Annotated in this window: 47 protein-coding genes and 2 tRNA genes; 26 read left to right on the plus strand and 23 right to left on the minus strand. The window is 59.2% G+C overall.

Going from position 1 to position 44,522, the window contains the following annotated elements; all coding sequences use genetic code 11:
- Together OK438_06820 and OK438_06825 are read right to left on the minus strand one after the other, a co-directional pair.
- On the minus strand, positions 1–292 hold a 292-nt coding region (locus OK438_06820; protein MDA4125140.1), incomplete at its 3' end, for a hypothetical protein.
- Entirely contained in the window at positions 289–573 is a 285-nt protein-coding gene (locus OK438_06825; GenBank protein ID MDA4125141.1) for a hypothetical protein, read from the minus strand. The genes OK438_06820 and OK438_06825, both read right to left, overlap by 4 nt.
- Before the next feature lie 130 nt (positions 574–703).
- Here OK438_06825 and OK438_06830 point away from each other — a divergent pair, with 130 nt between their 5' ends.
- The gene (locus OK438_06830) at positions 704–1,330 is read left to right on the plus strand and encodes a hypothetical protein (protein MDA4125142.1); all 627 of its coding nucleotides are present in this window, start codon (positions 704–706) and stop codon (positions 1,328–1,330) included.
- Positions 1,331–1,394: 64 nt separating this feature from the next.
- On the opposite strand, the gene OK438_06835 is transcribed toward OK438_06830, so the two are convergent.
- From OK438_06835 to argS, 5 genes are all read right to left on the minus strand, one after another.
- Positions 1,395–2,639 (minus strand): hypothetical protein, encoded by a 1,245-nt coding sequence (locus OK438_06835; GenBank protein MDA4125143.1) that lies wholly within the window; start codon positions 2,637–2,639, stop codon positions 1,395–1,397.
- Between the two features lie 82 nt (positions 2,640–2,721).
- Positions 2,722–2,794, minus strand: a tRNA-Gln gene (locus tag OK438_06840).
- Between the two features lie 46 nt (positions 2,795–2,840).
- Positions 2,841–3,968, minus strand: a complete 1,128-nt coding sequence (locus OK438_06845) for an alanine--glyoxylate aminotransferase family protein (protein MDA4125144.1) — start codon at positions 3,966–3,968, stop codon at positions 2,841–2,843.
- 44 nt (positions 3,969–4,012) lie between these two features.
- Entirely contained in the window at positions 4,013–4,645 is a 633-nt protein-coding gene (locus OK438_06850) for an HAD-IB family phosphatase (protein MDA4125145.1), read from the minus strand.
- Entirely contained in the window at positions 4,642–6,543 is a 1,902-nt protein-coding gene (gene argS, locus OK438_06855; protein MDA4125146.1) for an arginine--tRNA ligase, read from the minus strand. The genes OK438_06850 and argS overlap by 4 nt, the downstream gene beginning before the upstream one ends.
- Positions 6,544–6,623: 80 nt before the next feature.
- Here argS and OK438_06860 point away from each other — a divergent pair.
- A tRNA-Arg gene (locus OK438_06860) sits at positions 6,624–6,699 on the plus strand.
- An 81-nt stretch (positions 6,700–6,780) separates the two neighbouring features.
- Here OK438_06860 and OK438_06865 read toward each other — a convergent pair.
- The 3 genes from OK438_06865 to OK438_06875 form a co-directional block, all read right to left on the minus strand.
- Positions 6,781–8,652, minus strand: a complete 1,872-nt coding sequence (locus OK438_06865; protein MDA4125147.1) for a heavy metal translocating P-type ATPase — start codon at positions 8,650–8,652, stop codon at positions 6,781–6,783.
- 133 nt (positions 8,653–8,785) lie between these two features.
- Positions 8,786–9,568 carry an ABC transporter permease gene (locus tag OK438_06870; GenBank protein ID MDA4125148.1) on the minus strand — a complete coding sequence of 261 codons (783 nt, stop codon included), beginning with the start codon at positions 9,566–9,568 and terminating at the stop codon, positions 8,786–8,788.
- Between the two features lie 7 nt (positions 9,569–9,575).
- Positions 9,576–10,481, minus strand: coding sequence for an ABC transporter ATP-binding protein (locus OK438_06875; protein MDA4125149.1), 906 nt, complete (start codon positions 10,479–10,481; stop codon positions 9,576–9,578).
- A gap of 648 nt (positions 10,482–11,129) precedes the next feature.
- Here OK438_06875 and OK438_06880 point away from each other — a divergent pair.
- From OK438_06880 to OK438_06900, 5 genes are all read left to right on the plus strand, one after another.
- Positions 11,130–11,519 carry a hypothetical protein gene (locus OK438_06880; protein MDA4125150.1) on the plus strand — a complete coding sequence of 130 codons (390 nt, stop codon included), beginning with the start codon at positions 11,130–11,132 and terminating at the stop codon, positions 11,517–11,519.
- Positions 11,520–11,730: 211 nt separating this feature from the next.
- Positions 11,731–12,420 (plus strand): hypothetical protein, encoded by a 690-nt coding sequence (locus OK438_06885; GenBank protein MDA4125151.1) that lies wholly within the window; start codon positions 11,731–11,733, stop codon positions 12,418–12,420.
- 111 nt (positions 12,421–12,531) lie between these two features.
- Complete coding sequence (locus OK438_06890) at positions 12,532–13,239, plus strand: RraA family protein (protein ID MDA4125152.1); 708 nt, start codon at positions 12,532–12,534, stop codon at positions 13,237–13,239.
- 71 nt (positions 13,240–13,310) lie between these two features.
- Positions 13,311–13,967: a hypothetical protein gene (locus tag OK438_06895; protein MDA4125153.1), complete on the plus strand. Its 657-nt coding sequence runs from the start codon at positions 13,311–13,313 to the stop codon at positions 13,965–13,967.
- Positions 13,968–14,029: 62 nt separating this feature from the next.
- Positions 14,030–15,301: a phosphoribosylamine--glycine ligase gene (locus OK438_06900; GenBank protein MDA4125154.1), complete on the plus strand. Its 1,272-nt coding sequence runs from the start codon at positions 14,030–14,032 to the stop codon at positions 15,299–15,301.
- Here OK438_06900 and OK438_06905 read toward each other — a convergent pair.
- Positions 15,298–15,522, minus strand: coding sequence for a hypothetical protein (locus OK438_06905; GenBank protein MDA4125155.1), 225 nt, complete (start codon positions 15,520–15,522; stop codon positions 15,298–15,300). The genes OK438_06900 and OK438_06905 overlap by 4 nt on opposite strands.
- The gene (locus OK438_06910) at positions 15,495–15,887 is read right to left on the minus strand and encodes a hypothetical protein (GenBank protein ID MDA4125156.1); all 393 of its coding nucleotides are present in this window, start codon (positions 15,885–15,887) and stop codon (positions 15,495–15,497) included. Before OK438_06910 ends, OK438_06905 begins: the two co-directional genes overlap by 28 nt.
- A gap of 84 nt (positions 15,888–15,971) precedes the next feature.
- Between OK438_06910 and OK438_06915 the strand changes: the two genes are divergently transcribed.
- Positions 15,972–18,482, plus strand: a complete 2,511-nt coding sequence (locus OK438_06915) for a M1 family aminopeptidase (protein MDA4125157.1) — start codon at positions 15,972–15,974, stop codon at positions 18,480–18,482.
- A 4-nt stretch (positions 18,483–18,486) separates the two neighbouring features.
- Here the strand turns inward: OK438_06915 and OK438_06920 are convergent, their stop codons facing one another.
- Genes OK438_06920 through OK438_06935 form a run of 4 tightly spaced genes read right to left on the minus strand, consistent with a single transcriptional unit; the run spans position 18,487 to position 21,695 of the window.
- A complete protein-coding gene (locus tag OK438_06920) occupies positions 18,487–18,846 on the minus strand; it encodes a hypothetical protein (GenBank protein MDA4125158.1) in 360 nt (119 codons plus the stop codon).
- A 5-nt stretch (positions 18,847–18,851) separates the two neighbouring features.
- On the minus strand, positions 18,852–20,867 hold the full coding sequence (locus tag OK438_06925) for an FAD-dependent oxidoreductase (protein ID MDA4125159.1): 2,016 nt from the start codon (positions 20,865–20,867) through the stop codon (positions 18,852–18,854).
- A 33-nt stretch (positions 20,868–20,900) separates the two neighbouring features.
- Positions 20,901–21,566 (minus strand): HAD family hydrolase, encoded by a 666-nt coding sequence (locus OK438_06930; protein MDA4125160.1) that lies wholly within the window; start codon positions 21,564–21,566, stop codon positions 20,901–20,903.
- A 3-nt stretch (positions 21,567–21,569) separates the two neighbouring features.
- Positions 21,570–21,695, minus strand: a complete 126-nt coding sequence (locus tag OK438_06935; protein MDA4125161.1) for a hypothetical protein — start codon at positions 21,693–21,695, stop codon at positions 21,570–21,572.
- A 110-nt stretch (positions 21,696–21,805) separates the two neighbouring features.
- On the opposite strand from OK438_06935, the gene OK438_06940 reads away from it, so the two are divergent.
- The 6 genes from OK438_06940 (at position 21,806) to OK438_06965 (ending at position 29,349) form a co-directional block, all read left to right on the plus strand.
- Positions 21,806–23,176, plus strand: coding sequence for an MBL fold metallo-hydrolase (locus OK438_06940; protein ID MDA4125162.1), 1,371 nt, complete (start codon positions 21,806–21,808; stop codon positions 23,174–23,176).
- A 33-nt stretch (positions 23,177–23,209) separates the two neighbouring features.
- Complete coding sequence (locus OK438_06945) at positions 23,210–24,997, plus strand: M3 family oligoendopeptidase (protein ID MDA4125163.1); 1,788 nt, start codon at positions 23,210–23,212, stop codon at positions 24,995–24,997.
- Between the two features lie 39 nt (positions 24,998–25,036).
- A complete protein-coding gene (locus tag OK438_06950; protein ID MDA4125164.1) occupies positions 25,037–26,476 on the plus strand; it encodes a TldD/PmbA family protein in 1,440 nt (479 codons plus the stop codon).
- Positions 26,477–26,483: 7 nt separating this feature from the next.
- Positions 26,484–27,815 (plus strand): TldD/PmbA family protein, encoded by a 1,332-nt coding sequence (locus OK438_06955; GenBank protein ID MDA4125165.1) that lies wholly within the window; start codon positions 26,484–26,486, stop codon positions 27,813–27,815.
- A gap of 63 nt (positions 27,816–27,878) precedes the next feature.
- Positions 27,879–28,385, plus strand: coding sequence for an amino acid-binding protein (locus tag OK438_06960; GenBank protein MDA4125166.1), 507 nt, complete (start codon positions 27,879–27,881; stop codon positions 28,383–28,385).
- Between the two features lies 1 nt (position 28,386).
- On the plus strand, positions 28,387–29,349 hold the full coding sequence (locus OK438_06965) for a carbohydrate kinase family protein (protein MDA4125167.1): 963 nt from the start codon (positions 28,387–28,389) through the stop codon (positions 29,347–29,349).
- Here the strand turns inward: OK438_06965 and OK438_06970 are convergent, their stop codons facing one another.
- Positions 29,350–29,880 carry a hypothetical protein gene (locus OK438_06970; GenBank protein MDA4125168.1) on the minus strand — a complete coding sequence of 177 codons (531 nt, stop codon included), beginning with the start codon at positions 29,878–29,880 and terminating at the stop codon, positions 29,350–29,352.
- A gap of 104 nt (positions 29,881–29,984) precedes the next feature.
- Here OK438_06970 and OK438_06975 point away from each other — a divergent pair, with 104 nt between their 5' ends.
- Complete coding sequence (locus tag OK438_06975; protein MDA4125169.1) at positions 29,985–30,722, plus strand: hypothetical protein; 738 nt, start codon at positions 29,985–29,987, stop codon at positions 30,720–30,722.
- On the opposite strand, the gene OK438_06980 is transcribed toward OK438_06975, so the two are convergent.
- Together OK438_06980 and OK438_06985 are read right to left on the minus strand one after the other, a co-directional pair.
- Positions 30,706–31,716 (minus strand): isocitrate/isopropylmalate dehydrogenase family protein, encoded by a 1,011-nt coding sequence (locus OK438_06980; protein MDA4125170.1) that lies wholly within the window; start codon positions 31,714–31,716, stop codon positions 30,706–30,708. The genes OK438_06975 and OK438_06980 overlap by 17 nt on opposite strands.
- 51 nt (positions 31,717–31,767) lie before the next feature.
- Positions 31,768–32,043 (minus strand): acylphosphatase, encoded by a 276-nt coding sequence (locus OK438_06985; GenBank protein ID MDA4125171.1) that lies wholly within the window; start codon positions 32,041–32,043, stop codon positions 31,768–31,770.
- A gap of 60 nt (positions 32,044–32,103) precedes the next feature.
- Between OK438_06985 and OK438_06990 the strand changes: the two genes are divergently transcribed.
- The 8 genes from OK438_06990 to OK438_07025 all read left to right on the plus strand — a co-directional run bounded on the left by OK438_06990 (position 32,104) and on the right by OK438_07025 (position 38,704).
- Positions 32,104–32,418 carry an iron-sulfur cluster assembly protein gene (locus OK438_06990; protein MDA4125172.1) on the plus strand — a complete coding sequence of 105 codons (315 nt, stop codon included), beginning with the start codon at positions 32,104–32,106 and terminating at the stop codon, positions 32,416–32,418.
- An 11-nt stretch (positions 32,419–32,429) separates the two neighbouring features.
- Positions 32,430–32,903: a YbaK/EbsC family protein gene (locus OK438_06995; GenBank protein MDA4125173.1), complete on the plus strand. Its 474-nt coding sequence runs from the start codon at positions 32,430–32,432 to the stop codon at positions 32,901–32,903.
- 24 nt (positions 32,904–32,927) lie between these two features.
- Positions 32,928–33,917 (plus strand): phosphate uptake regulator PhoU, encoded by a 990-nt coding sequence (locus tag OK438_07000; GenBank protein MDA4125174.1) that lies wholly within the window; start codon positions 32,928–32,930, stop codon positions 33,915–33,917.
- Positions 33,918–33,998: 81 nt separating this feature from the next.
- Complete coding sequence (locus OK438_07005; protein ID MDA4125175.1) at positions 33,999–34,190, plus strand: hypothetical protein; 192 nt, start codon at positions 33,999–34,001, stop codon at positions 34,188–34,190.
- A 73-nt stretch (positions 34,191–34,263) separates the two neighbouring features.
- Positions 34,264–35,907 carry a CTP synthase gene (locus OK438_07010; GenBank protein MDA4125176.1) on the plus strand — a complete coding sequence of 548 codons (1,644 nt, stop codon included), beginning with the start codon at positions 34,264–34,266 and terminating at the stop codon, positions 35,905–35,907.
- Between the two features lie 120 nt (positions 35,908–36,027).
- Complete coding sequence (locus OK438_07015) at positions 36,028–36,609, plus strand: ECF transporter S component (GenBank protein MDA4125177.1); 582 nt, start codon at positions 36,028–36,030, stop codon at positions 36,607–36,609.
- Between the two features lie 12 nt (positions 36,610–36,621).
- Entirely contained in the window at positions 36,622–37,671 is a 1,050-nt protein-coding gene (locus OK438_07020; protein ID MDA4125178.1) for an AIR synthase-related protein, read from the plus strand.
- Between the two features lie 145 nt (positions 37,672–37,816).
- Complete coding sequence (locus OK438_07025) at positions 37,817–38,704, plus strand: hypothetical protein (protein ID MDA4125179.1); 888 nt, start codon at positions 37,817–37,819, stop codon at positions 38,702–38,704.
- On the opposite strand, the gene OK438_07030 is transcribed toward OK438_07025, so the two are convergent.
- The gene (locus OK438_07030) at positions 38,696–39,907 is read right to left on the minus strand and encodes a methionine adenosyltransferase (GenBank protein ID MDA4125180.1); all 1,212 of its coding nucleotides are present in this window, start codon (positions 39,905–39,907) and stop codon (positions 38,696–38,698) included. The genes OK438_07025 and OK438_07030 overlap by 9 nt on opposite strands.
- Positions 39,908–39,922: 15 nt before the next feature.
- Positions 39,923–40,174: a U6 snRNA-associated Sm-like protein LSm6 gene (locus OK438_07035; protein MDA4125181.1), complete on the minus strand. Its 252-nt coding sequence runs from the start codon at positions 40,172–40,174 to the stop codon at positions 39,923–39,925.
- A gap of 76 nt (positions 40,175–40,250) precedes the next feature.
- Between OK438_07035 and OK438_07040 the strand changes: the two genes are divergently transcribed.
- Entirely contained in the window at positions 40,251–40,967 is a 717-nt protein-coding gene (locus tag OK438_07040; protein ID MDA4125182.1) for an AAA family ATPase, read from the plus strand.
- A 70-nt stretch (positions 40,968–41,037) separates the two neighbouring features.
- Positions 41,038–41,361, plus strand: a complete 324-nt coding sequence (locus OK438_07045) for a hypothetical protein (protein MDA4125183.1) — start codon at positions 41,038–41,040, stop codon at positions 41,359–41,361.
- Here OK438_07045 and OK438_07050 read toward each other — a convergent pair.
- The gene (locus OK438_07050) at positions 41,342–41,665 is read right to left on the minus strand and encodes a hypothetical protein (GenBank protein MDA4125184.1); all 324 of its coding nucleotides are present in this window, start codon (positions 41,663–41,665) and stop codon (positions 41,342–41,344) included. The two genes, OK438_07045 and OK438_07050, sit on opposite strands and share 20 nt — an antisense overlap.
- On the opposite strand from OK438_07050, the gene OK438_07055 reads away from it, so the two are divergent.
- Positions 41,652–43,457 carry an NFACT family protein gene (locus OK438_07055; GenBank protein MDA4125185.1) on the plus strand — a complete coding sequence of 602 codons (1,806 nt, stop codon included), beginning with the start codon at positions 41,652–41,654 and terminating at the stop codon, positions 43,455–43,457. The two genes, OK438_07050 and OK438_07055, sit on opposite strands and share 14 nt — an antisense overlap.
- Positions 43,458–43,505: 48 nt before the next feature.
- Here OK438_07055 and OK438_07060 read toward each other — a convergent pair.
- A partial coding sequence (locus OK438_07060; GenBank protein ID MDA4125186.1) for a (Fe-S)-binding protein occupies positions 43,506–44,522 on the minus strand: 1,017 nt, incomplete at its 5' end.

Genomic DNA, 44,522 nt, shown 5'->3' on the forward strand with positions numbered 1-44,522 from the left:
CATCGGCCTTCCTTGTTGTGACGAACCAGATTGTCCTTTCAATCCCTTCCTCCTTCGCCTTCCTCACCTGCTCGTCAGTCACCATTTCGAGCGCATAACCAATCATCCTGAGCCACCAGGGCCCAGGATAGGAATTCGCTAGCTCCGTCTTTACTTCCTCGTCCGAGTGGCCGGCCGCTTTGAATTCGGCAACAGCTGGGATGAGCTCGTCGACGGCTCCCTTCTGTGTCTCGTTGAGTTCCTTCTTTACGGCCCCGTCCTTATCCTGCGGGGGAGGTGCTTCAGCAGTCATTCCCGATCATTCTCCTCATGCATGTCGGGGAGCCTCAGCCACACTCCCACCTTCGAGATGAAATCCTCCTTGTCTATCCAGTCCTTCTCGGTCAGTATCAAGCTCCTCAGCGGGCCATCTGGAAGCTCTCTCGCCGCGAAATCCTTCAGCGCGCTGACCCTGACGAGCCCCTCGGAGGCCGCCTGATTCACCGTCCTCATCAACATCATCTTGCATGTCTGCAGCGACGAGTGCCCTGACCACTCGCCTGTGATACCCCTCGAACTCCCTCCTGAATTCATTCAGCTCGGCGCCGAGCGATTCCAGCTTCCTCTTGATCTGCCCGTCCGATACTTTCAGTCTGCCTGCCCTGTGTTTGTCCAATTTCTTCGCAAGTCTAATAATTCGGTGTCCTCCATTACGTTTGGGAGAGTGAGCGAGCGGTTGGAGGAGTGGTTTCAGGCCGAACCCGAGTGGAGGAAGGAGGAACTGGGAGCCATACGGGACCTGCTCCTGGCCAACCCTACAGGACTGAGATACAACGAGCTTCTCCGTCAGACGAACGCGAAACTGAAGACCCTGTCAAAGGAGGGGCTTCCCCCCTCCGTCTTCGACAACAGGGTGAAGAAGCTCCTGCAGCTAGGGCTAGTCGAGACTGAGAGAGTTGGCAGGCAGGGAACTAAGGTCAGAATGGTCGCTGCAACTCGTAACCTCGATGAGGACTGGCAGAAAATCGAAGGTATGAAGAGAAACCTCCTCGAACTGGTGGACCAGCTTCCGAGCGTCCCAGATGCTGGGGTAAACTCCCTGGTCCTGAAGAGTGTCCTCGCGTCCGCCCAGCTCCTGGGCGAGGCGTTCAGGACAGGGATCGAGAGGGGTTACTCGGAGAGGGTCAGGAACGACCTTCTGCAATCGGCCGCTGCTGGACTCAACGAAGCTCTCATCAAGTACCAAGGATGGACGGTGAAGATGGTCAAGAAAAGGAAATTGCTGCTAAGCACGATGGACGCAATGCTCGGAATAAAGATGGAGGACGCCGCGCGGATGTTTATCAGATAAGGAACGTCATCTCTTCTGACTCCAAGAAGGAATGGGGTGTCAATCAATCGCAGGCATCAATCAATCAGCCGCGTTCAAGCTTCTTCGGCTTCTCCCTTCTCTTCGCAGGTTGCCCTCGATCAATTATCATCTTCCTCAGTTCCTCGTAGTTCTTCTCTATCTTGCCAAGGCGATCCTGTAGGGCGACGTTATCTCTCTCCAGCTCCGCTACCGTTCTGTCGCTCACCGCGATGTTCTTCTCGAGCTCGTTCCTCAGTTCTCCCTCCTGCGAAATTGTCAGCTCGGGGACGGCCTTAAGGTAGTCGTTCAGCAAGTCGTCCTCTGTCGGTCGGTTGTAGGATTCTTTCAGGCCAGTGTCGTGGTCCAGTAGTTGTTCGACGTGGAGCGTCTTCATGTGACGCTCTGCCGCGGTGTCGAAGTACTTCCTGAACCCGTGGGTCGCCTTGAACTCATGACGCCGCTGCCCCGCGGGCAGCTTGCCCCTGAGCCCAGCGCTGCTGATCGCGCGTTCAACGATTCGCTTGACGATCCGTGCTGACAGGGGGACGGGCTTCAACGCTTTACCTGACCCTCCTCTATCCGTGTCCAGTAGGTCCCTGACCACTGGCGAGTCCTTCGTCATTGGCTCACCCATGCCCTGCCTGTACTCGATGTACTCTTCGACGCTTCGGAAAGCTTCCGGCGTAATGAAGGTCTTGTACCACCTCCCGGCCTTGGTGTTGTATGCCTTGACTCTAGCGGCGAGGAGCTCTCCACCCCTCTCAATCTTCTCGATATGCCCCCACCTGATGTGGTCCCACGAGCCTATCCGGATTCCGGATGAAAGCATGGTCAGAACGATGGGCTTGATCCGCCTGTCAGGATATTGCAGAATCTTCCTTACCTCATCCAGGGTCGGCGGTCTGTCATCAGCTGCGTGCAGCCCCTTGGGCATCTTCCTTGACAGCTTGGCCCAATTCACTGGGATGTCGTTCATTACACAGAACAACTTGAGCGGCTTGGTGTAGATGCTGACGGTGCTGGCAGAGATCTCGCCGGCCTCGACGCGGGCCTTGACTTCACGCAGGAAATCGTTGATCGCGCCCGTCGCCCAATCTGGCTCCCTCTTTGCTCTCAGTACGAAGTCACTCGCAAGCTTCCTTGTCGTGGCTTTGCTGGCGTTCTCTGTTCTTGGGTCAAGCTTCACACCCTTGCGAGCGGGAGCCGTTGGTGCCTTGTCCCCATAAACCCAGCCGAGGAATTGCCTAATTCGAAGCTCGTATTTCCTCTTAGTCACTGGACTCTTTACCGCGTCAAAGAACTCGGTCATTGGGTCATCTTCTCTATTCTCTACCAGCAACGCTATCAAGACGCTGCTAGCAAATTAGGTCATATAAGCCCCTAAATAAGGGTAGCCCGGCTAGGATTCGAACCTAGGTCGAAGGCTCCAGAGGCCCCCATCCTTGACCACTAGACGACCGGGCTAATTCGGCTTGGCGCGACCGCGGAGCAGATAAAAAGATTCTAGGTCTCAGTGCTGGGCGGCGAGGGGCGCGTGCTCCCCGACCGCGTGCAGCTTAGCGAGCACCTGGTCCATTGACTTGAGGGCGGACTCAAGGGTCTGGGGTGAGAGAATCCCGAAGTGCCCGATCCTGATCATCTTGTCCCTGGCTTCGTAGATTCCTCGGGCGACGACGATCCCATATTCCTTCTCCAGTCTCTTCTGAATGTCCCCCGCAGTCCCGTCCTTTACCCAGAAGGCTGTCACAGTGTCCGACCTGTAACCCTGGTCCGCTACGAATTTGAAGTTCCACCCCTCGACCCGGTTGCGGGTCAACTCGCCCAGCCTCCTGTGGCGCGCCCACCGTTTCTCAAGGCCCTCGGCTTTGACTTCGAGCAGGGCCTCCTTGAGAGCAAGCAGGACCTGCGTCGCAGGTGTCGCGAGGTACATTCTGGGATCCTCCATGATCGGCCTCCAGCGCAGGAGGTTCATGTAGTACGACTCAATCTGCTTCTTCCGTTTCTCCATGTAGGCGAGGACCCTCTCCGTGGCCGCGAGCAGAACGGCACCGGGGGCGCCTGCGAGTGCCTTTTGTGAAGCCGTGAAGACGATATCGGCACCCAATCGGTCGAAGTCCATGGGAATCCCACCTACGCTGCAAACCCCGTCCACGACAGCGAAGACGTCAGCCTTTGCGCACTCCTCGACCAGCTCTTTGATCGGGTTGGCGACCGACGTCGAAGTGTCTACGTGGGTCATGAATACGGCCTTGTATTTCGACTTCCGGAGCTTCTTTCTGAGGTCGTCAGGGTCGGCGTGAACACCGTCCTCGTACTCGAGGGCGTCGGCCATGGCCCCGTGCACCTGGTTTAGCATGAGCATCCTCTTCCCGAAGTACCCTGTGCTGATCGTCAGCGTCCTGTCCCCGTGGGATACGAGGCTCACCACCGAGGACTCCATTCCGATGGTCCCCGATCCTGTAAACACGAACTGGGGGGCCTTTTCATTTCTGAAAACGAAGCGTGCCAGACCGATGATGTCTTTGAACGTCCCGTAGAACTCCGAGCCGACGTGGGGAAGCTGGGGGCCCGCCATCGCATCCCTCACCCTCTTGGAAAGGTTGGTGGGTCCGGGGATCAGGAGCAGCTTGTCTTCCATCGCGCTCGAGAACCTCGCGCGAACAGGGTTGATAAAAGCCCTCCCTAAAGGTGGTCGAATATCTCAGAGAGCTTGTCGATGTGGATAATCTGAGGGTCGCTGACCCTGGTAGTGTGGGCCAGCATGAAACCAATGGCGGCGGACTTCAAGAACCTCAGGTCGTATATCGTGTCCCCAACTGCGATCGTCTTCTTGCTAGGCACTCCGATCCTCCCCAGGAGCCTCTTGTAGGCCAGGTCCTTCCTTGTCGGGTCTACCCTGCCCAGCCCTTCAGGCAGGACGACCCCGTCTCTGCCGAACCGCAGGCCGTTGGCAACCCAGTAGTCGATGCGGAGCTCCTCCGCCACCTTCTCTGCGAGAATGTCTATCCCTGAGGTGACTAGGGCCGTCTTAATGCCTCGCCTCCTCAGTTCCTCGAGAGTACGGGGGGCCTCTTTCCTGACCTTGTACCTTGAGAGGATATGGTCGATGGCCTGCCGTGTCACCCCCCTGGGCCAGGAAGAGATGTCCCTTCGCATGAACTCCCGGTAGTCTATCTTCCCCTCGCCGTAGAGCTTCAGGGACGCTTCTCCGCTCTCGGTGGTCCCGAAGTGTCTGTGGATGGCCACCCAGCTGCTGTCGTGCTCCAGCAAGGTGCCATCCATGTCAAACGAGGCGAGGACGATTTCCGGCTTCAAATCCGCTCTCTTGATGGGATGCCCATGAGCCCCATGGATTCTGCGAGCACCCTGCTGGTGGCGTCGACCAGGGCAAGTCGTGCGTCCCTCAGCGATTCGTCTGGCTCTCTGTTTACTTGGACGCTTTCGTAGAAGTCGTTGAAAGCGAGCGCGAGGTCGTGGGCGAAGCGCGCCACCTCTTTGGGAGAAAGGTACTCTCCCGCCTTCATCACCGCTTTATCAAGCATGGAGATCTTCTTGACCAGCGCCTTCTCGACGGGATGAGAAAGCTTGGCTGCGCTTTCCAGATTGACCCGAGGTTTGCCTGCCGTCTTTTCCAGGATTCTTCGAGCCCTCGCGTAGGTGTAGAGCAGGTACGGCCCAGTGTCACCCTCGAAGCGCAGGGACTCCTCCATGTCAAACACTATCATCTTGTCTGGATCCTGCTTGAGCAGTTCGTACCTCAGGGCCGAGACCGCTATCGCTTCGGCGACCCCGCCTACCCAATCCTCGCTTTCCGACGGGTTCCGTTTGCGGGTTTCCTCCTTGGCCTTCTTCTGGAGCACGTCCAACATCGAATCCACGTTGACGTAGAGGCCCTTCCGTCCCGACATTTGCACGAAAGCGCCTTCGACGGTGAACCCGAGCTGAGTAGCCGTCTTCTTGGAAAGAGCTACCACCTCGTATCCCCGGTGAAGGTACCTCCGCTGCGAGCCTTCCCCCAGGCGCTCCAGGACTTTCCCAACGATCTTCTGAAGGTAGCTTTGCCTGGTGTCTATGACGGAAATCGCCAGGTCAGCGCCCCCGAACCTGTGACCCCCAGTCTTCCCGCCCAGTGTGGTGGAGTAGAGTGCCCCGTATCCCGGCTGACTCTCGGCGTACACTTCGTACCCGAACGGGTCCGGGACAAGGCCAATCTTCCAGGCGGCATAGGGGATGTCCTTCGCGACGTAAACCACCGTTCCGTCTGACCGGACTACGACCTTCTCCTCCCCGGTGTCTGGGTCCGGTATCACCCAGCACCCCTTGTTCTCGCCCTCGGTCTGGTACTTCACGTCGCCGTTCTTCTTCATCAGCTCGAAGATGCGCTCCCACATCCCGGAGTGGACGAGCTGTGACTCCCAGTTTAGCAGGTCGTAGGCGGCACCCAGCCGCCAGCAGGTCGACAGCTGGTCCGCCAGGATCCTACTCACTATCGACCGAGTGTACTCGGCGAGCGGGCCTTCCCCCTTTTCGACCTCTCTCAGCACGAGAGACTGCTTCTCCTTGAGGGAGGGGTCCCTTTCGTATTCCTTGGTCACCTTCGTGTAGACGCTGTCGCCGCAGTAGACGTCGAACTTCATCCCTGCAGGGGGGAGTTCGCTGATGCCGAGGAACTTGAACCCTACGATGACGTCGGCGACCTGGGCGCCAGAGTCGTCGATGTAGTTCAGAGCGTGCACTTTGTACCCGAGATGGCGCATGACACGTACGAGCGAGTCACCCAGGACCAGGTTCCTGGCGTGTCCGACATGGAGGGCCTTGTTCGGGTTGACGTTGGTGTGCTCGATCACCACGGACTCTTTGCCGCTGTCGCTGGTCCCTATCAGCTTGTGCGAGGCAATCTCCGTAAGGGAATCGAGGGTGAATCTTGCGTGGTCCATCGTGAAGTTGAGGTAGCCACCCCGGTGCGCGGCTACGGACCCGACGTAGCGGTAGTGCCCCGACCGAGTCATGATCCGGTCGGCAAGCTTCACGGCGGTTGCGGCGGGGTCCTCCTTGCGCTCCTTTGCGATTCTGAGAGGGGTCGCGCTGGAGAGGTCGCCGTAGGAAGGATTCGGAGGGAGACCCACTTCCACCAGAGAAGCGTCGTAGCCTAGGGCCTCGCACGCCTCCACGATCAGATGACTTGCTTCCTCCTCGAATTCGAGGAACTTCAAACGAGGGCCTTCACACAGGGGATGACATAAACGCTCTCGGCGGACTAACCCTTCTTAACCAGCGTCAAATCGGCTTGGATGGGCCCGTAGCCTAGCACGGATCAGGGCGTCAGCCTCCGAAGCTGAAGACCGAGGGTTCGAATCCCTCCGGGCCCGTTATCGAATGGCACAGATTGCTGTTCTGTTCATCCAGAGAGGCTCAATTCAGCGTATTCTCGGCTGTACCTCGCCTTCGAGCTAACGAACCCTTAAGGCGTTCAGAATCACAACGACGTCGAGGACCTCCTGCATGATTGCTCCAGCTGCCGGCTGAATGTATCCAAAGCTGGCTATGCCCATAAGCACAAAGCTCCCCCCCATGCCGAAGAAGATGCTCTCTCGTGCGATGTGGAGCATTCTTTGCCCGATCATGATTCCGTCGCCGACTTTTGTCACGTCGTCGACCAGGAGGACTACGTCGGCTGCTTCTGCGGAAATGCCCGTCCCATGAGCGCCCATTGCCACCCCGACCGTTGCTGTGGCCAACGCAGGCGCATCGTTAATGCCATCCCCGACCATTATAGATGTGTGGAACTGCTCAGTCAACCTCCTTACTTCGTTCACTTTTTGCTCCGGGAGAAGGTTCGCCTCCACCTTCTCGATTCCCGCTTCCTTCGCGATGGTCAGTGCGTTCATGGCGCTGTCTCCGGTAAGCATGACTGTCTGTTCAACACCCAGCTCTCTGAGCTTCTGGATAAGAAAGGGCACGCCTGGCCTGAGCTGGTCGCTGAAAACGATAATCCCTGCGGGCTGGGCGTCTACGGCAATGAACGAGACAAGGCCCCCCTTGCGTTGCGCCTCCCGAAGTACCTCCTCCGATCGGCCTTCGAAGCTTCTCTCGATTGACTTCTCAACGAACTTCTGGGAGCCTACCACCACCAACCTTCCTAGCACCTTGGCATCGACGCCTTGCCCCGGGCTTTCATGGAAGTCCTCGACGGGAAGGAGCTCTCCGAACCTTCTTCTCCCTTCTCGCGCCATAGAGACCGCCACCGGGTGCGAAGAAAGCTGCTCGACGCTCGCTGCCAGCTTCAGTATTTTCCCCTGATCTCCACTGATGGAAAACACACGTTCGACAACGGGCGTCCCATAGGTCAAGGTGCCTGTCTTGTCGAAGATAACAACGCGCCCCTTGCCGATCTGTTCGATTGCTGCCCCGCTCTTGACAATGATGCTTTCCTTTGCTGCACGATTGACCCCGCTAATGACCGCCAGAGGAGTTGCTAGTATTAGGGGGCAGGGGGTAGCCACTACGAGGACAGCGAGGAAGGCATCCACACTGCGTGTCAGAAGAAGGCTGAAAACTGCTATCCCCGCGGTTATTGGTGTAAACCAGACTGCGTACCTGTCCGCCAGCCTCTGTATGGGTGGCCGCTCTGCCTGGGCTTGCTTCACAAGCTCCACAATCCGGGAGTATTGACTCTCCCCACTGATTCTGGTCGCACGCATTTCAAAGGCCGACCCAACGTTGACGCTTCCACTCAGAAGCTGATCCCCAGTGTTCTTGGTTCGAGGAAGAGGTTCACCGGTAAGTGCGGACTCGTCGATTGATGCCGTTCCTGACTTGACCATCCCGTCGACGGGAATCAGGTCGCCGGGACGGACTACGAGGATGTCGCCCACTCCCACTTCCTCTACCTTCACCTCGTCCAGGGTGTCGCTCCTCTTGCGCCTGGCAAGTCTTGGGGCCCGGGCGATCAGTTCTCCGAGCGAGGAGGAAGCCCTCTTGAACCCGTATTCGTCTATCGCCTCCCCCCCCGTTTGCATCAATACTATGATCACACCGGCGAACGACTCGTCTGTGAGAATGGCTGTAACGATCGCGAGCATTGCCACTATGTCCGCTGCGAACCTTCCCTTGAGTATTCCACTCAGGGTCTTCACGATGACCGGAGTCCCACCTACTATGAGAGTTCCATACCAGACCCATCTTGCGGTGTCGGATGCCCCAAAGGCAAGTATCTCGACCGCTCCTGAGATCAAACCGGCGAGAGCAAGGAAGGGGATAGGGTAGGACCTGGCTAAGCTGGCAAGCTCGGACAACTTCCCAGGGGCTTTATCAGCGGTCATTATCCTTCCCGCTTACCCCCGCAGAATTAAGGTCAGAGGACTATTCTCAATGATGGCAACGCTTGAGTTCTTGATTTGCCTGAGAGTGCCTGATTCGAACTACAAGTCCGCGGCCAGACCGACCTCCATCTGGCTAGGTGCCCTTGAACTCCTCTCTGTTGAATCTCAGAATTGCAAGAAAGACAAAGACAAGCGATGCCCCCACAGTTGTGGCTAAAGGAACCAAGGATGGCAGCTGTCCGCCATTCATGAGGATCGCGGAATACTCTGGCAGCGTATGTGGCAGAACCAATGAAACCCAGGAGTTCGAAGGACCAACTATGGTGGGAATTAGCGTCTGGAGGAACAGGAAGATTAGGGGAACCCCAATTACCGGGTTTCTGGTTTTGAAGAACGTCCCAAGCATGAGTACTAGGCTCAGCCAGAAGACGAGTTGCAAGCCCTGTAGGGCGAGGCCTTGAGCCAAGAGGGGCCATGGCACGCTTCCCGCCCCCAAGGCCCCAATGACCATGTTGAAGACAACTCCTTGGAGAAGGACGAGAATGGCCAGGAGCCAGGCAAGATTCACCAGCAGTTTCGAGAGTATGAAGCTCACCCTGGATAGGGGGGAGGAAAGGACCCATTCGGCCGTGCCTGACTCCTTTTCCTGAACGATGTCACTCTGAGTCAGGATGATAATGCCGAAGGCCACCATCCAGCCCATCAGACCTGCGAAGACAGTAACGAATCCGCCAAGTGTGAAGGTGGCCTCGGTGTGCATGAGTTGTACCAACGCGATCGAGGAAATGCCGTTAATTATGAGAAGCCAGACAACACTTTGAATGAGCCACTTCCTAGTGTTCCACCAACGACCGTTCTCCTCCCTTGCTTTGTTCTTGAAACCGGTGAGCGATCCGGAGCCCACAATCCTCTTCATTGACGATTCATTCTCCAACCTTCGATTCCCCCACTATCTCAAGGAATTTGTCCTCAAGTTCGAAACGCTTTTTGCCGAACTCGGTCAGTACCAAGCCCCTGTCCAGCTGCGCGAGTCTAGGCAATTCCTCTTCTGCCTTCCCTTCGTCGGTGACAGTGACCTCAAGCGTTGTCCGAGAATCAGTGTGTAGCACGTCCACTCTGGTGACCCAACGCGAAGCCCTGATCCTCTCGTATGCGGGCCGATAATCACCTTTCAATGTGATGTTGTATACTGTGGACCCGGACCCCTTTAGGAGCTCGGCGATCGGCGCCTGAGCGAGGAGCCTTCCTTTGTTGAGGATGGCGACAGTGTCGCTGATGTGTTGAACGTCGTTGAGGATGTGCGTGGAGTAGATGACAGTGGAATGTTCGCGGAGTTTCTCCATCAGATTGAGGACATCGTGGCGCCCCATGGGATCCAAATTGGCTGCCGGCTCGTCTAGGATGAGGAGTTCAGGCATGTGAACTTCTGCCTGGGCAATGCCGAGGCGCTGACGCTCTCCGCCAGAGAATCCCCTGATCGGTCGGTCCGCCTTATCTTCAAGCTCCACCATCACGAGCGTCTCCTGAACGCGTTCCTCCATCGCCCTCCTTTCACCACCAAAGTAGAAACGTAACTTGAACAGCAGAATTTCACGGGCAGTCATGTACGTGTAGTAGCTAGGGTTCTGGGCGAGGTATCCTATGCGCCTCCTTACTTCGACGCTGCTCTTCTGTATGTCTTGACCGAGAATGGTGCCCCGCCCAATCGTCGGTTTGATGAGACCCAGGAGAAGCTTGATCGTCGTGGTCTTTCCTGCACCATTCGGCCCAAGAAGGCCGAAGATTGACTTCTGGGGAACCCTAAGGTTGAGCCCTTCGAGGGCATTCACAGAGCCAAAGGACTTGCAAAGGCCATCGGTAAGTACCGCTGCTTGTTGGATCTCTGTGATGCCGCCGATTCCGCCTACTACTTGTTCCGCCTGCGTCTAGCCCACCCCTTGATTTGGCCTTCAATGTGACGGATTAGAAGGGCAAGGACGATTGCCAAAAGTAGGAATCAGAAAGAGTCTTCCCTAATCTGGCGCCGGTCGTTGGAAGGATCTTTACCAATGGGTGCCAAGCCACGCTCCAGGGTTTTCGTCGCGTTTGGCTTGCCAGTCCGAGCCCTGGATGGAATTTGTGGAACGGCCGCTCATTGAGATGTTGATTCACGGGTCAGGCGAAGGCCTAGGGAATGGCCCGCCGGCGGCAAATATTGCGAGGCTGATGAACCCTGTTTGGCTCGCCAAGGAAGGATAGAGCTCTATTCAAGCCACGTCACCAACGACGTTGCGCGTGGAGTCGCCGGTTCGCAGACCTAACGGGTTCGAATTCACGGTCAGTCACTCTTCCTTTCTCAGATTTGAGAATCGGTTTCTAGCTTTATTACCGAAACAGACGCCAAGGGATGAGAAGTAGGAACAGACCATGGCTACTGAGAGAATTTGTACGCTTTGCCCATTGAACGTCATGGGGCTGAATGTAGGTGATGGTTCGTAGTGGAAAACACGCTATTGAAGACCAGGATTGCGATGCTGTGGATCTTCACGGTCTTCGTTCTGTTCGCCTTCTCGACGCTCTCTGCCTACGAACAGTTGGGCGCGGGAGTGTCCCCGCCGCAACTGACGCCTGGATACTCACTTTTGTCCACCGCCGCCTCACTAGGCCTCTTCGCAATACCCTTCCTCTGCCTGACGCTGAAGGATTCTTGGAACCGCATGGCGAACATCTTCTTGGGCACTGCCTTTACAGTGTTCGGAATCGCAGGGACGGCGTCCGGCCTATCACAACTGACGGCTTCTAATGCGCACTTCACACTTATCTACGGTGCAGCGACAGTGGCTCCCGCCATTATTGTGTACTACTCGTACCGGTGGCCGAAGGGGTGAATGGTGACCCCTTGAATGAGTTCGTCACGCCGTGTGGAAAATGCTGATTCGAATGTCGGAATCACCATCGCATGATCTTCAGGTCATCGTGGCTGTGCAGGAAGCCAGGCGCATGACGCATCACGCTGGTCCGTGTGATTCTCATGCATGAGAATCGTGTCTTGGCTCTTATACCCGAACGGCGTTCCCATGACTTCAGGTAGACGCCCAGGTGAACACGAGCGTGTTGGTTGCAGGTTCCATGGTTGTGCTTCTTGCCCTTGGCATCGGAGTGGGGTGGGGCATAACCTCGACAGTCTCGACTAGGGCGGCCGTGACAGTCACGTCGGTGTCCACCACGACCCAGACGCAGACGAGCAGTACAAACGCGTCGTCTCCGTATGTAGTAACTCTCGTTGTAACAACCGGGAATCACTTCAATTCGACCGTTGGCGAACAACCCGCCTTCTTCATCCTCGGGCCGAACGGACTACAGTCATCTGCCCAGATAACGATCCCTGCTCACAGGCTGATCAAGCTTGTGATAGTCAACTACGACGGGGGTTCAGCCAACCTCACGGGAGCACAATACGCAGATGTTACGGGGACGGTGCACAACCAGATTACCTTCGTCAACAACACCCTCGTGAACGCGACTCAGCGCTCAGCGGGCATATCAATAGGAGGCGTTCAAACAGTATCCAATTTGGACCCGGGCGTGATTGCGCACACTTTCACTATTCCCGCGCTTGGACTCAACGTCCCCATCCCCACCGCCTCCACCGTGATCGTGTACTTCACAATCGACACGCCGGGGACCTACACATGGTACTGCATGACGATCTGCGGGAGCGGACCCGACGGACTAGGTGGCGCCATGGCGACGCCAGGTTGGATGGCGGGCTCCGTCGTCGCCCAATGATAGTTCAATCGATGCGGAGTGCAGAAGAAGGATAACCGCCTGGACCGGTCGCTATCATGCCCGTAGAATTGTCATTGTTTCTTAATAACGGGCAGGGATGGATGGACCGCAATGGACAACGGAAAACTCGCGAATATCTTTTCCAAGCTTTCCACTCCCCTCATAGCCGATGCATGCGTTCGCCTACACATCCCCCTGCGTGTCGCCCCTTCTGGCATCCGTCCGCTCGTACCACAAATGCAAATCGCTGGCAGAGTGCTGCCCGCCCATCACCGAGGCAGCGTGGACGTCTTCCTTGAAGTCATGAAGAAAGCCCAACCTGGAGACGTTTTGGTTGTGGATAACGACAGCAGGACCGACGAAAGCTGCGTGGGGGATCTGACAGTCCTGGAGGCGCGGGCGTGGGGCCTGGCCGGGCTGGTGGTCAGGGGCTACCACCGGGACACAAGCGAGCTCCTCGGGATTGGTTTTCCGGTGTTCAGCTATGGGTCACTTCCTGTTGGACCTCGTCGCCTGGACCAGAGGATTCCGCAGGACCTTTCTTCAGCTCAGTGGGATGGTTTCACAGTCGACGGCTCAGACGCTGTCTTCGCAGACGACGATGGGGTTCTCTTCGTCTCCTGGGACAGTATTGACGAGGTCTTGGAAGCTGCCGAGTCCATATGGAAGGTCGAGAGGCGCCAGGCAGAGGCAATCAGGGCTGGGAAGAAACTCTCGGAGCAGCTGGACTTCGATGCCTATCTCGCAATGCGGAACTCTGACCAGACCTACACCCTCCGCAAACATCTGCAGGAGCGGGGGGGTGCGGTGGAAGAATAGGCTCCCAATCTAAGGTCTCTCCCGCCCTCCCTCAAAAGGCCAAAATATGCCATCTGGGCGAGCCGGTCAGGTTGGCCCGGAACCAGGTCTTCGCACTCATCGCCGTAACCCTTGTGGCTCTGCTTGCCTTGGCATTCATCTGGGCGCCCATCGTCCCCTTCGAACGGCTCGCGTCAATCAACGCTCCCACCTCCCCTGACCTCTGCCCTGGCACGGCGATCTGCCACACGGCCTTCTCCCAGGTCTGGGTGAGAAGTTACGCTTCCTTCGGCTACGACTTGTTCGGGTTTGGGATGGCACCCTTCACTGGCCCAGTCTCAGTTGAGAAGAATGGGGTGGTCGAGGTACTGCTCTTCAACGGTACCGCAGGGACTTCGCAGCTGATGTCAGTGGAGTACCCTGTCTCAAGCCCTGAGCCCCTGCCGTTGATCAGGGTGAACGGCCTGACGGTGTATCCCCACGGCGCGCCCTTTGGGGGCACGGTCACCCAGATTTCCGTGACCAACATGGGAGTTGGAGAGACCGCGGAGGTGTACTGGGGGAACCAGGGAAACCAGCAAGTCCCGGCAGGCGGAACTGTCCTCGTCAACTCCACTGACTGGACTGGCGGACCACTTCCAGTGCCCAACTCAAACTACACAGTCTCGTTCACCAGCACAATCCATTATCCGAAGCTCTGGCTCTACGCGTTGACGACGCAGAGCGTAAAGGTCACCTACTCTTCCTGACCATCCTCATTTGGTCCAGGGCGTCATGAATATTAACTGGAACCAATTCCGAATCGTTTCGGATGAAATTCCTTTTCGTGACGGACGAGAGTCTTTCAGCTGACCTCGCCTGGCAGCTCAAGAAGGAGGGCCACGAGGTCAAGATGTTCTGCCACGACCAGGGAGAGAAGGACGTTGGGCTCGGTTTCTTCGAGAAGGTAGATGAGTGGGAGCCACTGAAAGACTGGGCAGACGTAATAATCTTCGACGACATCGAGTTCGGCTCCAAGGCAGAGCAACTCAGGAACGAGGGCAAGTTCGTGGTTGGGGGCTCGACCTACGCCGACAAGCTGGAGCTTGATCGGGAGTTCGGCCAGTCGGAGTTGAACCTTGCCGGCGTTGACATACTTCCGAGCTGGAACTTCACATCCTTCGACGAGGCCATTGGGTTCGTGAAGGCCAATCCCGACAGGTACGTCCTGAAACCGAGCGGAAAGGCCCAGAATGAAAAGGAGCTGCTCTTCATAGGGCAGGAGTCCGACGGGAAGGACGTCCTCCAGGTCCTGGAGCACTACAAGGCCAATTGGTCGAAGAAGATCAAGGAGTTCCTGATTCAGAAGTATGCTGAAGGAGTGGAAATCGCCGTGGGGGCCTTCTTCAACGGAAAGGATTTCACCCTTCCACTCTGCGTGAACTTCGAACACAAGCGGCTCTTCCCGCAGGAACTCGGGCCGAGTACGGGAGAGATGGGAACTAGCATGTACTGGACGAAGTCCAGTCCAGTCTTCGACCGGACGCTCTTGAAGATGAAGGAAAAGCTCGCCGAAAGCAAATACGTCGGCTACGTTGACATCAACTGCATCGCGAACGTCAAGGGAATCTGGCCCCTGGAGTTCACCACCCGTTTCGGATATCCCACGATAAGCATACAGATGGAGGGGGTCACGAGCGACTGGGGGACCTTCCTGCAGGAGCTGGCCCAAGGGAAGGACGCGCAGCTTAGGACCAAGAAGGGGTACCAGGTTGGTGTGGTGGTAACCATACCGCCGTGGCCATTTGAGGACGACAAGGCGTTCAAGAAGTATTCAGAAGGGGCGACAATCCTGTTCAGGCGCCAATCACTAGACGGGATTCACATCGGCGAGGTCAAGCTCGAAGAAGGGGACTGGCACATCGCCGGGAACTCTGGCTATGCCCTCGTCGTGACCGGCTCGGGCGCAACCATGGCCGACGCAATCGATAGGTCGTATCAGAATGTCAAGAACGTGATGATCCCGAACATGTTCTACCGGATCGATATCGGGCACCGCTGGATACACGACAGCGACATGCTTCTCTCGTGGGGATACATCTAACCCTGAGATTCGACCCAGGATTCCAGGTCGGCCATTACTGACCTGAGGTCAGGGTACCTTCCCTTGTGGAGCGCCTGTCCTAGGAAATAGCTGACCTCCCATCCTTCTACGGTCTTGCCCGAAGTTACCGTGAGGAGGTCTGAGCGGCTAATTGGAAATCGAGCGTGTCTGAGCGTCCGTGATACGGCCGCGGTCAGGCTGGAGACTTTGCACCAGGCCATGCCCATTCATCCTTTCTGCGACTCTTCACGAAGCGAAGGCCCATGAGAAGTATGATCAGGACCTGGGCCGCAGACCCGAGTATGAAGACTGTCGCCTGGAGGACCTGGCCGTTTTCGATGAGTGCGTAGTGGGCAGACTGCGGGAGGGAAGAAGCCAGCGCCAGGACCGCGAGTACCAGCCCGAGATAGTAGGATGCGACGGGCCGGATGAACGTCAGGGCACTGTCAACGACAAAGAGCGCCCATCCCACGGCGATGAAGTCGAAGACAGCCCCCGGAAGGACCCCGTTCGCTATCCAGAGGAACGCGAGGCCGAGCAGAGCAGAGAAGATGATCAGGGCCTGAATCACCCTTCCTGTCTCCATGACGAATCGAGACCCTCTCATGTCATATTTTAGAATATGGCCTCCGGGAAAGTCTTTTCAAGCGACCGGAGCCCCGCCATTCGCATGAGAGCAGAAGCATACAGGTCGTTTCATATTCCGGAGTCGAGCGTACACTACCCACCTTCGAAGGAGTTCCACACCGAGCACGCCAGGATCGAGCTCTCCCTCGACTTTGAACGGAAGAGGGTCTGGGGGTCCTGTTCCCTGACAGTGACGCCCCTCAAGGCGGGAATGAAGCGGCTCGGGTTCGATGCGTGCGGTCTGGAGATATCCGAAGTGACCCTGGACGGGACGAAGTGCGACTTCGAGTACGACCTTCAGAAGCTTTTCGTCGCTTCGGCGGAGCCCCTATCAGGCTCCCACGTCGTGAAAGTATCCTACTCGACCACCCCTGTCGAGGGGATCTACTTCATCCAGCCCGATGCCGAGCATCCGGAGAAGGAAGTCCAGGCCTGGACGCACAACGAGGCTGAATTCGCACGATACTGGTACCCGTGCTACGACCACCCCAACGACAAGTTCACGAGCGAAATACTCCTGACCGTCCCCAAGGAGTTCAGGGTCATCTCCAACGGGAGCCTGGTAGACCGCAAGGAGGATGGGGACTTGGCTACGTTCCATTGGAAGGAAGACCTCACGCATTCCAGCTACCTGACCTCCTTCGTGGTTGGAAAGTTCGCCCTGACAGAGGAGGAGTCCGACGGGGTCAAGCTCAACTACAACTATCCGAAGTCCAAAGAGGCGGATGTCCTGCGATACTTCGGCGAGACCCCGAGGATGATCCAGGTCTTCAACGAGCTGACCGGGGTGAAGTACCCCTACTCGAAATACGACCAGACGACCGTCGAAGATTTCATCTTCGGAGGGATGGAGAACTTCAACGCCACCACCTTTGCCATGGGCTACTACCCGGACGCGGGGTCAGAGGAAGACTTCCAGACCTACTATTCGAGGCCAAACACCAACGCAGTCAACCTGGTGGCCCACGAACTGGCCCACCAGTGGTTCGGTGACCTTGTCACCTGCGTCGACTGGTCCCACGGCTGGCTCAACGAAGGTTTCGCAACTTACATGCAGGTGCTCTACATCGAGAAGACAAGAGGAGCCGACTCGCTCCGCTGGGACATGGAGGTCAAGGCCGAGGAGTACTTCGAAGAAGACGCAACCGAATACAGGCGGCCGATCGTCGACAGGGAGTACGTGTACCCCGACGACCTCTTCGACCTGGCGATGTACGAGAAGGGGGCGTGGATGCTGCATGAGCTGCGCTACCTCATGGGAGAGAAGCCCTTCTTCGATGGAGTGTCGGTGTACCTGAGATCGAATTCCTTTGGGGTGGTCGATACCCATGATTTCCGGAAGGCGATGGAGAAGGCTTCGGGATACTCGCTCGAGGAGTTCTTCGAGCAGGCATTCTTCCGCGCGGGGTTCCCGGAGTTCCTGGTCGCCTATTCTTGGGACGAGGACGGGAAGCTAGCGACCCTTAGCGTCAATCAGACTCAGAAGCTTGAACAATTTACCCCTGTCTTCAAGCTCCCCTGCGACTTCGTCTTCTACGCCGGAGGGCGCCGAGTCAGGAGGCGGGTGCAACTCGACTCAGCCCAGCAGAGCTTCTCCTTCGGGCTCGATTCGAAGCCGACCATAGTCGAGTTCGACCCGAGGCACTGGCTCCTGAAGAAGGTCCGTTTTGACAAGGGAGCAGAGCTCCTCATCAACCAGCTCGAGGGAAGCGAAGACGCTTCGAGCCGGGCTGACGCTGCTAAGGGCCTGGGGGAGGCCAAGGCAAGCATCGCGGTGGGGCCACTAAGGAGCGCTGCGATGAAGGATCACTTCTGGCACGTGAACGCCAGCGCGCTCAAGGCCCTGGGGGAGATCGGCACCAAGGAATCCCTAGAGGCCCTCCTTCAAGTAGGCACCCCGAAGAACAGGCGCACAAGACGGGCCCTGGCTGAAGCACTGGGGAACTACAAGGATGAAAGGGCGCGTTCGGCCCTGACCAAGCTACTCGAAAGCGACGAGAGCCCCTACGTCAGGTGCCAAGCTGCCCTGGCCCTCGGAGAGTCCTGGCCGGAAGGCGCGTTCCCTCTGCTCCTGAAGTCGATGGAGGTTCATTCGCCCAACGAAACTCTCGCCGAGGCATGTCTCGACGCCATGGGCAAGCTCAAGGATCAGTCGGTGATCGATGTAATCCGAGACAACCTTGGCTATGGAAGGCCGACCCGAGTGCGAATCGGCGCTCTGAAGGCAATCCAGGGGAGAGGCCATGTGCTCGGCGCTGAGCTGCCGGTGCTTAGGGAGATGCTACAGAAGGACAAGGAGTTCAGGGTCAGGTACCACCTGGTCAGCAAGCTGATTCCGTCCCTGGGGGACAAGCGGTTCCTCGAGGCTCTGAAGGAAGCGGCCACCCATGACCGCGACCCGAGGGTGAAGAGGAAAGCGCTGGAAGTTTACCGAGAACTCTCCTCCGCGTCCGAGGCCTCCGGTGCCCTGTCGAAGCTCAGGGAGGAAGTCGAGGTGCTCAAGGAACAGAATCGCCAGCTCCTCCTAGGCGCCGGCGCCTCAGCGCAGGCCTAGGTATCTACTCGTACAACTTCCGTCGCGTCTCTCCGTGGGTCGCGGTCACACGGGACTGCTTTGAAGAGAGCATGCGCTTCATCCTGGGCCCCATGGAATCGAAGACGCGGGCAAGGTTGTATCCAGTCTCTGAGAAGGCGTGCCTCTCGCGCGGAGTGTAGACCTCGACCGAGACCTCGTAGCGGGCGTGGGTCTTGGCCGGCTTCTTTGACTTGATGACGGCCCTGATCTCCTCGATGTACGGGAAGACCTTCCAGAGTTCCAGGGACAGCCTTTCGAACTTTAGCTTTGCTTCTGTCGCCTCCAACGGCTCTTCGGGGAGGCCGACGATGTAGAAGGGGGGCTGCTTAGAGGAGGCTTCCATGAGAACTAGTCGGCTCTTTGGAGCGATGTTATTATGGATTCTGCAGCCCGGAGTGCCATAGCCATGATCGATATCATCGGGTTGACCGCCGGGGTCGTGGGGAAGACGCACGCGTCGCCGACGAAGAGGTTCTTCACGGTGTGGAGTTCGCCCGTCGGCGATGTGGGTCCCATCGACGGGTCGCCGCTCATCCTGCATGAGCCCATCAGGTGAGCGCTGAAGAGCATCATCCTGTTGTAGGAGACCCCCCGGGACCTAACCATCTGCGAGAACGTGTCTATTTCTTTGGAGGTGAGCCGATTCTTGCCGTCCCCGACGACCACCGGGTCGTTGTGCGTGGTCCAGACGCTCACCGCCCCAGCCGCGGCAAGTATCTTTGCGGTCTCCTCCATTCCCCGGACCAGGGTGTCTTTGTCCTCGCGGCCCAGGTCGTAGGTGACGACTGGAAAGCCGTCCTTGTCTATGGCGACCCTCCCGGAGCTCCGCTCTCTAAGGAGGACGATGGATGCGGCTGACCTGGCGTAGTACTGCCTCATGAAGTCCTTGTGCTCCCGGCCCCCAGTCCAGGGAATTGCAAGCGCGAAGAGGCCGGGGTGGGCCGGGGCGGCCTCGACCCAGAACCCGTGATAGGTTCCGTCGAGGTCGACGAACTTCCACACAGCAACAGTCTGCGGAGGGCCGGACCAGGCCCTGATCTCCCTGTCGAACACCCCCCCTACAGCCACCGTGGGGTCCAGGCGCAGATACGTTCCCAGGTTCCTGTCCTTGATGCAGGAGCGCAGGAGCAGCGCGGGGGTCTCTATCCCTCCTCCGGCCACAACCACTGCCCTCGCTGCGACCTCGAGCCTGTGGTTCTTCCCACCGGCCGTGTGGGTCCCCACTATCCCGCGGGCTCTGCCTCCCAGGATGTCCACCCGCTCGACCCGGGTGTCGAAGACTGTCCTGGCCCCCTTCTTCTGGGCTGCGGGCAGGTAGGTGATCGAGGTGGATTTCTTGCAGACGTAGGCGCATCCGTAGGTACAGAAGTCGCACCTCTGGTTGCACCCGACTGCGTTCCTCTGAATGACCTCGTAGTCAGTGCCCTCGGCATAGCCAAGGGACCTGCAGCCGTCCCAGAGGACCTGGTTGTTGGGGTTCCTCTGGCTCTCCTTGGTGTTGACCCCTATGGCGCGCCACACTTCGTCGAGGTAGGACGAGAATGTCGGGCCGGCCACGCCCCCGATCCCGAAATCTGCCTCCCATTCCTTCAGGATGCGGCCTGGGGGTCTGAGGCAGGTGTTCCAGTTGACGGTCGTCCCGCCCCCCGCTCCCCTCCCAGCGAGAAGGACGAAAGACAGGTCTTTTGTCGCGGCCGTCCCGCTCTGCTGGAAGAGCTTCTGCATCATGAAGAACTCGCTTCGCCTGAAAGTCTTGGACGTCTCGTAGGGACCCTGCTCGACGACCACCACGTCGAAGCCCGCAGCGGAGAGCCGGTCGGCGATCACGCTCCCTCCAGCGCCGGAGCCCACCACTACGACGTCGCACGCGAGCTTGGTGTCGGCTCGAATGTCTACCGGGTTCAACAAGAGTTCGGCTGGCGTCTCGAGGGGAGGGTCGCCGAGCGGACCGGGGTAGCCTATGTCGGGCCAGTTCGGGTTCAGTCCGTCCGGGCCGGTCGAGGAGTAGTTCAGGAAGCAGGTCAGGCGCTTGAGAGCCTGAAAGGCCGTCCTCTTCAGGCCGATGGGGCTGTCCCTCCAGGCGCTCAGGTAACGCTGGCGGGCCTCGGGAGACAGCTGGGTGAACTTCGAAGGCGACCCCGTCAACACCAGGTTGTAGGGCCGGCTGTCGAAGACCGAAAGGACTCGGCGGAAGTCGCGGGCGTTGCCGGGCTGTAGCGCCTCCTCCACTGCTTCAGCAAGCAGACCGTCCACAGAGAGATCGGTCGCGCTTCGTCTGTAGAACGGGGACTGGTCCTCGAGCCCGGGCACCAGGGTGTCGCAGACTGACCTGAGGACTGCCCTCTCGGCCTCAGTCAGCTTCAACGCAAGACGGGCTTCACTGCCTTCGATTTAGGCCTATGCGCCCAGGACGCCTGCCAGCGCAGAGATGGAGGAGATCACATAATCGGCACCCTCGTCCTTGAGCGCAGCCTCGCTGAAGTTCCCCGTGGCCACGGCCACCACCTTGACCCCGGCCCTCTTCCCTGCCGACACGTCGTATAGGCTGTCTCCGACGTAGTAGACATCACGGGCCGGGATCCCCAAGAGGGAGACCGCCTTCTGCAATCCTTCGGGACTGGGCTTCATGGCGTCGACATCGTCTCGAGTGAGGACGAACTCGAAGCGGTCCGAGATGCCGCACCTCTTGAGCAGCTCGGAGGCCGCCTTCTTCCCACTATTGGTCAGGACGGCGAGGCGGACCCCGTTCGAAAGCAGGCGGTCGAGGGTGCCGCGGGTCTCGGGGAAGATGGATGCCGCACCCGCGCTTTCAAGTTCGAACCCGTCTAGGATCGAGTAGAGCTCCTTCCGCAGCTCAAGGAATTCATTGGGGTTCTTCCCCGACCCCACCTGAGACCTCGCATGGTCTACTATCTGCTGGGTGGGCGTCTTCATTCCAAGCCCATCGGTGTCGAACCCTCGACTGGCAAGCTCCGAGATGAGAGCCTTCCGGGTGCCGGCAACATCGAACTTGAATGTGACAAGAGTTCCGTCTATGTCGAAGACAGCCGCGACCTTGGCCACGGTCTAGATCTTCTTTTTGAAGAATAGGACTAGGATGGCGAGTCCCGCCAGACCGATGGCAGCAACTAGGATGTCGAACGAACCGTTGATGTCGCTACTGGCCTGAAGCACCGACATCACAGGGTACAAGCCGAGGGGTTTGGTTCGACGTTCGTATTTATCCGTTGCCGAGGCTCGGCTTTGGCAGACCAGGGACAGATGCGCAAAGCATTAAGTAATTTGTCACGCCCGACTCACCGATGAAGCCTCGCGTGACTCTCTATGGCGGGGTCGGCGAGATAGGCGGGAACAAGTTCGTCCTAGAAGACAGGGACACCAAGGTCTTGCTGGACTTCGGCTCGGGCTTCGCGGACGGCGGGGAGTTCTTTGAAGGCGGCATCGAACCACGTTCGGTCAACGGAGCAGGAGACCTCTTCGAGTTCGGTCTGCTTCCGGAGATCCCCGGTCTCTACTCGGAGAAGGCGCTGCAGAACACGAAGATCAGGTACGCAGCTCCAGAAATCGACGCCGTGGTTCTCAGCCACTATCACTGGGACCACATGGGGAGGATAACCCACGTCGACCCGAAGATTCCGGTGTACTGCGGAGAGACGACATCGCTGATACATGAGGCGAGCAGCGAGGCATCCTCTTCTCCGCTGGACGGGCATGAGATCAGGACTTTCAGGACAGGAGACAGGTTCAGGGTCGGGGCCATGGAGTTCGTGCCTGTCCACGTGGACCATTCGATACCGGGGACCTACGGATTCGTGGTCCACACGAGCGAGGGCACCCTGGCCTACACTGGGGACTTCAGGTTCCACGGGCCGGCCGGTTCGATGACGAGAGACTTCGTGGAGGCGGCCCGGAGGGCAAACCCGGACCTTCTGCTGACCGAAGGGACACGGGTCGCGCCTGGGCCCGCCGAGGGAGGCTTGAGCGAGCGCTCGGTCCTCGAGGAGGCGAAGAGGAAGGTCAAGGCCGGGAGGAAGCTTGTCCTTTCTACCTTTAGGGGCAACGATATCGACCGCATCAACACCTTCGACGCGGCCGCGAGGGAGTCAGGGAGGCGGCTTGTGGTCTCGATGAAGACCGCGTTGATACTGGATAAGCTTCGCCTCGACAAGAAACTCAGGGTGCCGCGGGTTGGCAAGGACGTCGGCGTCTACCTCAGAAGGAAGAGGTCAGGCACCCTCGACGACAAGGACTACTTTCCCTGGGAGAGGAGGTTCCTCGACAGTGGGGTCTCCGCGGCTGAGGTCAGGAGGAGGCAGAAGGAGACATTCCTCCATCTCGAGGTTTGGAACTTCCCTGAGCTGATCGACATCAGGCCGGACAGAGGAGGGACATACATCCATGCGGCCACCGAGGCTTTCAACGAGGAGGGTGAACAAGAGGAGACGGCCATCCGCAACTGGATCGACCACATGGGGTTCAGCTATCATCAGCTTCACGCGTCGGGGCACGCGCCGGGAGGCGAGGTCGGAGAGCTGGTCCGGCGGGTGGGGGCGAAGAAGGTCGTCCCTGTGCACACCGAACACCCCGAACTCTTCCGGAGGTTCAGGAGGAAGTCGGAGTGGGAGCTGGTGGTGCCGGCCAAGGGCAGGCCTATCCCAGTCGCGGCGAGCTGACAACTTATTACGGTCTCGGGTGCATATCATGGGTTGCACCGTCTTAGGTTCGCCCCAGGGCGGTGGAACTTGGAGGACGCCCTTCCTAGTGGCGAAGGGGAGCGGACGGATAGGAAGTTGGAGGAAATCAGGGCGAAGGCGAAGCGCTTTGAGGGACTCCGAGCGGGTATGGGAGGTTTCTCAAGGGAGGAACTCAAGTCCGCGCTTGGGCTGTACGAGGAAGTAGTTGACGGCCTGTTGAGGACCAGCGCCCAGGCCTACATGAGGTACTCCACTGACACCGCCGACCAGCAGGTCAAGGCGACCCTCGACCTGGTCGAAGACCTCAGGGCCGATGTAGATAACACGGTGCTCTTCTTCAGGTTGTGGTGGACAGCCCTCGACGGGTCCACGGCTGCGTCCCTGACCCCGGAGAACCCTGACTACCGCTATCTCCTCGGATACTGGAGGAAGCTGAAGCCTCACGTCCTCGACGAGAAGGTCGAACAGGCGGTCAACCTCAAGAACGTGACAGGGTTCCTGGGCTGGACCCACCACTATGACCAGGTCACATCTGGGTTCACCTTCACGATGAAGGTCAGGGGAGAGGTGGTCAAGGACGCCTCGGGGAAGCCAAAGAAAATGGTGGCCGAGGAGGTAATCAAGCTCTTCGCCTCTCCCGACCCGGCCCGACGAGAGGGGGCCTACAGGGCGCTCCTTGGGAGGTACGCCGAAGAGGGGGCAGTCGTCGGTGAGGTCTACAGGACCATCGTCCGGGACTGGAGGAACGAGTACGTCAAGATGCGCGGCTATCCGAGCGCCATCGCCATGCGCAACCTGGAGAACGACGTCCCCGACCGCGCCGTTGACACCCTGCTGGCGGCGTGCAGGAAGAACGCCTTTGTCTTCCAGGATTTTTTCAGGCTAAAGGCCAAGATACTGGGGAGGAAGATGACGAGGTATCACATCTACGCTCCCCTCGCCCTGAAAGAGAAGAAGGTGGGATACGGAGAGGCGGTGAACACTGTAATCGATGCATACAACGAGTTCGACCCCAGGGTCGCAGAGTTAGTGAAGAAGGTCTTCGAGGAAGAGCACGTCGATGCCTCTCCGAGGAGGGGCAAGACCCACGGGGCCTACTGCTACAGCATAACGCCGAAGGTAGTCCCCTATGTGTTCCTGAACTTCGCCGGGGTCACCCGCGATGTCTACACCATTGCCCACGAGCTGGGGCACGCGATCCACGGCCAGCTCGCATCGTCTCATTCTGTCCTGACCTTCCAGCCCCCGTTGGTGCTTGCAGAGACGGCCTCGGTCTTCGGCGAAATGATCCTTTTCGACAAGTTCATGCGCGAAGAGAAGGACGTCGAGATGAAGCGCGCTGTGCTACTGGAGAAGATCACTTCGATGTATTCTACAATCGCTCGACAGGCCTACTTCGTGGTCTTCGAGAGCCAGGCCCATCCGGCGGTCAACGAAGGGGCGACGGTTTCAGACCTCTGCACTCTGTACTCCAAGAGCCTGCGGGATCAGTTCGGGTCAGCCGTGGAAGTGCCCGAGGAGTTCAAGTGGGAATGGACCTACATCCCCCACATCTTCCACACTCCTTTCTACTGCTACGCCTACGCCTTCGGGAACCTGCTGAGTCTCGCGCTCTACGACGCTTACTCGAGGGAGGGAAGGGAGTTCGTTCCGAAGTATCTGAAGCTCCTTGCATACGGCGGGTCCAAGAGCCCTGCGGGGATCCTGGGGGAGGTGGGTGTGGACATCTCGTCGGCGAAGTTATGGGAGAGCGGCTTCGGGGTCATCCGACGGATGGTCCGAGACCTCCAGAAGCTCTGAAGAAAACGCAGAAATAAGCTGGCTGTGCCGCGACAGCCGTTGAAGCTGGGAGAAGCCAAGGACCTCGCGGAGACAGCGGTTTCCACCTCCCTGTCTGCCGGTGCAAGCTACGCTGAGGCCAGGGTCCAGACCACTAGGGGGAGGCAGTTCCTACTGAAGAACGGGGAGTCCCAGCCCTCTTTCTTCGCCGAGGGGTACGGCATCGGGATCCGGGTCATTTCTCGAGGCGCTCTTGGGTTCGGGGCCACGAACGACATGAAGGCCGCCGTCGTGAGAAGCCTTGCGAAGGGTACCGTTAAACTGGCGAACGCTTCAGCCCCGGCGCTCACTCACCCCATCGCCTTCGACGAATCGAAGGCGGCGAGGACAAAGTGGGCGGCTCCCGAGAAAGAAAAAATCGAGAACGCAGATTCCGCATGGCTGAGGAGCGTCCTCCTGGACATGGAGAAGAGGATAGCCGGGAGGAAGGCGGGGGTCAAGATCCCGGGGAGGCTCCTGGGGCTCGGCGCAGAACTCGAAGAGAAGTACTACGTCAACAGCGATGGGGCGAAGGTCGAAGCGAGGCTTCCGAGGATCCTGTTCTTCGGGTCACTGACCGCCATGGAGGGCGGGGCGGCGGCCCAGAGGTTCATCCAGCAGGGGGAGACCGGAGGACTCGAGGTAGTCAAGAGGATCAAGCTGGTGGAGAAGGTGGAGGAGGAGGCTAAGACTCTGGGGAGGGTACTGAAGACAGCCAGGAAGTCTCCCACGGACGTGGTGGACGTCGTCCTGAGCCCGGAGCTCTCGGGGATCGCAGCCCACGAGTCGGTGGGCCATCCTCAGGAGGCAGACAGGGTGCTTGGGAGGGAGGGAGCACAGGCAGGCGAGTCCTACCTGAAAGCCGACAGCCTGGGCAGGAAGATCGGAAGCGAGGAGGCCAACGTCAGCGACGACCCGACCCTGGTCCACTCCATGGGCTACACCCCCGTCGACGACGAAGGGGTCGAGGGGAAGAAGAGGAGGCTGATCAAGGACGGAGTGATCAGTGAATTCCTCCAGAACCGGACGACGGCGAAGGAGTTCGGCCTGACGAGCAACGGCGCGTCGCGCTCGGTGGGGTTCGACAGGGAGCCCATTATCAGGATGTCGAACACGTTCGTCGAGCCGGGGGACTACTCCACGGACGAGTTGATCCATGAGGTGAAGCATGGAGTCTTCTTCAAGACCTTCACAGAATGGAACATCGACGACAAGAGGCTCAACCAGAGGTACGTGGCGCTGGAGGCGTACTTGATCGAGAAGGGAGAGGTCAAGGGCCTAGTGAAGTCTCCGGTGCTCGAGATCACTACCCCCAAGCTGTGGGGGAGCGTCAAGGCGAGGAGCAGGCACATGGAGTACGAGGCGGCAACCTGCGGGAAAGGAGACCCTCAGCAGGGCGCGCCGGTCTGGACGGGCGGACCTGAGACTCTCTTGGGCGGGATACGGCTCGGAGAGAGGTGACCTGAGGATGGACCTGGATTCGCTCAACGAGAACGCGGTTTCGACGGCCATGAAACTCGGGGCAGAGGACGCTGTGGCGCTCAGCGCCATAGGGAAGGACAGGATGATCAGGTTTGCTAACAATTCGGTGACGACCGTGAACCAGGTCGAGGAGGCGGAGCTGACGGTTTACCTCGCGAAGGCAAAGCGGAGGGCCATAGCTTCCACATCGAACCTCGAACCGTCGAGCGTAAGGAAGTTCGTCGGCGACCTCTTTGGCTCTTTGAAGGGGCTGCCGGTGTCGGAGTACGTGCCGCTCCCGGACAGGGCACTCAGGTTCTCACCAAGCCCGCTCGGGGTGGACAAGAAATTGGAAGGAGCTGGGAAGGAGCTCCCCGAACTGGCGAAGAGCGCAATCTCAGCATCGCTGGCTGCGGGGGGGAAGAGGTCGGCAGGAGTGATCGACACCGGGACAGTCATCTACTCGATCCTGACCTCCACTGGTACCAGGGGCTCGGACTCCAGGGCCTCGATCACCCTGAACATCAGGTCGTTCGCCGAGAAGGATGCAAGCGGCCACGGGCTGTCCTGCTCTTCGACCTTCGGTGGCTTCGACCCTGAGGAGGCCGGTAGGAGGGCGGGGACAGATGCGAAAAAGATGGTGACTGCCTCGGAGCCGGAGGCGGGGAGCTACAACGTAATCTTCAGCCCGACGGTCGCTTCCAACATTGTGGAGACGGTGGCGGGGGCGGCGTCGGCCTTCTCGGTCGATTCGGGAGTCTCCTATTTGGCGGAGAAGATCGGCAAGAAAGTCGCTTCGAAAGCGTTCAACCTGACCGACCATGGGACCGTCAAGGGAGGTCTGGGCGGAAGGGTCTTCGACGACGAGGGGACGAAAACGAAGTCGACCCCCATAATCAAAGGCGGAGTCCTGAAGAGCTATCTTCACAACCTGACCACAGCCAGGAAGTGGAAGACGGCGAGCACGGGGAGCGCCGGCTTCGTGGACCCGCACCCGTGGAACCTGGAGGTAGGGGCGGGGGACTCCTCCTTCGAGGAGATGGTGGGCGAAACGAAGAAGGGCATCATCCTCACAAGCAACTGGTACACCAGGTTCAAGAACTACAGGACCGGCGAGTTCTCAACGGTCCCCAGGGACGGCGCCTACCTGGTCGAAGGGGGGAAGGTCACGAGGCCCCTGAAGGGGATGAGGGCCGGAGATGACCTGGAACGATTCTTCTCGTCCGTGCGGCTCCTGTCGAAGAGCAGGGAGTGGATCCAATGGTGGGAGGTCGACACCCCGACTCTCTGCCCCTGGCTTTTGGTCGACGGCGTTAAGATAACAAGGGCCTACGGATAGACATCAGACATGAGCGACGGTGCACGGTAAGCCTCATTAAAGTACGGTTTCGTACACAGACTCGTGTGGCCGCGAATCAAGGAACAGTTCTCCAGGCAGGTCGTGCGGCCAGATGTGGTGCGGAAGATGATCGAGTGCGGGATGCGCGTCTCGGAGGACGACAAGATCTACGTAGGTGACGTCGAAGTCGACTATTCTGCCGTGGCCAGGGCCGTCGACGTAGACAGGAGGGTGGTCAAGCAGACGGCTCAGCAGATCCACAGGAACCGGTATCTCTACTCGATATTCTCCAGGACGAGACCCATGGGTGCGAGCCTCGTGGACCTGGTGTCCGTGCTCGGGTACAGCGCGCTGATAATCGAGGCTGACCCGAAGTCGCCGGGGGTGATGGCGGGGGTGGCAGAGATCCTATCAAGGCACGGAATGGTGGTCAGGCAGGCGATTGCCGAGGACCCCGAGATGGTTCCCGACGCAAAGATGACCCTGGTCATCGAAGGACAGCTCTCCGGACGAGCATTGGAGGAGCTGAACGCCCTGAAAACCGTGAAGAGCCTGAAGATCCTGAAGTAGATTGGCCCGACCGTTCGACGTCGCCGTAATGCACGACTTCTTCGTCGACAGGCTCGTCCGGACCAAGGACCTTTCGGGACTTCTGCGGGAAGTGGGGTCGAAGGCGAGGGCGGGTGGCGGGGGCATCCACGACGTCAGCCAGTCCGAGATCAAGGGGGGGAACGCGGTCAACCTGGCCCACGCCCTCGCGAAGTTGGGTCTGAGGACGCTGCTCATCACCCACACTGACAGCGTCCACGATGCGCTGTTGAGGGAGCCGTTCGAAGGCCTGGACGCGGAGGTGAGGGCCAAGCCGAAGCCACCGGGGTTGACCGTTGCGTTCGAGGAGAGGGCCAACGTGATGCTCGGAGAGGGGGGCGGCGCCGCGGATTTCGGCCCTGAACTGCTCGGCCCGGAAGACTGGGAGTCGTTGAAGACCGCCAGGCTTGTCTGCTCGGTGAACTGGGCCGCGAACAGGAGTGGGACCAGGCTTCTTTCGGAGCTTAGGAAGAGGCTTGGCCGGGCCAAGACGATCTTCTTCGACCCGGCGGACGTCCGGGACAGGCTTGATCGGTATCGCGAACTTCTGAAGCTGACCCGTGACCATCACCTAATCGATTGGATGAGCCTCAACGAGCAGGAGGCCCTAGCGACCTCGAAAGTGCTCGGGGTCGGTGGGAAGACACTTGAGGAGAAATGCCTTGGAATCGGCAGGACCCTGGGCATCGAACTGGACGTCCACACTGAGGAGGGCTCGATGACCCTGGAGAAGGGGAAGGTCGTCTCATTTCGGTCAGGGCCGGTCATTCCAAAGCGGCTCACGGGCGCGGGGGACGTATGGGGGGCAGCGACGATCTATGGTCGGCTGAAGAAGGTCAAGGCAGAGGAAAGGCTCAGGTTTGCGAACGCTGCAGCGGCAATCTATCTAAGAGGACGCGAGCCCGTTCCGCCATCCCTGGAACAGGTCCTCGCTCGGGCAGGATGACTACTTCTCCAGCATCCTGGAGAAAGTCCAAGCGATCGTGTTGAGCAGCTCGTTGAGCCTCGCCTTCTCTCGGTAGTTCTCGATCATTATCCTACCTATCGTCCCGTTGTTCTCTTCGACGTCGAAGCGGAGTTCCATGCCCTTCGCAAGCTTGCCGGCCGCGACAAGGTTCTCGTCCTTCGACTTCATCTCCTGGAGAATCTTACCCAGGAGGAAGGATTTGAAGGGCGGGGTGCTGGGCCTAAGCATCACGCCGTCCTTTGGCTCGATTGAAACCCCGTCGGGCGTGACAGCGGCCGTTGCGAGTACCTGTCCGCCCTTGTCGCGTTTGATTTCTCTCATCTCCGGAGCATCCTTTGCCTCTGCCATCATCTCGATGGCTGGCTTGAAGGTCGTCGCCCTGAGCGTCGCGTCGACATAGCCCAGGGTTTCACGGAGTCGGTCAATTTCCTCCTCGAAGTCTGCAATCCTTCGCTCCAGCCAAAGCTTGAGTTCCGCAGCCTTCTTGACTTCGCTGTCCTGGGCGGCCAACAGGGCACGTCAGCAGGTTGTCGCTAAAAAGATTAGTCGCCGAGCCCTTTCTAGCGGGGGTCCTCGCTGAAACTATTAATGCGGACGGCAGAAAACGGCCCAAGTTGCTGCGCCCAAGGCGGAGGACGAGGCTGGTCGCTACCGCAGCGGTGTTCGCCTCGATCTACGCCATACTGGGACTGATTCCAATCTCAGCCCTGGTCGGGACGGGGGGGTTCATAACATTCCGCGAGGCCATCAGCCCGCTTGCAGGGATGGTGCTGGGGCCGCTGGCGGGAGGCCTGTCGATAGTGTTGGGCGTCTTCCTCGACTTCGGATTGGGCAGGCCTGTCGTCTTCCTGGGTCTCGACTTCATGGTGGACCTGCTCGCCGCGGTCCTCGCTGGGCTCTGCTTCACTGGAAGGAGGAAGCTTGCCCTAGGCCTTCCCATCTTGGTGTTGGCTGTCTTCGTGTCGAGTCCGTTCTCCCTCCCTTCGGTCGGGGTCGGTGGTGTGGAGGTGCCCTTCGTCTGGATGCATCTACTCTCGGTGGTAGCGCTCGGGGCTGCCCTTCTACTTGAAGCCAGGAAGGTGATCGGAAGGCTGAGCTGGGCGTTCGTGACGTCGGTGACGCTTGCGTCGACCATGGCTGCCCATGCGATGGGAGGAATCCTGACGGAGAATGTTTACCTGGCCAGGGGGGTCCTCTTCGGTTACCAGACCGTTTCTTCGTACTGGACCTACATCTTCTACCTTTACCCCGAGGAGCGCATCTTCCTCACGGTGGTGGGCGCGCTAGTTTCAGTGCCCGTCCTTAGGGCCCTTTCCCGGACTCGGCGAGACGAGGCTATAGCTTCCGGATGATCGCCTGTACCATCTGCGTGGTCCCCGCCTTCCCACCGAGGTCGTAGGTCAGGCTCTTCCCCTCCCGAACCACATCGAAGGTAGCATCGAAGATGGCCTTGGACGCCTTCTTCTCTCCGATGTAGTCCAGCATCCAGGCTCCGGAGAGGATGGTGGCGGTCGGGTTGACCTTGTTCTTCCCCTTGTACTTTGGGGTGCTGCCGTGGGCGGGCTCGAACATCGCGTAGCCGTCTCCAAAGTTCCCCGAGTAGACCATCCCCACGCTCCCGATGAGGCCGGAGGCTTCTTCGGACATTATGTCCATGAACAGGTTCGTCCCCAATATCACGCTCCTGTTGAACCTCTGAGGGTTCTTGACAAGCTGCTGGGCGAAGTTGTCGATTAACAGGTCCTCCAGCTCGATCCCTGGGTGCTTCCGCCCCACGGCTCGGACGGAGTCGAGGAACATGGTGTCGGTGACCTTTAGGATGTTGGCTTTCGAGATGGCAACGACTCTCTTCCAGCCTCGTCGCTCGGCCTCGGCAAAGGCGAACTTTGCGACGCTCGTGGATTTTGCTTTGGTGATCAGTCTGATCGCGATCGAAACGTCGTCCGAGAGCTTGTGCTCGAGCCCCGCGTAGAGCCCCTCCGTCGCCTCTCTGACGATGACGAAGTCGACGTCGCCAAGGGGTCCGGTCTGGCCGGGGAAGGTCTTGACGGGCCGCACGTTGGCGTAGAGGTTGAACTTCTGCCTGATGCTCACTGCCACGCTGCGCGGAGTGCCTGGAATGGGAAGGGTCGTGGTAGGGCCCTTGAGGCAGGTGTCGGATTCCTCGAGGACCTTCCAGGTCTCGTCGGGGATGAAGCTGGGCCCCCTGTTCTTCTCCCACCATTCTGACCCTGCTTCACAGGAGAGGAACTCTGCCCCGGTCCCTGCAGCCTTCAGAACCGAGAGGGTAGCGTCGACAAGCTCGGGCCCTGTCCCGTCGCCATTGATCACAGCGACCTTCTTCAAGAAGACTTCGAACCCGCTGCCCAAGGCTCCGCTTAAAACGCTTGCTCGCAGTCATCCTTCGATTCTGAATCCTCTGGAGTTTCGGGTTCTCGTCTTCTCCACCCTGATGGAGTCGACCCGGGCGCGCGCGGGGCCTCGCTTGGCCCATTCGAGGACGCGTCTGACGTGGGCCTCCTCGCCCTCGAGGAAGGCGTCGACAGTGCCGTCTTCCTTGTTTCTGACCCAGCCGGCAACTGCGTTGGTTGCGGCGACTTCAGCCATCGAAGCGCGAAAGAAGACACCGTGGACGAGACCGAATATCTTCAACCTTACCGCGATTCTAGGCATGTGCCTGGGGCCCGCTCTCGCGCTAAAGCGATAAATACTCTGTGAGGCATCTGAGACCAGTTGTCCGAAGCTCAGGTCGACAGAGCAGAACTGGAGCGCGGTTTAGGCAAGATCATCGACCCTGAGCTTGGGAGGCCTATCACCGACCTCAAGCTTATCGACAATCTCACGACAGAAGGAGGCTTCGTGAACCTGGAATTCCATCTGACCGCCCCCTTCTGCCCGCCTGTATTCGCCCTGAAGATCGCAAGCGACATCAAGGCGACCGTGATGTCCACCAAGGGGGTGACAGACTCGAAGGTCACGCTGCGGGGCCACTATCTCGCTGACGCGGTCAACAAGCAGGTCAACAAGCCGGTCCAGCCTCACCCCTAGGTTGGAAGCTCTTGCCTGGCAGTAAGGAACTGGTTGCAGACTTCCTGAGCAAAGCCGGAATCCCGGTGGAAGTGAGGGAATTCAGCGGGAGCACGAAGAACTCCGCTCTCGCGGCCCAGGAGCTCGGGTGCGGCGTCGAACAGATAGCCAAGAGCATAGTCTTCAAGGGAAGCAGGACCTTCGTCGTGGTGCTTTCTGGAGACAGGAAAGTGGATGCTGCAAAGCTGGAGAATCTCGTGAAGGGACCCGTCAAGGCGGCCACGCCTGACGAGGTCAGGGAGAACACCGGGTTCCCCGTCGGGGGAGTCCCTCCTTTTCCGCACAGGGATGGGGTGGAAGTCATACCCGACCTCTCGCTTGCGAGGTTCGCCGATGTCTGGGCGGCGGCAGGCACCCCCAATGCCGTGTTTCGGGTCAGGACGGAGGACCTCTTCAGGATGCTTGGCAGAGAGCCCGCGGAGCTTTCAGTCCCTCAACAGATATAGAGTGCAGTCCCTCTCTATAGAGGGTTGGACGCCAGGAAGGTGCTGGAGATGGGGGGAGGGACGCTGTTGATTTCTCTTCCCAAGGCATGGGTAAAGAAGAATGGGGTCAGGAAGGGGGCGACCGTCGCGGTCGAGGAACTTTCGGGGAGGAAGCTCTTGGTCAGGCCCATCGAAGATGCGGAGGAGAAGCCAAGGGAGATCGAACTCGAGTATCCAGGGGAGGACTTCGGCCACGTGGCCAACGACCTCACCAGCGCCTACCTGCTCGGTTACGACCTGATACGAATCGTCGGGAAGAAGGTCATCTCCCGCGAAGACAGGGCGATGCTGAAGGCGACCATGGGGCACCTGGTCGGTCTCGAAATCATGGACGAGGATGCGAAGAAGATAACGATCCAGTTCCTCCTCGAACCGTCGGCGATAATCCCCGAGAGGATCGTAAGGAGGATGTCCAGCATCCTCGGTGGGATGCTGAGGGACACAGCGGAGGGCCTGACCAAGGGGGACTCGAAGCTCCTGGGGCTGGTCGCCGAACGGGATGACGAGGTGGACCGGCTGTACTTCCTGCTCGTCCGGGCCATCAGGGCGGCGATAATGCGCCCAGAGGTGGCCGAAGGGTATGGCCTGTCACCGGTTGACGTGCTCGACTACCGAGTGCTCGCGAGCTTCCTCGAGAGCGAGGGGGATGCGGTCGCCGAGCTTTCCAAGGACCTCCGCGCGGCCCGGAGTTCGAAGGAGCTCTCCCGTCGATACTCCTCCTGCGTGGCGAAGCTTGAACAGATGACCGACCTGGCGACCCAGGCGTTCCTCTCACGCAGGGCAAGCAGACTCAGGACAATCAACGCCAAGGTCAACGGACTCGCAGATGAGGTGACCGAGAGCCTAGCGTCCATCGGACAGCTCCCCGCGGCCGAGGGCAATCACATGGTGAAGATTCTGGGCACCTTGGAGAGGGCGAGCAAGCTCCTCGTGGACGTGTCTGACCTGGCAGTGATTACTCAGCCTGTGTCGTGAGCGGCCAAGTTTGAGAGGTCCCGAAGATGACATGGGACATGAGGGGGGTGGAAGCGTCTCAATCCTTAAGAGACTCCAATCGTGGAAACCACATTTGCCGCACTGACGCCTAAGATTGTTCTGGTTCCGGCCGGATTGGGAACGTTGGACAAGTCCTTCCAGGTGAAGACGATCGATTGGAGCAAGTCATCTGAAGGATACATCAAGACTAGCGCAAATGGGAAGGAGCTGACGATTCCCCTGTCCTCCATACTCTACGTCGAATCTGACTAGCGTCCGGGTAACCGAACCCCGGTACCCCTGGCTAGACCCTAAGGCTTAATTACGGATGGCATCCAGTTTCTATATGCCGAAGTACCTTTTTGTGACTGGAGGCGTGATGTCGGGCCTCGGCAAGGGCATAACAACCTCCTCCGTGGCCAAATTGCTGGAGCTGTCGGGGCTCGAAGCGACCTGCCTGAAAATCGACCCATATCTGAACTTCGACGCAGGGACCATGAACCCTGTTACCCACGGCGAGGTCTTCGTGACAGACGACGGCGGGGAGACCGACATGGACCTGGGGAACTATGAAAGGTTCCTCGACCGAGACATGTCGAGGTCCAACAACATAACGACCGGCCAGGTGTACAAGAAAGTCATTGACGATGAGAGGAGGGGAAGGTTCCTCGGCAAGTCGGTCCAGATAATTCCCCATGTGACGGACGAGATCAAGAGAAGGGTCAGGGAGCTCGCAGTCAATTCAAAGGTGGATGTCCTGGTGGTTGAGGTCGGGGGGACAATCGGGGACATTGAGAGCCTGCCCTTCCTCGAGGCGTTAAGGCAGATGAGGATGGAGGAGGGCCCGGAGAGGACCCTGTTCCTTCACGTCAGCCTCGCCCCTGAACTGTCCGTGGTCGGAGAGATGAAGACGAAGCCGACCCAGCACAGCGTCCAGGAGATGCGAAGGATCGGGCTCCAGCCCGACATCCTCGTGATACGGGGGACGAGGTCCCTGCCGAAGGAGGCGAAGGAAAAGGTCTCTCTTTTCACCAGCGTGCCTGTGGAAAGCGTTGTCTCCGACCCGGACGTCGAGTCAATCTACCAGGTTCCCCGGCTCCTGGAGAAGGAGGGAGTGCTGAAGCCCATCCTGAAACAGTTCGGCATCAGGTCAAGGCTGAGCATCGCGGCATGGAATGTTGTCGCCGACAGGTTCCTGGACCAGGAGAAGACGGTCAGGATCGCCATGGTGGGGAAGTACGCGAGCCTGGCCGACAGCTACGTGAGCGTCAACGAGGCTTTGAGCCATGCGGCTGCTGTCAACGGTGTCAGGGTGAGGATCTCGTGGATCGAGTCCGAGGACATCGAGGGGGACAGGGCCAAACTTGCCCTGCTAGAAGGCTACGATGGGGTGGTAATACCCCAGGGGTTCGGGAGCCGGGGCACCGAAGGAAAGATAGCCGCGGCGAACCATGCGAGAGTGAAGGGGATACCGTATCTCGGGCTCTGCTTCGGATTCCAGCTGGCAAGCATCTCGTTCGCCAGGCACGTGCTCGGGCTGACCAGAGCGAACACGACGGAAGTTGACCCCGAGACGCCTAATCCAGTCATCGACCTGCTGCCCGAGCAGAGGGAGGTTTCCGACCTGGGTGGGACCATGAGACTCGGAGGCCACGATGTATTCCTCAAGAAGCCGTCTCGGGCCTTCGAGATCTATGGACGAGACAAGATACGCGAGAGGCACAGACACAGGTTCGAGCTGAACCAGAAGTACCTCGAGAAGTTCGAGAAGAAGGGGATGCACTACACTGCATTCAGCGACAACGGCAGGAGGGCTGAGATAATGGAGTTGGATGGTCACCCGTTCTACATGGGCACCCAGTTCCACCCGGAGTACATCAGCAGGCCCGAGAGGCCCGAGCCCATCTACGTGGAGTTCATGGCAGCGGCCAGAAGGAGGTTAGAGGGGTCGTCAAACGAAGGAGAAAGAATGAAGGCCCTGGCTCGCTGAGCGACCGGCTTCACCAACGACGTCACTCCGAAAAGTGTGGTTCAACGGCGCCTCTGTGGGGCGCCCATCCACGAATCGCCGGGGGGACAATTCATAAAGCCACGAACCTCGAACGCGGCCGTGAGTGACACAGGGCAAGAGCCTGCTAGGCCTCCCAGGCCGAGCGCGTCCACGAACCTCGCCGTCGTCGTAGTATTCTCTTCTCTGATAGCCCTCGCCACTTTCTTTTCGATAAAACTCCCAACCCCGCTGGGTGAAATCACCTGGGCCCCGCCCATCTACATGGCCCTGAGTGTGTTGGCTGGGCCGAGGACCGGGGCTGCCGCCACGGGGATCGGTTCCTTTGTTGGTGAATCGCTGAACGTCGCTTTCCTGGGGTGGCCTGCGATATACGCGCCCGGAATCGTATGGGCAAGGGCCCCGGAAGCGCTGATCATAGGATGGGCGCGGCGAAGGGGGACAAGAACTTTGGCGGCAGCGATGGTCGGAGCGACTGTCTTTGAGACCCTCGCGTTCTTCTTTCCTGACTGGGCGTTCTACACGTTCGGGGTCTTCGGGTACGGAAGCCCGACCGGGGCTAGTACGGGCTTCTATGCGGCCCTGCCTGATTTCCTGACACTGCTCGACCTTGCGTTCATCCCCATTGCCTTCGTCCTGATCCGAGTAGCCAGACCCGCCTTCAAGCGGCTCGGATTCGAGTAGGATCTGGTTACCTTGCTTCACGCAGGCAAGGCGAGCTCGGGTTTCATGCAGAACGTCGTCTACTCGAGCCTGGGGAAGAAAACCGACCGCCTGATTGTCGGCCCCGGGGTAGGAGCCGACAACGCCGTCATCGCACTCGGGGGCAAGCGTGTCATGATTCTCACCGTCGACCCGGTCTCCGTCATCCCGCCCTTCGGTATCGAGCTCTCAGCATGGCTCAGCGTCCACCTGATCGCGTCCGACTATACTACTTCGGGACTGAAACCCGAGTACGCCACTTTCAGCTTCAACTTTCCCCCTGAGATGCCCCAGGCCGCCATGGAGGGATATGTCAGGGCCGTGGGTCAGGAATGCGAGAGGCTCGGCGTTGTAGTGGCTGCAGGGCACACGGGGAGCTATCCCGGAGCGGGATTCACTGTGATTGGAGCCGGCTCGATGTTCGGATTTGCCGACCGGGGTGCGTATGTGGAAACGTCGATGGCAAGGGAGGGGGATTCGATTCTGATGACAAAGTTCGCAGCGATTGAGGCGGCCGCATCACTGGCTCTTGCCTTTCCCCGCCACGCTGAGCAAAAGGTGGGCAATCGAGTAGCCTCCAAGGTCAGGCAAATGATCAGGCTCTGCTCCACCGTGGAAGATGCCATGGCCGCCGCGGGCGTGGGCCTGGGCAAGCTCGGGGTAACGTCGATGCACGACGCGACGGAGGGAGGAATCCTAGGAGGGCTCTACGAGATGGCGTCCGCATCCGGACGTGCCTTCGCTGTAGACGAGAAGAAGATCAACCTGTCCGATGATGCGTCCGCGGTCTGCGCTGCCTTCGGTATCAACCCACTTACGTCGCTGAGCGAAGGGACGCTCCTGATTACCTGCGCCTCGCAGAGAGTTGATGAGCTGAGCAGGAGGCTGCGTCGGCATGAGATCCCCACACAAGAGATTGGCAAGGTTCGCGAGGGAACAGGACTCTGGGTGTCGAGAATGGGAAAAAAGGCCCAGCTGGCCAGGCCTCCGAAGGACGGATACTGGCGGGCGTACGACCGCGCGGTCTCCAAAGGTCTGAGCTAGTCATCCTGTTCGGCACTGTCTGCCCCCGAGACTCGCTTTCAGTCACGACGCCACCTGGTTGACCTCCGCTCTTCACCTTTCTCAACGATTCGAGCCCATCGGCCATTTGATATACCGATTCCCCTCAGACGGCATCGAGCTGGCAATGTCGTCGATAGAACGGGCGGCCCATGTAATTAAGTCACTGAAGGACGAGGAGTGGAGGACGCTTGCAGGCCTGGAGCGAGCAGCGACGGGCCAGGGGACCGCCGACCTGGGCAGGCTGTCGAGGATGAGCAGGCTCCCCGTCGAAAGGGTCAGGTTCGCAGTTGGAAGGCTCCAGAAGACCGGCCTCGTCGCAAGGCACGGCGCTGGCTTCGCACTGACCAAGGAGGCGGTGGAGGCCATGGCCCTGAAGGACTACGTGAAGAAGGACCTCATCTTCGCCCTGGGCGCGATAATAGCCAAAGGGAAGGAGTCGGACGTCTACGAGGCGGTCACAGAAGAAGGGACTCCGTATGCGTTGAAGTTCTACAAGCTGGGGCGAACTAGCTTCACCAAGGTGCGGAAGAAGAGGTTCAAGGAGGAGTCGGGGATGAGGAGCTGGGTTACCGCCAACTACGAAGCCGCGAACAGAGAATACAACGCCCTGAGGAAGCTGGAAGGCATCTCCCCCACATTCCCGAAGGTGATCTCCCATAGCCGAAGCACAGTCCTCCTGGAAGAGCTGTCAGGGGTGAGGCTCTCTCAGAGGCCCGAACTCGAAGACGCGGGCGGGGCGGAACGAGACATCCTGGAGTCGATGCGGATGGCCTATGTCGAAGCTGGGCTGGTGAACGGGGACCTGAGCGAGTACAACGTCCTTACCGACGGTAGGCATTTCTGGCTGATAGACTGGCCACAGGCTGTCGGCAGAGCGCATCCGAACAGCGCTGAATTGATGGAGCACGACGTCACGGCCATCGTCAGGTTCTTCACGCGGGCCTACGGGGTCGGCCTCGACCGGCAGAGGGCGCTGGAGTTCGCGAAAGGGGAAAGCGAGAGCCTAGAATAGGGCGACCTTCCGCTCCAGGATCAGCTTCGTCACCTTCCTTATGTCGCGGAGGGAATCGTCGAGGATCGACAGGACGTCCCTGTTGACGGAGGACATCTTGGTCCCCTTCTTCAGCACCACGGCAGCGCTGGCGATGAGGGGCTGGTCGATGGGATTGCCGATCCGGCTTAGAATCCTGACGTAGGCTTCCTCCACTCCCGGGACCTCTTTGACGATTTCTCTTGAAGCAAGAATCGCCAGGGCGTTCAGTATCTTTCCAGTGTGGTTGACGGGGTTCTTCCCTGCGGTCGCCTCCATCGAATACTGACGCATCGGAGAGATGAGCCCGTTGACCCTGTTCCCCCTGCCAGTGTTACCGTCGTCCCCCTGCTCCGCGGAGGTTCCCGTGACGGTCAGGTAGTACTCTCCTCTCTTGGGGTCGTCCCCGGCGTTAAGTTTGTAGTTGACGTCGAGGTCGACCTTCGATGTCAGCCTGTCCAGCTCGTCTGATACGTCTCCTAGCACGCTCTTGTAGTGGCTGGCATCCGGAACCTTGGGGCCTACCATGGCCGCGGCCACTGTCATGTCCAGCCTCTTGCCGCGCCTGAGCGCCATCACCTTCACGTCCTCTCCGACTTCGGGGTACCTTTTCTTGAATTCGGCGTCGTTGAGCTTCTTTTCGATCTGAAGGACAAGGCTCTCCGTCGGGGTCAGGGGCGCGTAGCCTACTCCGATTGAAGTGTCGTTGGACACGGGCATGGCACCCTTGCGCATGAAGACCGCTACAAGGTCGGGGGAGCCCTGCTTGATCTTGGTGTCTATCACCATGTGCTTCTCCGGGTCGAGGAAGCGCATGGTCTCTGTGATGAACTTCTTGATTGACTCGCGTGCGATCCTCTCGACTGGGACGTCGACGTTCTTGCCGTGGAAGGGTACAAGTTCTGTGGCCCTGCCCGCGACCATCAGGTAGATCGGCGTGGTCACCTTCCCGCCCCCGAACCGTGGAGCCGACTTTCCTCCTACGAGGATCCCCTTGTCGACGTTGTGGTGGAGGATCGAGCCGAAGTTCTCTAGATAGTAATCGCACAGTCCGAGGGATACCGCCTCCGAGGCGCCGTCTATGAGGCTGTCCGGGTGCCCTTTGCCCTTCCGCTCAACGATCTCGACCTCGAAGTCTTTGACCCCGTAGCCCTTGATCTCTTCTACGTGAAGCGATCTTTGCACCCTGGGAGTGCCTCCCTAGAGTCTGTCCTCTATCCTGATGTAGAGGACGTTGTTGCCCCGGATAACGACCTTCCCGTAGTTGGCCTTCTTCGAGCCGTTTTCTGACTCCTCCGCGTCAACCAGTATCACGTTCATGTAAGGGTCGACGTTCGACATCTTGCCCTTGTATTCGATCTCGCTCTTCAGCCGGACGGACACCTGTTTGTTGATCGCCTTCTGGAGCACGTTGAGAGGACGTTTGGCCTGTGGAGGAGGCTGAGAATTCATTCGGACTTTTTCGCGCTCCCCTTGTCAGAGTTAAAAAGACATCGGTATTCATGGGAGAAACTAAACTGGTGTAGTGGTGGAAATTCCAGCAGCGACAGAAATCAACGGCGCCGACGCTGCAAGGCGGCTCTCTTCTCTGCAGTCATATCCCAGCGGTTCTGCTGCGCTGGACAGGCTCCTAGGAGGAGGATACAAGGCAGGAAGAGTGGCGGAGTTCTTCGGGAAGAGCAACAGCGGGAAGACCCAGCTCGCGATGCAGGCGGTGCTCTGCGCGGCGAGGGCAGGAGTGAATTCGCTCTTCATCGATACCGAAGGGAGCTTCAGGCCGGAGAGGCTAGAGGAGGTCGCAAGGGTCAGAGGATGGAAGGTGGAGGGGCTTCTCGAAAGGATCCTGTTCCTGAGGGTCGATTCGTTCTCGGAGCAGATGGAGCTGGTCTCCCGGATGGGAAGGAGAGAGGCGACCCGCGCCTGCCGAGTCGTGGTCCTCGACACCCTGACGCGCAACTTTTCGCTAGAGCTCCCGGGAAGCTCCAATCTGGCAAGCAGGCAGGGTGCAATCAACGTCCATCTCAGCCAGATGGCCAGAGACGCGTACCTCAATGGGAGGGCCTACGTCCTGACCAACCGGGTCACCTTCGGCCCGTCGAAGGAGGTGAGCATCGGCGGAAGCACGGTCGAGCAACTTGTCGGCGCCTGCGTCAGGCTCGAGAGGGACGGGGACAGGGTGAGGGCCACGCATCTCGGGACGGGGGAAAGTGCGATCGCATCCCTGGGCCCGGGCGGAGTCGATTGAAACTTCCTGACCCATGGTTCAATGATTTTGCGCCACTGGCTTAAGGAAGGTTAATTATCTTGAAAGAGCCGTGCTCACGAGCAAAATCGTGTACGAAGGCGTTTCGTCTATACTCGATTCTCTCGGGAAGTCAGACCTTGAGGGAGCGAAGAGGAAGCTTGGAGCACTCGGCCCCGAGGTGAAGACGGAGAAGGAAAGGGGGAGCCTCCTGGCCGCTGCCGGAATCCTTGCCAGCATGACCCGGGCGAAGGATGGGACGATGCAGTCCTGGGACCACGCTAGGATCGAGCGGGCCGCGGGTTCGATAATCTCGAACCAGTTGGCAGACGACTTCGACCAGGGCTACGCTGACACGCTGATGAGTTACTCGAAGCTCATGCAGGGTAAAGCGTAAAGAGAAGGATCCAGGTAAACAGGAAGACGAAGGCGTAGCCACCTATGCCGGTGCTGTACATCTTCCCCACGTACTGCTTCGCAAGGTCCTTGAACCAGAGGTAGCGTGCCAGGTAGTAGGAAGCAAGGTAGAAGACTACGCCCATCAAGAGGCCGTTGGAGTAATCCACCCCGAAGACCAGCTCTGCCAGCAGTCCGGCTGCAACTCCGAGGCCAACACGGAGCCAATAGAGCTTATCAAATGGCAGGGAGGCCGGAGGCTTTGTGGCTGAACTTACTGGCTTTGAAGTCTTGGCACTCGTCAAGGAAATAGAATCGGGCCTGCGAGGAACCTACGTTAATAACATTTACACGATGGGGGAGGCCCAACTCCTCCGCTTCCGCAAGCCGGGAGGAGAGGAGGTCTGGCTTGTCGCGTCTCCACATCTGGGGGTCTGGGTGTCCTCTCAGGCCTCGGAGAGGACGGATACGAACGAGTTCACTACAAATCTCCGGAGGGAGCTGGAAAGGACAAGATTCTCGGGGGTGAGGCAGGTGGACCTCGACAGGGTCTTCGAACTCACCTTCGGAGAGGGGCCAGAGCTGAGGAGGCTCATCGTCGAGCTGATGCCTCCCGGGAACGTCATAGTGACAGACCGCGGCGGGAGGATAATCCAGCTGATGCGAGAGGTGCGGTCCCCGGGCCGGAGGCTCCTGAAGGGGATGCCCTACGTACCCCCCGGACAGAGAAGGACGAGCCCGGCCTCGGTCGACGCCAGGAGCGTGCGCGAGATGGCGCTGGCCGAGAAGACGGTCGGCAGGGCGATAGGGAGGCACGTTTCCCTCCCGAGGAAGTACATCGCAGAGGTCCTTCACAGGCTGTCCCTTCAGGACGATTCTCCGTCCAAGATGCTGGATGGAAGGGAGTCGGAACTTGTGGGTGTATTCGGAGAGCTGACGAGGCAGGCTACCGAAGACCCGCACCCCTGCCTCTGTGAAGTCGGGTCGGGGGACGAAATCTTCGTTATCGTCCCCACTGCGTTCAAGGTCAAGAGAGAAGCGAGTTCCCTGTCGTCCCTCTGCGACGAGCTCCTACTCCCTGAAGTCCTGAGTAAGACGATGGAAGAAGAAACGCCGGAAGAGGTTGCCCGTCGAGAACTGAAGACGGCGATAGAGAAGCTGAAGGCTGAGGAGGAAGCCCTTGTGGCGGAAGCCTCGAAGCTTCGCGCGGCAGCCCGGGAAGTGGCTGGGGCGAGTTCGGGGGAGGGAGCGTTGGCGCTCCTGAAGACCATGGGGATAGGTCCGCGGAAACAGCCAACCTCCCCAGCCGCCGCAGCTTCCCTCGTCTATGACAGGGCGAAGGACCTGGACGCCAAGGCATCAGCAGTCGGAAAGGCGATCGACCGCCTGGTGAAGAAGACCCCTCGCAAGAGCGGTCGGGAGGAGGCTCGCACGAAAAAATTTTCGAGAAGGAAGCAGGAATGGTATGAAAAGTTCAGGTGGTTCCGCACGAGCGCGGGGAAGCTGGCCATTGGTGGAAGGGATGCGCACTCGAATTCGACCCTCGTAAGGCGCCACCTCCAGGACGGGGACGTCGCCTATCACGCTGACCTTTTCGGCTCACCATTCTTCGTCTTGAAAGGCGGGAAGGAGCAGACTGACCAGGAAGTCATCGAGGTCGCCCAGGCCACCGTAGCCTTCAGCAGCGCCTGGAAGACTGGATTGGGCACGGCGGACGCCTACTGGGTGGAGCCCTCCCAGGTGGGAACGGCAGCACCAAGCGGGGAATACCTGGCTCGAGGAAGCTTTGCGATAAAGGGAAAGAAGAACTTCGTCACGGGGAACCTCGTCGAGCTGGCCGTCGGGGTGGATGAGTCAGGCCGGGTGATGGCTGGGCCGGAAGCTGCTATCTCTCTGAACGCTTCGAGGTATGTCGTGATGAAGCCCCACAGGGAGAAGGGGTCGGAGACAGCCAAGAGGGTGCTCAACGACCTCATGAAGGGGACAGGGGAACGCCCCTTCGCGATTGCCCTGGACGACGTTCTTCGGGCCCTCCCGGCGGGGGGCGGCAGGGTCGTGAGGGTCTCAGGCGGCGCCCAGGACCGAAAACCCGCCTGACCTGGAAGCCCGGCCCGCTGTTTACGTTATCTTGAGCCCGGAAGCAGGCTAGCCAAGGGAGTCCGCAACGATTTCGGCGACGTCTCTCACTTCCATGCCGGAGTTCATGACCTTGGTGGTGTCGTCGAACATCGAAAGGCAGAAGGGACACTCGGTCGCGATCGCGTCGGCGCCCGTCTTCATCGCCTCCTCGGTCCTTATGCCCGCTATGGACCGCTGCTGCGGGACCTTGAACCAGTAGTTCGACCCGCCGGCGCCGCAGCAGAACGTCTTCTCCTTCTTCCGCCCCATCTCGCGGAGCTCCGCCCCCGTGGCCTCGAGAGCCTCCCTCGGCTCGTCGAAGATGCTGTTGTACCTCGAGGCATAGCAGGCGTCGTGCAGGGTGACGGATATCTTGGCGAGCTTCTCCGGGGGGATTCTGACCTTTCCCTCCCGGATCAGGTCGGAGATGAGCTTGGTGTGGTAGACTACCTCGTAGCTCCCACCGAAGCCTGGGTATTCGTTCTTCAGAGAGTTGAAGCAGTGCGGGCATGCTGCGATCACCTTCTTGACGCCGTAGGAATTCAGCTTCTCTATGTTCTGGTATGCGAGCTCCTGATACCGTCCCTCCTCCCCGAGCCGCCTGGCGGGGTCCCCGGTGCACATCTCCTCGTTGGCGAGGATCGCGAAGGAGACCCCGGCGTGCTTGAGGATCTTGGAAAGCGATTTCGCGATGTTCTGGGCCCGCTGGTCGAAGGAGGAGATGCATCCGACCCAGTACACATACTCTGCCTTGGGGTTCTCTGCGAGGGTAGGGATGCCTAGCCCCGCCGCCCAGTCTCCCCTTGTGCTGGCCTTGAACCCGTACGGATTGTGGCTCTGGCCCAGGTTCTCCAGCATGGTCGATTTCTCTCTGTCGAGCTTCCCCCTCCCGACCAGGTCCCTGCGCAGGTCGTAGATCATGTCAAGGTGCTTGACGCTGACAGGGCAGCTGCTGACGCAGGCGCCGCAAGAGGTGCACGACCAGAGTTCGTCCTCGCTGACTGTGGAGAAGGGGTCGGACGAGCCCTGGCCGGCCGCGTCGGA

This window comes from Nitrososphaerota archaeon (assembly GCA_027887005.1).
Lineage (GTDB): Archaea > Thermoproteota > Nitrososphaeria > Nitrososphaerales > Gagatemarchaeaceae > UBA183.

Coding starts and splice junctions, on each gene's coding strand:
- OK438_06865 (MDA4125147.1), bottom strand. CDS start 8,652: ATGACCGCTGATAAAGCCCCTGGGAAGTTGTCCGAGCTTGCCAGCTTA.
- OK438_06985 (MDA4125171.1), bottom strand. CDS start 32,043: ATGCCTAGAATCGCGGTAAGGTTGAAGATATTCGGTCTCGTCCACGGT.
- OK438_06870 (MDA4125148.1), bottom strand. CDS start 9,568: ATGAAGAGGATTGTGGGCTCCGGATCGCTCACCGGTTTCAAGAACAAA.
- OK438_06900 (MDA4125154.1), top strand. CDS start 14,030: ATGAAATTCCTTTTCGTGACGGACGAGAGTCTTTCAGCTGACCTCGCC.
- OK438_07010 (MDA4125176.1), top strand. CDS start 34,264: ATGCCGAAGTACCTTTTTGTGACTGGAGGCGTGATGTCGGGCCTCGGC.
- OK438_06940 (MDA4125162.1), top strand. CDS start 21,806: ATGAAGCCTCGCGTGACTCTCTATGGCGGGGTCGGCGAGATAGGCGGG.
- OK438_06905 (MDA4125155.1), bottom strand. CDS start 15,522: ATGGCCTGGTGCAAAGTCTCCAGCCTGACCGCGGCCGTATCACGGACG.
- OK438_06890 (MDA4125152.1), top strand. CDS start 12,532: ATGGACAACGGAAAACTCGCGAATATCTTTTCCAAGCTTTCCACTCCC.
- OK438_06910 (MDA4125156.1), bottom strand. CDS start 15,887: ATGGAGACAGGAAGGGTGATTCAGGCCCTGATCATCTTCTCTGCTCTG.
- OK438_06825 (MDA4125141.1), bottom strand. CDS start 573: ATGAATTCAGGAGGGAGTTCGAGGGGTATCACAGGCGAGTGGTCAGGG.
- OK438_06835 (MDA4125143.1), bottom strand. CDS start 2,639: ATGACCGAGTTCTTTGACGCGGTAAAGAGTCCAGTGACTAAGAGGAAA.
- OK438_06915 (MDA4125157.1), top strand. CDS start 15,972: ATGAGAGCAGAAGCATACAGGTCGTTTCATATTCCGGAGTCGAGCGTA.
- OK438_07025 (MDA4125179.1), top strand. CDS start 37,817: ATGTCGTCGATAGAACGGGCGGCCCATGTAATTAAGTCACTGAAGGAC.
- OK438_06845 (MDA4125144.1), bottom strand. CDS start 3,968: ATGGAAGACAAGCTGCTCCTGATCCCCGGACCCACCAACCTTTCCAAG.
- OK438_06920 (MDA4125158.1), bottom strand. CDS start 18,846: ATGGAAGCCTCCTCTAAGCAGCCCCCCTTCTACATCGTCGGCCTCCCC.
- OK438_07035 (MDA4125181.1), bottom strand. CDS start 40,174: ATGAATTCTCAGCCTCCTCCACAGGCCAAACGTCCTCTCAACGTGCTC.
- OK438_06955 (MDA4125165.1), top strand. CDS start 26,484: ATGGACCTGGATTCGCTCAACGAGAACGCGGTTTCGACGGCCATGAAA.